Origin of the sequence: Sphingobium rhizovicinum, from assembly GCF_042647625.1 — a bacterium.
GTDB lineage: Bacteria > Pseudomonadota > Alphaproteobacteria > Sphingomonadales > Sphingomonadaceae > Sphingobium > Sphingobium rhizovicinum.
The window spans coordinates 576,569-634,239 of the sequence record NZ_JBHRVU010000005.1 but is presented as its reverse complement, the minus strand read 5'-3'; the positions used below and the strand labels follow the sequence as shown (position 1 = coordinate 634,239).

43 protein-coding genes, 3 pseudogenes and 1 other annotated feature (2 of these 47 running past the window's edge) are annotated in these 57,671 nt (G+C 63.6%); of the genes and pseudogenes, 28 read left to right on the top strand and 18 right to left on the bottom strand.

The genetic code is table 11. The features are described 5' to 3' along the window. The 6 genes from ACFOKF_RS21535 to ACFOKF_RS21510 form a co-directional block, all read left to right on the top strand. Window positions 1-13, top strand: the end of a protein-coding gene (locus ACFOKF_RS21535; protein ID WP_380798605.1) for an alpha/beta hydrolase. It extends 836 nt beyond the left edge of the window; the window shows 13 of its 849 coding nt (coding positions 837-849); the start codon falls outside the window, past its left edge; it ends in the stop codon at window positions 11-13. A gap of 18 nt (window positions 14-31) precedes the next feature. Beyond that, window positions 32-1,345: a family 1 glycosylhydrolase gene (locus tag ACFOKF_RS21530; RefSeq protein ID WP_380799322.1), complete on the top strand. Its 1,314-nt coding sequence runs from the start codon at window positions 32-34 to the stop codon at window positions 1,343-1,345. A 12-nt stretch (window positions 1,346-1,357) separates the two neighbouring features. Further along, a complete protein-coding gene (locus ACFOKF_RS21525; RefSeq protein WP_380798604.1) occupies window positions 1,358-2,266 on the top strand; it encodes an alpha/beta hydrolase in 909 nt (302 codons plus the stop codon). Next, window positions 2,263-2,703: a hypothetical protein gene (locus tag ACFOKF_RS21520; protein ID WP_380798602.1), complete on the top strand. Its 441-nt coding sequence runs from the start codon at window positions 2,263-2,265 to the stop codon at window positions 2,701-2,703. The genes ACFOKF_RS21525 and ACFOKF_RS21520 overlap by 4 nt, the downstream gene beginning before the upstream one ends. Before the next feature lie 20 nt (window positions 2,704-2,723). Continuing rightward, window positions 2,724-6,050, top strand: coding sequence for a glycosyl hydrolase (locus tag ACFOKF_RS21515; protein ID WP_380798600.1), 3,327 nt, complete (start codon window positions 2,724-2,726; stop codon window positions 6,048-6,050). A 98-nt stretch (window positions 6,051-6,148) separates the two neighbouring features. Further along, window positions 6,149-7,159: a family 43 glycosylhydrolase gene (locus ACFOKF_RS21510; protein ID WP_380798598.1), complete on the top strand. Its 1,011-nt coding sequence runs from the start codon at window positions 6,149-6,151 to the stop codon at window positions 7,157-7,159. 332 nt (window positions 7,160-7,491) lie between these two features. Here the strand turns inward: ACFOKF_RS21510 and ACFOKF_RS21505 are convergent, their stop codons facing one another. From ACFOKF_RS21505 to tnpB, 3 genes and pseudogenes are all read right to left on the bottom strand, one after another. After that, complete coding sequence (locus ACFOKF_RS21505; protein ID WP_380798597.1) at window positions 7,492-7,788, bottom strand: hypothetical protein; 297 nt, start codon at window positions 7,786-7,788, stop codon at window positions 7,492-7,494. Continuing rightward, window positions 7,788-9,173, bottom strand: a pseudogene (tnpC, locus tag ACFOKF_RS21500) (IS66 family transposase). The gene ACFOKF_RS21505 and the pseudogene tnpC overlap by 1 nt, the downstream one beginning before the upstream one ends. 62 nt (window positions 9,174-9,235) lie before the next feature. Further along, a complete protein-coding gene (gene tnpB / locus ACFOKF_RS21495) occupies window positions 9,236-9,529 on the bottom strand; it encodes an IS66 family insertion sequence element accessory protein TnpB (RefSeq protein ID WP_380798595.1) in 294 nt (97 codons plus the stop codon). Window positions 9,530-9,942: 413 nt separating this feature from the next. Here tnpB and ACFOKF_RS21490 point away from each other — a divergent pair, with 413 nt between their 5' ends. From ACFOKF_RS21490 to ACFOKF_RS21445, 10 genes and pseudogenes are all read left to right on the top strand, one after another. After that, window positions 9,943-12,825, top strand: coding sequence for a TonB-dependent receptor plug domain-containing protein (locus ACFOKF_RS21490; protein ID WP_380798594.1), 2,883 nt, complete (start codon window positions 9,943-9,945; stop codon window positions 12,823-12,825). Between the two features lie 132 nt (window positions 12,826-12,957). Further along, window positions 12,958-14,373 carry an amidohydrolase family protein gene (locus tag ACFOKF_RS21485; RefSeq protein WP_380798593.1) on the top strand — a complete coding sequence of 472 codons (1,416 nt, stop codon included), beginning with the start codon at window positions 12,958-12,960 and terminating at the stop codon, window positions 14,371-14,373. Between the two features lie 352 nt (window positions 14,374-14,725). Beyond that, complete coding sequence (locus ACFOKF_RS21480; protein WP_380798592.1) at window positions 14,726-16,399, top strand: gamma-glutamyltransferase family protein; 1,674 nt, start codon at window positions 14,726-14,728, stop codon at window positions 16,397-16,399. 44 nt (window positions 16,400-16,443) lie between these two features. Next, a complete protein-coding gene (locus ACFOKF_RS21475; RefSeq protein WP_380798591.1) occupies window positions 16,444-18,342 on the top strand; it encodes a hypothetical protein in 1,899 nt (632 codons plus the stop codon). Between the two features lie 61 nt (window positions 18,343-18,403). Then, on the top strand, window positions 18,404-19,750 hold the full coding sequence (locus ACFOKF_RS21470) for a PQQ-dependent sugar dehydrogenase (RefSeq protein WP_380798590.1): 1,347 nt from the start codon (window positions 18,404-18,406) through the stop codon (window positions 19,748-19,750). Between the two features lie 178 nt (window positions 19,751-19,928). Then, the gene (locus ACFOKF_RS21465) at window positions 19,929-21,719 is read left to right on the top strand and encodes a sensor histidine kinase (protein ID WP_380798589.1); all 1,791 of its coding nucleotides are present in this window, start codon (window positions 19,929-19,931) and stop codon (window positions 21,717-21,719) included. Next, window positions 21,716-23,092, top strand: coding sequence for a sigma-54-dependent transcriptional regulator (locus tag ACFOKF_RS21460; protein WP_380798588.1), 1,377 nt, complete (start codon window positions 21,716-21,718; stop codon window positions 23,090-23,092). Before ACFOKF_RS21465 ends, ACFOKF_RS21460 begins: the two co-directional genes overlap by 4 nt. A 237-nt stretch (window positions 23,093-23,329) precedes the next feature. Then, window positions 23,330-23,713, top strand: a complete 384-nt coding sequence (locus ACFOKF_RS21455; RefSeq protein WP_380798587.1) for a c-type cytochrome — start codon at window positions 23,330-23,332, stop codon at window positions 23,711-23,713. Window positions 23,714-24,024: 311 nt separating this feature from the next. Next, window positions 24,025-25,183, top strand: a pseudogene (locus tag ACFOKF_RS21450) (IS3 family transposase). Beyond that, window positions 24,252-24,368 (top strand) — a sequence feature (AL1L pseudoknot). It overlaps the preceding pseudogene by 117 nt. A 60-nt stretch (window positions 25,184-25,243) precedes the next feature. Next, window positions 25,244-26,418, top strand: a pseudogene (locus tag ACFOKF_RS21445) (IS3 family transposase); the annotation flags it as partial. Between the two features lie 255 nt (window positions 26,419-26,673). On the opposite strand, the gene ACFOKF_RS21440 reads toward ACFOKF_RS21445, so the two are convergent. From ACFOKF_RS21440 to ACFOKF_RS21400, 9 genes are all read right to left on the bottom strand, one after another. Continuing rightward, the gene (locus ACFOKF_RS21440) at window positions 26,674-27,699 is read right to left on the bottom strand and encodes an IS110 family transposase (protein WP_380795869.1); all 1,026 of its coding nucleotides are present in this window, start codon (window positions 27,697-27,699) and stop codon (window positions 26,674-26,676) included. A gap of 333 nt (window positions 27,700-28,032) precedes the next feature. Then, the gene (locus ACFOKF_RS21435; protein WP_380798586.1) at window positions 28,033-28,599 is read right to left on the bottom strand and encodes a cysteine hydrolase family protein; all 567 of its coding nucleotides are present in this window, start codon (window positions 28,597-28,599) and stop codon (window positions 28,033-28,035) included. A 27-nt stretch (window positions 28,600-28,626) separates the two neighbouring features. Continuing rightward, window positions 28,627-30,327, bottom strand: coding sequence for a thiamine pyrophosphate-binding protein (locus ACFOKF_RS21430; protein WP_380798585.1), 1,701 nt, complete (start codon window positions 30,325-30,327; stop codon window positions 28,627-28,629). Window positions 30,328-30,342: 15 nt separating this feature from the next. Continuing rightward, window positions 30,343-30,930 carry a 3-isopropylmalate dehydratase small subunit gene (leuD, locus tag ACFOKF_RS21425; protein ID WP_380798584.1) on the bottom strand — a complete coding sequence of 196 codons (588 nt, stop codon included), beginning with the start codon at window positions 30,928-30,930 and terminating at the stop codon, window positions 30,343-30,345. After that, window positions 30,930-32,336 (bottom strand): 3-isopropylmalate dehydratase large subunit, encoded by a 1,407-nt coding sequence (gene leuC / locus ACFOKF_RS21420; RefSeq protein ID WP_380798583.1) that lies wholly within the window; start codon window positions 32,334-32,336, stop codon window positions 30,930-30,932. Before leuC ends, leuD begins: the two co-directional genes overlap by 1 nt. Before the next feature lie 25 nt (window positions 32,337-32,361). Next, window positions 32,362-33,558: a CaiB/BaiF CoA transferase family protein gene (locus ACFOKF_RS21415; RefSeq protein WP_380798581.1), complete on the bottom strand. Its 1,197-nt coding sequence runs from the start codon at window positions 33,556-33,558 to the stop codon at window positions 32,362-32,364. Window positions 33,559-33,564: 6 nt separating this feature from the next. Further along, window positions 33,565-34,473, bottom strand: coding sequence for a hydroxymethylglutaryl-CoA lyase (locus ACFOKF_RS21410; protein ID WP_380798580.1), 909 nt, complete (start codon window positions 34,471-34,473; stop codon window positions 33,565-33,567). 13 nt (window positions 34,474-34,486) lie between these two features. Next, window positions 34,487-35,275: a maleate cis-trans isomerase family protein gene (locus ACFOKF_RS21405; RefSeq protein ID WP_380798579.1), complete on the bottom strand. Its 789-nt coding sequence runs from the start codon at window positions 35,273-35,275 to the stop codon at window positions 34,487-34,489. Beyond that, the gene (locus tag ACFOKF_RS21400; protein WP_380798578.1) at window positions 35,272-36,465 is read right to left on the bottom strand and encodes an FAD-dependent oxidoreductase; all 1,194 of its coding nucleotides are present in this window, start codon (window positions 36,463-36,465) and stop codon (window positions 35,272-35,274) included. Before ACFOKF_RS21400 ends, ACFOKF_RS21405 begins: the two co-directional genes overlap by 4 nt. A 164-nt stretch (window positions 36,466-36,629) precedes the next feature. Between ACFOKF_RS21400 and ACFOKF_RS21395 the strand changes: the two genes are divergently transcribed. The 4 genes from ACFOKF_RS21395 to ACFOKF_RS21380 all read left to right on the top strand — a co-directional run bounded on the left by ACFOKF_RS21395 (window position 36,630) and on the right by ACFOKF_RS21380 (window position 40,542). Continuing rightward, a complete protein-coding gene (locus ACFOKF_RS21395) occupies window positions 36,630-37,424 on the top strand; it encodes an IclR family transcriptional regulator domain-containing protein (RefSeq protein ID WP_380798577.1) in 795 nt (264 codons plus the stop codon). Between the two features lie 121 nt (window positions 37,425-37,545). Then, window positions 37,546-38,418, top strand: a complete 873-nt coding sequence (locus tag ACFOKF_RS21390) for an isocitrate lyase/PEP mutase family protein (RefSeq protein ID WP_380798575.1) — start codon at window positions 37,546-37,548, stop codon at window positions 38,416-38,418. A 23-nt stretch (window positions 38,419-38,441) separates the two neighbouring features. After that, entirely contained in the window at window positions 38,442-39,779 is a 1,338-nt protein-coding gene (gene hisD, locus ACFOKF_RS21385) for a histidinol dehydrogenase (RefSeq protein ID WP_380798574.1), read from the top strand. Continuing rightward, complete coding sequence (locus ACFOKF_RS21380) at window positions 39,772-40,542, top strand: SDR family NAD(P)-dependent oxidoreductase (protein WP_380798573.1); 771 nt, start codon at window positions 39,772-39,774, stop codon at window positions 40,540-40,542. The genes hisD and ACFOKF_RS21380 overlap by 8 nt, the downstream gene beginning before the upstream one ends. Before the next feature lie 378 nt (window positions 40,543-40,920). On the opposite strand, the gene ACFOKF_RS21375 is transcribed toward ACFOKF_RS21380, so the two are convergent. Next, window positions 40,921-41,808: an SDR family NAD(P)-dependent oxidoreductase gene (locus ACFOKF_RS21375; RefSeq protein ID WP_380798572.1), complete on the bottom strand. Its 888-nt coding sequence runs from the start codon at window positions 41,806-41,808 to the stop codon at window positions 40,921-40,923. 4 nt (window positions 41,809-41,812) lie between these two features. After that, complete coding sequence (locus ACFOKF_RS21370) at window positions 41,813-43,048, bottom strand: M24 family metallopeptidase (RefSeq protein ID WP_380798570.1); 1,236 nt, start codon at window positions 43,046-43,048, stop codon at window positions 41,813-41,815. 327 nt (window positions 43,049-43,375) lie between these two features. On the opposite strand from ACFOKF_RS21370, the gene ACFOKF_RS21365 reads away from it, so the two are divergent. The 4 genes from ACFOKF_RS21365 to ACFOKF_RS21350 all read left to right on the top strand — a co-directional run bounded on the left by ACFOKF_RS21365 (window position 43,376) and on the right by ACFOKF_RS21350 (window position 48,424). Continuing rightward, on the top strand, window positions 43,376-43,504 hold the full coding sequence (locus ACFOKF_RS21365) for a hypothetical protein (protein ID WP_380798569.1): 129 nt from the start codon (window positions 43,376-43,378) through the stop codon (window positions 43,502-43,504). A 3-nt stretch (window positions 43,505-43,507) separates the two neighbouring features. Next, on the top strand, window positions 43,508-44,842 hold the full coding sequence (locus tag ACFOKF_RS21360; protein WP_380798568.1) for an aldehyde dehydrogenase: 1,335 nt from the start codon (window positions 43,508-43,510) through the stop codon (window positions 44,840-44,842). A gap of 106 nt (window positions 44,843-44,948) precedes the next feature. Beyond that, the gene (locus tag ACFOKF_RS21355) at window positions 44,949-47,099 is read left to right on the top strand and encodes a TonB-dependent receptor (protein ID WP_380798567.1); all 2,151 of its coding nucleotides are present in this window, start codon (window positions 44,949-44,951) and stop codon (window positions 47,097-47,099) included. 68 nt (window positions 47,100-47,167) lie between these two features. Continuing rightward, window positions 47,168-48,424: an MFS transporter gene (locus ACFOKF_RS21350; RefSeq protein ID WP_380798565.1), complete on the top strand. Its 1,257-nt coding sequence runs from the start codon at window positions 47,168-47,170 to the stop codon at window positions 48,422-48,424. Here ACFOKF_RS21350 and ACFOKF_RS21345 read toward each other — a convergent pair. Next, entirely contained in the window at window positions 48,414-49,244 is an 831-nt protein-coding gene (locus ACFOKF_RS21345) for an alpha/beta fold hydrolase (protein ID WP_380798563.1), read from the bottom strand. The genes ACFOKF_RS21350 and ACFOKF_RS21345 overlap by 11 nt on opposite strands. 165 nt (window positions 49,245-49,409) lie before the next feature. On the opposite strand from ACFOKF_RS21345, the gene ACFOKF_RS21340 reads away from it, so the two are divergent. The 4 genes from ACFOKF_RS21340 to ACFOKF_RS21325 all read left to right on the top strand — a co-directional run bounded on the left by ACFOKF_RS21340 (window position 49,410) and on the right by ACFOKF_RS21325 (window position 54,219). Next, window positions 49,410-50,216, top strand: a complete 807-nt coding sequence (locus ACFOKF_RS21340) for an alpha/beta fold hydrolase (RefSeq protein WP_380798562.1) — start codon at window positions 49,410-49,412, stop codon at window positions 50,214-50,216. Between the two features lie 134 nt (window positions 50,217-50,350). After that, complete coding sequence (locus ACFOKF_RS21335; protein ID WP_380798560.1) at window positions 50,351-50,824, top strand: (2Fe-2S)-binding protein; 474 nt, start codon at window positions 50,351-50,353, stop codon at window positions 50,822-50,824. Further along, window positions 50,821-51,417: an Isoquinoline 1-oxidoreductase subunit gene (locus ACFOKF_RS21330; RefSeq protein WP_380798559.1), complete on the top strand. Its 597-nt coding sequence runs from the start codon at window positions 50,821-50,823 to the stop codon at window positions 51,415-51,417. Before ACFOKF_RS21335 ends, ACFOKF_RS21330 begins: the two co-directional genes overlap by 4 nt. Window positions 51,418-51,867: 450 nt before the next feature. Beyond that, entirely contained in the window at window positions 51,868-54,219 is a 2,352-nt protein-coding gene (locus ACFOKF_RS21325) for a TonB-dependent receptor (protein ID WP_380798558.1), read from the top strand. A gap of 94 nt (window positions 54,220-54,313) precedes the next feature. Here the strand turns inward: ACFOKF_RS21325 and ACFOKF_RS21320 are convergent, their stop codons facing one another. The 3 genes in view from ACFOKF_RS21320 to ACFOKF_RS21310 are tightly spaced (each overlapping or abutting the next) and all read right to left on the bottom strand, a layout consistent with a single transcriptional unit that may run on beyond the window. Next, complete coding sequence (locus ACFOKF_RS21320) at window positions 54,314-56,452, bottom strand: xanthine dehydrogenase family protein molybdopterin-binding subunit (protein ID WP_380798557.1); 2,139 nt, start codon at window positions 56,450-56,452, stop codon at window positions 54,314-54,316. Beyond that, complete coding sequence (locus ACFOKF_RS21315) at window positions 56,452-57,273, bottom strand: alpha/beta fold hydrolase (RefSeq protein ID WP_380798556.1); 822 nt, start codon at window positions 57,271-57,273, stop codon at window positions 56,452-56,454. The genes ACFOKF_RS21320 and ACFOKF_RS21315 overlap by 1 nt, the downstream gene beginning before the upstream one ends. Then, a protein-coding gene (locus tag ACFOKF_RS21310) for an FAD-dependent oxidoreductase (RefSeq protein ID WP_380798554.1) crosses the window boundary here: on the bottom strand, window positions 57,270-57,671 show its 3' portion. 996 nt of this gene lie beyond the right edge of the window; the window shows 402 of its 1,398 coding nt (coding positions 997-1,398); its start codon lies beyond the right edge, outside the window; it ends in the stop codon at window positions 57,270-57,272. Before ACFOKF_RS21310 ends, ACFOKF_RS21315 begins: the two co-directional genes overlap by 4 nt.

The following is a 57,671-nucleotide window of genomic DNA, read 5'->3' as shown; positions in this document are numbered from 1 at the left end:
AACGACAGACTGAATAATGGGAGAGAAAATGATGCTCGATCGCCGCACGCTACTGGTCACCGGCGCAGCCATGGCTGCCAGCCCTGCCTTGGCCGCCGCAGACAAGATTTCCGGGAACGAGAATTTTCCGCGGGGCTTCCTCTGGGGGGCGGCCACGGCTGGACATCAGGTCGAAGGCAATAATGTCGCCAGCGACCAGTGGTTTCTCGAAAATCTGAAACCGACCATCTATGCAGAACCGTCGCGTGATGCGTCCAATAGCTTCGCGCTGTGGCCGCAAGACATGGATCTGGCAAAGGGCATCGGCCTCAACGCCTATCGCTTCTCGCTGGAATGGGCGCGGATCGAACCGGAACAGGGCCTGTTCTCGGTCGCCATGCTCGATCATTACAAGCGCATGATCCAAGGCGCGCATGCCCGTGGCCTCAAGCCGATCGTGACCTTCAACCATTTCACCGCGCCGCGCTGGTTCGCGGCGATGGGCGGCTGGACCAATGCGGCAGCGATCGACCTGTTCGTGCGTTTCTGCGACAAGGCGGCGCGGCATCTCGCCGACGGCATCAGCCATGCCATCACCTTCAACGAGCCGAACATCCTGATGGTGCTGCGGTCCGTGGTGCTGCCGCCACAGGTGCTCGAAGCGCAGAAGGCGATGCTGGCGGAGGCGGCTCGCCGGTCCGGTACTGCCAAGTTCACGGCGCTCAATGCCGCGAACATGGAAGATATCGACGCGATGCAGGTCAACCTGATCGCAGCGCACAAGGCAGCCAAGGCGGCGATCAAGGCGGTACGTTCCGATCTGCCGGTCGGTTTCTCGCTGTCCATGTTCGACGATCAGGCCGTCGGCAAGAACAGCATCCGCGACGCCAAGCGCAAGGAACTGTATGGCGGCTGGCTGGACGCCGCGCGCGCGGACGATTTCATGGGCGTCCAGAATTACGAGCGCAACATGTGGACCGACAAGGGCAAATTGCCCGCGCCCAAGGGGGCGCCAGTCAACTATATGGGTGCGGAAGTCTATGCGCCCTCACTGGCAGGAGCGGTGCGCTATGCTCATGAAGCGACCGGCGTGCCGATCTTCGTCACCGAACATGGCGTGGGCACCACGGACGACACTATTCGCGCCAACCTCATTCCGGCTGCGCTGGCGGAGATGAAGAGGGCGATGGATAGCGGTGTGCCGGTGATCGGCTATTGCCACTGGTCGCTGATCGATAATTTCGAATGGGTCTTTGGCTATCGCGTGAAATTCGGGCTGCACAGTGTCGATCCCGCAACCTTCGTCAGGACCGCCAAGCCCAGCGCCGCCATTTACGGCGCGATCGCCAGCCGCAACGCTCTGTAAGGAGGCAAGGCCATGAAGCGTCTTGCCATCGCCGCCCTGCTGCTGTTCGCTGCCCCGGCGATCGCGCAGATGCCCGTCCCGGTGCCGGCACAGGCACCGGCCGAACCCGATGCCATTCCGCTCTATCCGGATATGAAGGCGCCCAAGGGATCGTCCGAAAACTGGGTGCGATTCGGCAAGGATCTGGCCGTCCGCAATGTCACCGTGCCGACCATCACCCCGGTCCTGCCCGATCCTGCCAAGGCGACCGGCGCGGCGGTGGTGGTCGCGCCGGGCGGGGCCTTCATGCTGCTGGCGATGGACCATGAAGGCTGGAACGTCGCCCGCTGGCTGGCCGATCATGGCATTGCCGCCTTCGTCCTCAAATATCGGCTGAACCCGACCCCGGCCGATACCGCCGAAGCCTCCACCTTTATGGGCAAGCGCATGGCGGAATCGCTCCGCGATCCCGCTGCGCCGCCGTCGATCAAGGAACCGCGCGCAACGCTCGACGCACTGGCCGCGCTCAAGCTGGTGCGGGCAGGTGCCGGCAAATGGGGCGTCGATCCGCAGCGTGTCGGCATGATCGGCTTTTCCGCCGGCGCGATGACGACGCTCAATGCGGCGCTGGAAGGGCAGGGGGCCGCCCGGCCGTCCTTCATCGGCTATGTCTATGGTCCGATGCTCGCGCGGGACGTACCGGCGGATGCGCCGCCGATGTTCGCCGCGATCGCCAATGACGACGGCCTGTTCCCCAATCCCGCCTATGCGCTGGTCGAAAGTTGGCGGCGCGCCCATGTGCCGGTCGAACTCCACGCCTATGAGCGCGGCGACCATGGCTTCGGCATGGGCAAGCCTCGCACGACGACCATGGGGCTGCTGCCGCAATTTCTGTCCTGGATGGAGATGCGCGGCCTTTTAAATGCAAAGGCTGGCCAATGACGCAGTCCGTCTCGATCCGGCGGGAAGCGGGGATCAGCATTGTCATCAATGGCGTGCTCAGCCTTGCCTTCTTCCTCGGCGTCTTTGGAACGACCCCGCACGCTCTGAGTTGGACGGCGCCTGACAATCTGGCGCTGGATTTCATACCCCAGAGCATCGCCGTCGCCCTGATGAGCGCGCTGGTCCCGGCGCTGATCGCGCGCAAGCGGCTGGGCAATACACTAGCGCTGCGCCCCATCCTCATCCGCGCGGCGCTGTTCGCGCTGGTCGGAGCCGCTCTGGGCGGTGCGCTCGCCTTTTCGATCGGCGGCGTCGCCGTTCCGACGATCGCCTGGGGCACTGCGCTGACGATCAAGATCGCCTATGGCGGTGCGCTCGGTGCACTGGTCGCCACATTGGCCTTGCGGCGGCTGCTGTCGTCCGCTCGATGTATTTGAAAACAGAGGATTGCCCGCTCATGACATCCCGCACCCTTCGCCTGTCCGCTTTACTGGCCTGTACGCTCCTCGCTGCACCCGCGCTGGCCGATGAACTGGCCGATGGCTTTGCGAACCCTCCCCAGTCGGCGCGCCCGCGGGTTTGGTGGCACTGGATGAACGGCAATGTCACCAAGGATGGGATCGACAAGGATCTCGACTGGATGGCGCGCATGGGCATCGGCGGCGTCCAGAATTTCGACGCCAGCCTGATGACGCCGCAGATCGTCAAGGAACGGCTGATCTACATGACCGACGGCTGGAAGGATGCCTTCCGCCACGCCGTCCAGACCGCCGACGCCAAGGGGCTGGAATTCGCCATCGCCGCCTCGCCGGGCTGGAGCGAGACGGGCGGTCCCTGGGTCAAGCCGCAGGATGCGATGAAGAAGCTGGTCTGGAGCGAAATCGACCTGCTCGGCGGCCAGCGGATGAAGGGCGCGCTCCCCGCGCCGCCCTCCGTAACCGGCCCGTTCCAGAGCGCGAAGTTCAGCGATCCGCTCGCAGGCGGTGCCGAAACCGCAACTCTCCCCAGTTTCTATGCCGATGTCCGCGTCCTCGCCTATCCGGTCACAGCCATGCCGCTGCCGCAGCCAAAGGTGATGCAGGCCGACGGCAGCGCACTTGCCGCCGCGCCGCTGCTCGACAATGACCTGGAAACCGTGGCGCAGGTCGCCAAGGGCGACGCCGCCAACCCCGGTGCGCTGATCCTCGATTATGGCAAGCCCGTCACCATCCGCTCCGCCAGCCTGTTCGTCCTCCATGCCCGTCCGCCCTTCGGCGACCCGGCCTATCGTCCGACGCTGGAGGCGGAGACGGCGCAGGGCTGGCAACCCGTCGGCCGCTTCACCCTGACCGAAGTGTCCGCGACGATCGGCTTCGCGCCCGTCACCGCGCGGCGTTTCCGCCTCGTCCTGTCCCTCAATGATGCGCCCAAGTCGCCCGGTCTGGGCGATGGCGCACCCGGCGCGGTCATGATAGACGTCTTTGCCCGCCCGAACAGCCCGACGCTGGACATTGGCGACCTGCGCCTTTCGGCCGAAGCGAAGATCGATCAATATGAGGCTAAGGCCGGCTATGCGATCGTCCCCGACTATAACCGGCTGAGCGACGGCGTCGCGCCGTCCGGCCCGGCGATCGATCTGGCAAAGGTCGTAGACCTCACCGACCGCCTGCGCCCCGACGGCACGCTGGACTGGACCGCGCCGAAGGGCAGCGACTGGCGCATCGTTCGCATGGGCTATTCCCTTACCGGCAAGACCAACCATCCCGCCACGCCAGAAGCCACCGGCCTTGAAGTCGACAAATATGATCCCGCCGCCGTCCGCCGCTATCTCGAAACCTATCTTGGCATGTATCGCGACACGGTCGGCGCGGACTGGATCGGCAAGAAGGGCATCGGCGCCCTGCTAACCGACAGTATCGAGGTCGGTGCATCCAACTGGACCCCGCGCATGGTTGAGGAGTTCAAGGCTCGGCGCGGCTATGATCCTGTCCCCTTCCTGCCGACGCTGACCGGGGCGGTGGTGGGGTCGGCTGCCCGCAGCGACGCTTTCCTCCATGATTATCGCCAGACGCTGGCCGATCTGCTGGCGGACGCGCATTATGGCACGGTGGCGAAGGTCGCCCACGAACATGGCCTCACTGTTTATGGCGAGGCGCTGGAAAATGGCCGGCCGGTGCTGGGCGATGACCTCGCCATGCGATCGCATGCCGATGTGCCGATGGCGGCGATGTGGACTTTCAACCGGGGCGGCGCGCCGCGGCCGACCCTGATCGGCGATATGAAGGGGGCGGCGTCGGTCGCGCACATTTACGGTCAGAATATCGTGTCCGCCGAAAGCATGACATCTGCTTTTGCGCCCTGGGCCTTCGCCCCGGCGGATCTGAAGCGCGTCATCGACCTGGAGTTCGTATCGGGCGTGAACCGCCCGATCGTCCACACCTCGGTCCATCAGCCGGTGGATGACAAGTCGCCGGGCCTCAGCCTCATGATCTTCGGCCAATATTTCAACCGACATGAAAGCTGGGCGAACATGGCGAAGCCCTGGGTCGATTATATGTCCCGTACCGGCTATCTGCTCCAGCAGGGGCGCGATCATGCCGACCTCGCCTATTTCTATGGCGAGGATGCACCGATCACCTCGCTCTTCGAACATGGCGTGCCGCCCGACCTGCCGACCCGCTATGCCTATGACTTCGTCAATGCCGACATCCTCGCCAACCGGATGAGCGTCGAAAACGGCGAACTGGTCGCTGGCAAGGCCCGCTACCGCGCGCTCTATCTCGGCGGATCGAGCCGGGTGATGACACTGGCGAGCCTGCAACGCATTGCCGCGCTGGTGGAGGCTGGCGCGACCGTCATCGGCTCAGCGCCTCAGCGTGCGCCTGGCCTTCAGGATGACGCCGCCGCCTTCAAGGCACTGGCCGACCGTCTCTGGAGCGGCGGCCCGGTCGGTAAGGGCAAGGTTATCGCCAGCCAGGACGCCGAAGCCGCGCTAACCAGCGCCGGCGTCGGCCCGGACTTCCATATCAGCAGCGTTGCAGCGGGCACGGATTATCGTTTCATCCACCGCAAGCTGGCCGATGGCGACCTCTATTTCGTAAACAACCGCACCGACAAGGCGGGCCGTATCGAGGCGCGCTTCCGCGTCACCGGCAAACAGCCCGAACTCTGGCGCGCGATTGACGGCTCGGCCGTTCCCGTCTCCTACCGTACCGAAGGCGGCGAGACGGTAATCCCGCTAGACGTTGGGGCGGAGGACGCCTTCTTCATCCTGTTCCGCACGCCCGCGACGTCGCCCGCCGCCACGCTCGCCGCAAAGGCGACCCGCCCGGTAGCCATGCTCGCCAATCCCTGGACCGTCCGCTTCCAGTCCGGGCGCGGTGCCCCGGCGCAACTCACGATGCCGACACTGACGCCATTGGAAAGCAACGCCGATGCCGGTGTCCGCTATTTCTCCGGCGAGGCGACCTACAGCAGTCGCTTCACCCTGCCCAAGGGCGTGAAGCCCGGCGCGCCGCTCTGGATCGATCTCGGCAAGATCGGCGATGTGGCGGAGGTGCGCGTCAACGGCCAGTCCGCCGGCACGACATGGTTCGCGCCCTACCGCCTCGACATCGGCAAGCTGGTGGAGTCCGGTAACAACGCGCTGGAGATCAAGGTCGCCAATCTTTGGGTCAATCGCCTGATCGGCGACCAGCAGCCCGGCGCGCACAAAATCACCTTCACCGCCGCCCCGACCTACAAGCCGGATGCGCCGCTGCGCCCGTCTGGATTGATCGGGCCCGTCACGCTGGAGACTCGGTAAACATAAGTGAGTTCTCGCACAAATTAGAATGCGCCGGAATTTTGGTTAAAGACTTGAGATTGCAAAATGGAGTTATTATGTTCTCTCGAAGAGAAGTCGTGAGCGGATCACTGTATTCTGGCGCTGCTACTATTCTGCCGTCGTCCGCTTTCGGTAAAGCCCAAAAGAGAAGAACGGGTAACCCCCTGAAACTGCCGGCTGGTGTTTGCGATCCCCAGGTTCGGGTGTATGATGATATATTGTGGCTTTATGCGACCCATGATGCGAGTCCCACGAATACAAATTTTACTATGAACGATTGGCAGATATGGCGTAGTGCCAATCTATCAGACTGGTCGCTTGCTGGAACCTTACTGCCTGAACAGACCTATTACGGTGCGCCTAGCACACAATGCTGGGCTACTGATGCAGCTCGCAGTGGTGGGAAATATTACTTATATTTTTCTATGGGTCCAGAAGACATCGGTGTCGTTGAAAGCGATACCCCGTTTGGTCCATGGAGAGATCCACTCGGAAAGCCGATGATAGCAAAAGGGCAAGTCAACACTGCGTCCAGAGATCCTGGTATTTTACAAGATGTGGATGGCGTTAATTACATTGTATTTGGTACGTTCGATTTCTACATCGCACGGCTCAACGAAGACATGATTTCGCTGGCGGAAGCACCTCGCCTGATAGAAATAAACAATAAGGAAGGACCATTCGGTTTAGGTAAGACCGATGACAAGCCATTTCTTCACCGGCGAGGAAATTATTATTATCTTTCGTGGGGCACCTATTATGGGATGAGCAAATCCCCCTATGGTCCGTTCGATTGCAAGGGGCCATTGCTCTTGCCGGAAAATGTTGACGCGCCATTTCTCAACGATCAGGCGATGCGAGGACCATATGCGCCGCCTCCACAATATCAGCCTCGCAATTGGCTCAACTTTGATAGGCACGGATCCTTCTTCGAATGGCGTGACCGTTGGTTTTTCATGTGCAATGATCAATCGGAGCCTGGAACCTCACCACTATTCCGTCGATCTGTGATTTGCGAAGTTAACTACGCGGCCGATGGTACATTAAATCCCTTGTCGCTATCAACTGCTGGGGTCTCAATACCGTAAGTGGTCGGTAGCGGTCGCGCCCCTGCTGTAATCCACCCGCATAGCCTTGGTGTTTGATCCCACGGTTTGATGGTGCGATCCTTTCGTTGGAATGGAAGGAAGCATTATGGGGCAAGTACCTCACGGGAGCGCCACGACCGCCAAAAGAGGATCGGCAACTATCGCGCACTGTTCAGTTGAAACTTGCCAGTCTGCTGCCGGCCAAAGCCAGTCATTGCGTGTGTATGAGAAATAAGCGATTTCCAACGCCTACGGCGGAAATCCCTGTCGAAGCATCTATCGGCCGCCATCATAGTGTTCCCACAACCCTGTTGACCGTAACCGCCCGGTTGTTACCGCGGTGGCTGAGCCTTGAAGCGGGCGGCGAGTTCGGGGTTATCGACGAAGTTATCGAGGAATTCGTGCCAGGTCTCGATCGTGCGGCGCGCATCTCCGAGCATGTCGCTCAGTTCTTCGATGCCGTCGTCGGTTAGCGCGGTGATGGCCTCGTCCGGGCCAGTGTAGAGGCTGATGATGGCGCCGTATGTCAGGTTGTCATCATTCCATACAATGGCTTCCAGCAACTCCAGGTCCTCGTCGAGGATCCTGGCGACATAGTCGAGGGAGCGGATGTGGGTGATTGCTGCCATCAGGCGGCCATTGCTTGCGGGGCTCTGAGCGGTGCCAAGTGCGAAAGCAGCAGTTCGTCGAGCCGGTTGATCTTGTGATCATGAATACGGTCGAGCACATCGGCGATGTACGCCTGCGGGTCGATGCCGTTCATCTTGGCGCTTTCGATAATCGTCATGGCACGCGCCAGGGTCTCGGCACCCGCTTCGGCACCGGCGAACAACCAGTTGCGCCTTCCAAGACCAATCGGGCGCACGGCGCGTTCAGCGACATTGTTATCAATGGCAACGCGCCCATCGTCGACGAACAGGCGGAATGCATGCCAACGGCCGAGCCCATAGCGAAAGGCATTGGCCAGGTCGCCCTTGGTCGGAATGCGGGTGAGTTGCTGCTGGGCCCAGGCATGAAATGGCTCGAGCTTGGGCTGGCTGTACTCCTGGCGCACGGCACGCCGACCATCTGCGGGCTTGCCAGCGATCTCGCTCTCGATGTCGTATAACTGGCCGATACGATCGAGCGCCTCGCGTGCTATCGGGGACTTGTTCGCTTTCCAGTTATCGTGAAAGTCACGCCGCAGGTGCGCAAAGCAGGCTGCTTCCCGGAAGCGCGGATCGCCGTCCGCGCCGGGGTTCGGACAACCTGGCATATCCCTTGTAGGCGTCGGCATGGATAATGTCGCTGGCCAGAAGGGCGGTCTCGATCCGTTCGATGAGGGGCTGCAGGGTTCGCATCGCCCTGCCACACCAATCGGCCAGCGTGCTGCGGGGAATGTCGACGCCCATGCGGGCGAGGATCTCGTTCTGCCGGTACAGCGGCAAATGGTCGTCGAACTTCGAGACGAGTATGTGAGACAGCAGACCGCTCTCGGCCATGCTACCAGGGATCGGGCGGCTCGGGGCCGGCACCTGCACCATCTTCTCGCAGCAGCGGCAGGACTTCTTCGGACGCGCCACCTCGATGACCTTCAGCTTGGCCCTGATCATCTCGATGATCTCGCTGACGTCCTCGCCGACTAGGCGCAACTCGCCCCCGCAATCGGGACAGGCGCTGCCCGGGTCGAGTTCCTTGCGCTCGCGTGGCGTATCCGGCGCGACGCGCGGACGCCGGGAGGTGCCGCGTGCGTTTGCAGCGGGCACGGGCGTCTCCTCCTCGTCAACATCCCGCGTCGCTGCGGCACTTTGCGCCGTGGCGCGAGTTCCAACTGCTCGATCTCGCGTTCGATCTTCTCCGAGGACTTGCCGAAGGCCTGCTTCTTCGATTTGGCGATACGCAGACGCAGGGTCTGGACCATCAGATCGTGCGCCCGAACCGTCGCCGCCAACTTCGCGTTTTGCGCTTGCAGGTCGGCGATCATCGCCTTCAGCAAAGCCGGGTCTTCGGGAAGATCTTGCGCCGCGCCAAGCATGATACTGCTTACCCGCGACCACCAGGAAAATCCACGAAAACCGGCAGATTCAGGGAAGAAAATCAACCCACTCGGACCGGCGGCGCACCCCAGCCAGGTCGTCTCCAGCCAATGCCTTCCCAGCGCATCGCCAACTGCGCCGACGTCAACCGCATCGTCCCGTCCGCCGCCGAAGGCCAGGGAAAACGGCCGCGCTGCAAAACTTTGTAGTACAGGCAAAATCCCTGCCCGTCCCAGTACAACAACTTCACCCTTTCATCACGTCGTCCTCGAAAGGCGAAAACGGCACCACTGGTCGGCTTCTGTCGCAGCACCGTTTCGGCCAACTGAGCAAGGCCCGAAATCCCTTTGCGCATGTCTGTGACACCACAGGCCAGGTAGAGGAGCGGCGATGTGTCGGTTTCGTGAATGTAACACGGTATGTTGCGACCGCGAATTTCGGTTCCATTTCCGTCGGCGGGTCGGCGATTGCCCGGCTGACCGTAATTTAACGAGTGGGAAACCCGCGCTGCACCCTGCTCCGGATTCGGAAGCGATCATTGCCATTGAGCGGGATGTGCGGGCAAGCGCACGGGGCAATCATAGTGGGTGCGGATCTTCGCTCATGACATCATAATGGCGAAGTAAGGATTCTATCATAGTAGCATGATAAATAACGATAAAAATCTGTTTCTTCTCTTGTAAATGCTTCGCTTGCGGCATGGTTGCACGATGATGAAGCTTTGCTGCGTGGGTGTCGCTCAGGGGGCGACCGTCTCAGGGGGGAATCATGAAAAACGTCAAAGTTGGTTTGGCCACATGGTTGAAGGCGTCCGTTTGCATCACCGCGTTCGCGCTGGGCAGCGCAGCCCATGCACAGTCTACTGCGAATGCGAGTGATCCGGCGGCGGAAGAATCTGCGGTGCCCGAAATCACTGTCACCGGCACGCGCGTAGTGCGCGACGGTTATAATTCCCCGACCCCCGTGTCGGTCGTGGGCGCCGACGAAATCGCACGGTCCGCGACGCCCAATGTTGCCGACTATGTGAACACGCTCCCGGCCGTGTCGGGCAGTTCGACGCCAAGGACCACGACGAACCAGGTCGGCGCCGGTCGGCAGGGCATCAACTCTATGAACCTGCGCGGCATCGGCGAAGTCCGTACCCTAACGCTACTCGACGGCCGCCGCGTCGGCGGCATGGTCAATAACGGCGTGGTCGATGTCAGCGAACTGCCGCAGCAATTGATCTCGCGCGTCGATGTCGTGACCGGCGGCGCGTCTGCCTCCTACGGTTCGGACGCGCTTTCGGGCGTCGTCAACTTCGTGCTCGATACCAAGTTCACCGGCTTCAAGGGTGAAGTGTCGGGCGGCATCACCGACTATGGCGACAATGAGAACTGGAAGGTGGCGCTCAGCGCCGGCACCGATTTCGCCGATGGTCGCGGTCATGTCCTGCTGAGCGGTGAAATCTCGCATGAAGAAGGCATCTATGATCCGACTAACCGAGGCTGGGCCACGGAAGGCTGGGCGTATATCAACAACCCGGCCTATACCGCGACCAATGGCCAGCCCCGCGTTCTGCTGCGGCCGAACGTCGCGCTGAGCACGGCGGCGCTGGGCGGCGCCGTCGCCTGCTCGGCGACCTCGGCCTGTTCGTCGCTGCGCGGCATCGCCTTCGGCCCCGGCGGGGCGATGTACAATCTCAACTTCGGGCCGATCGTGTCCGATCCCATCATGTCCGGTGGTACGGTTGCCGGCAACAGCCTGCGCAATGGCGTCGACAACTCCATCCTGCCGGAACAGAACCGTCGCAACCTGTTCGGTCGCGTCAGCTTCGACGTCGCCGACGACTGGAACGTCTATGCAGAAGGCATGGTGTCGCACCTCGATACCGACACCCGCTATTATTATGGCGGCATGGCCAACAGTCTGACGGTCCGCGCCGACAATGCCTACATGCCGGCGTCGCTGTCGTCGGCGATCACGGCGCTGGGCCTCACATCGGTCCCGTTCGGCACGATGAAGGGCGACAATGGCGCATCGGGCGCCCATGCGGAACATGGCTATTTCCGTGGCGTGGCCGGCGTCGACGGCAAGTTCGAAGCCCTCGGCACGCAATGGACGATGAACGCCTATTATGAATATGCGCGCGCCACGCTGCACAACACCGCCACGAATGCGACCCTGTTGCCGAACTTCAACCGGGCGATCGACGCGGTGTTCGCGCCCAACGGATCAATCGTCTGCCGCTCGACCCTGACGAACCCGGGCGACGGCTGCGTCCCCTACAATCTGTTCGGCGAGGGCGTGAACAGCCAGGCCGCGATCGACTATGTCACCGGCGATCCGTACCGCAAGGACGTCTACAAGCAGAACGTCTTCAGCATCAACTTCGCGGGCGAGCCGTTCGACATCTGGGCGGGGCCGGTCTCGGTCGCCTTCGGAGCCGAGCATCGCACGGAATCGGCGAGTGGCTACGCTGACGCGATCACGTCGGTCAGCACGGGCAACTGGGACACGACCGGCGGTCTGCCGACGATCGGCGACTATAAGGTGTCGGACGTTTATTTCGAAACCGTGATCCCGCTGGCGAAGGACGTGGCCTGGGCCCGGTCGCTCAACCTCAACGCGGCCGTCCGCGCCGTGAAATATGACAGCGGCACCTTCGCCACTTGGAAGGTCGGCGCCGAATATGCGCCGATCGACGGCATCCGCATCCGCGGCATCGTGTCGCGCGACGTGCGCGAAGCGAACCTGGCCGACCGCTATGCCGGCTTCTTCCAGGCGCAAAGCTCTTTCCAGGATCCTAACAATAACGGCGCGGCCACAACGGCCCGCTCGCTGGCGTCGGGCAACCCGAACCTCGATCCGGAAATCGGCAAGACCTACAGCGCCGGCGTCGTGCTCCAGCCCCGCTTCCTGCCCGGCTTCAATGCGTCGGTTGACTTCTACAAGGTCGATGTTTCCGGCGCGATCGGCAGTTTGACCATCCAGCAGATCGTCAACCTCTGCTACGCCGGCAATCAGGACGCCTGCGGCCTGATCATCGCGACGCCCGGCGAAGCGAACCAGTATGACGTCTATGTTCAGCCGCTCAACCTGGCGTCGGAAAGCACCAAGGGCCTCGATATCGAAGCCAGCTATCGCTTCAACATGGACGATGTGGTGCCCGGCATCGGCGGTGGCGTCACGATCCGCGCACTCGCCACGCACTATATCAAATACACGATCGACTCCGGCATCCCCGGATCGATCCCGACCGAGCGTGCAGGCACCGTCAACCTGCCCGACTGGCGCTATTCCTTCTCGGTCAACTACGATAATGGCCCATTCTCGCTGACGGGCACGGCGCGCGGCATCAGTGGCGGCGTCATCAACAACGAATATATTGAGTGCACGAACGGTTGCCCGGCCACGACCGGCAACAACCCGACCTATGACGATATCACGGTGCCGGGCGCGACCTATTTCGATCTCGCCGCAACCTATCGCTTCGGTGAGAGCCGGCAATATGAGCTGTTCTTCAACGTCCGCAACCTGACCAACAAGGATCCGGCGATCGTGGCCGCCGGTCCGACCGGCTACGGTTCTTGGACGAACTTCCCGATCTCGGCGGGGCAGTATGACACGATCGGCCGGGTGTTCCGCGCCGGCTTCCGCTTCAAAATGTAAAAACGCGACGGAGCGCCGCTTTTGCGGTGGCGCTCCGGCCGTGACGTTCGTTTTACGGATGGGGCCCGCGACGGGCCGGGGCGCCTGTGGGACATCCCACTGATCAAGTTCAGCAGGAAATGGGGCAAGGGCATGAAAGACAAGGCAAGCGCAAAGGCCGTCAGGGGTATGCGGAAGAAAGCGGCGAGGGTCATCGGCAAGATGGCGTTGCTCGCCACGGTGGCGTTCGGCACGCCCGCCCTTGCCCAGGAGCAGAAGACGACGGTGCTGACCGGCGGGATGCTGGTCAGCGGCCTGAGCGCCCCGCCGCTGCACAATGCCACCGTCGTCATCCGGGGCGAACGCATCGTGCAGGTGGGACCGGCGAGCGAAGTCCAGATACCCGCCGGCGCGACCGTCATCGACACCAGCGGTCAGACCATGATGCCCGGCCTGATCGACGCGCATGCCCATCTCTTTATGCTCGGTTACGGCAACGAGGCCGACTGGTTCAAATGGCTCAAGGCCGACGGCAAGAAATATTCCATCGAGAAGATCATGGAATTGTCGGCCTATCAGATGCTGATGTCCGGCATCACCGGCGCCATCGACCTGGGCGGCAATCCGGTCGAGAGCATCAGCGTGCGCAACCGCATCAACAAGGGCGAGATTCCGGGGCCGCGCCTGCAGGTGGCAGGGCCGCTCGTCACGCGCGCCGCGTTTCATGGTTTCCCGGCTGAAGCGTCCGCGGTCATCACCAGTCCCAAGGAAGCGGCGGCGGTCGTGGACCGGCTCTATGCCATGGGCGTCGATGTCATCAAGGCGCATTCGGGGCTGACCCGCGAAGACTATGACGCGATCGTCAAGGCAGCCCACGCCCACAAGATCAAGGTCCACGCCCATGTCTATGACGAGGCGGCCGTGCGCAACGCCTTCGAAACCGGCGTGGACGTGTTGCAGCATGTGGGGTCGGCCGGCGTTCCGGCCTATTCGCCCGAGCTGGTCCGGCGGATCGCCGAGGCCAGCCGGCCCGTCGTCCTGACCGCCGCCCATCGCAGCTGGATCTACCCCGACACCGTTACCTTCCCCGAGCGCCTGCAGGATCCCGCCGCGAAGGCGCTGTTCCCGGCGGACATCTGGGATGCCGTGCAGAAGTCTTTCAAGGACTGGCAGGCGGAAGGCTATTTCACCTATATCGACCGGCAGGTGAAATATCGCAGCCCGCAGGTGAAGCAGTGGATCGAATCCGCCGCCGTGATGGGCGTGGGGACCGACAGCGGCACGCCGATGAACTTCAACTCCGACGGCCTGATCCGCGAGATGAAGGTGCTGGCCGACGAAGGGCTGCCGCCGCTTCAGGTCATTTATGACACCACCCGCGTCAACGCGCGGATCATGAGCAAGCCGGACCTCGGCACGATCGAGCCGGGCAAGCTGGCCGACATCATCGTCGTGCCGGGCGACCCGGTCTACAACAACCTGACCAACCTGGCCTATGTCCAGACCGTCATCAAGGGCGGCGTCGTCTACAAGCAGGACGGCAAGCCCACGGTCCCGATGCCGCAATGATCCATGATCCCGGCACCGTTGCCCGCCATCCCGATCGGATCGCGGCCGGGCCGACCTGATGCCCCCTGTGCGTCGCGGGCTCATCCGCGACGCACCTTTTTCGCCATGCCCCAATCATAGCTGCCGAGGTCGCGACCATGACGACAGATTCCAGTGAAAGCCCGCTTTCCCAGGGCAGCAACATCGATCGGCGCAAGGTTCTGCTGGGCGGCCTGTCCGGCGCCGTGCTGTCGGCCGCGGCGGCGCGCCCGGCGCTGGCGCAACAGCCTGCGGCACCGCAGGCCGGGGTAGGGCGGCAGGCGCCCGATGCCCCCGGACGGGCGCAGCCACGGTCGTGCAGCATCGGGTCGAGGTGCCTGGGCCCAATGGTGTGGTCGCCGCCGGCCATCCGCTGGCATCGATGGCGGGCCTGCGCATGTTGATGCAGGGCGGCAGCGCCGCGGATGCAGCCGTCGCCGTCATGGCGGTGCTGAACGTCGTCGAACCCTGGGCTTCGAGCGCGGCAGGCAATGGCCTTGCCACCTGCTTCGAAGCGAAGACGGGCAAGGTCACGGCCCTGGCCTTTACTGGCGCAGCGCCGCGCCTTTTGGATGATACGGCCAGCAATGCGGACCTGACCGCCGGTCCCAAGGCAGTGGTGACGCCGGGCTCCTTCGGCGGCTGGATCGAACTGGCGCGCCGCTATGGCAAGCTGCCGCTGGCGACCCTGCTGGAACCGGCGATCGGCTATGCGCGGGACGGGCATCCCCTGGACCCGTCGATCGCCCAGATCATTGCCCGGCAAAAGGCGACGCTGGCCAGATATCCGACCACGGCGGCGATCTTCCTGCCCGACGGCAATCCGCCGCCGGCACGATCGATGTTCAAGAACCTGCCGCTGGCCCGCACCTTCCAGGCGCTGGCCGACGCGGAAACCGCCGCGTTGAAGGGCGGCGCCAGCCGCGACCGCGCGCTGATGGCGGCCTATGACTATTTCTACACCGGCCCTGTCGCGAAGGAGATGGACCGTTTCTCCCAGGCCAATGGCGGCTGGCTGCGCATGGCGGACATGCGCGACTACAAGCCCAAATGGGTCGATCCGGTCGCGACGACCTATCGCGGGTTGAACGTGATCTCCTCGCCGCTGACGTCGCGCACGGGCCTGGAAACCTGTGAGCAGCTCAACCTGCTGGAAGGTTTCGATATCGGATCGATGCCGCCCGACAGCCCGCAGGCGCTGCACCTGATCGCCGAATGCATCAAGATCACGAAGGCCGACGTCTATCGCTATGCGGCCGACCCGGCCTCCAGCCCGACCCCGGTGGCCACGCTGATCTCCAAGGAGTTCGCCGAGCAGCGGCGCCGGCTGATCGACCCGGCGCGCGCAATCGCTTTCCCGGCTGGCGCCGACATCGGGGGATCGCGCCTGCCGCCGCGCGCCGCCAACGCGGCGATGCGCGTGCCGGGCGACACCACGAACCTGTCGATCACCGACAGCGAAGGCAATGCGGTGGGCGTCACCACCACGCTGGGCGGGGGCTTTGGCGCCTGCGTCGTGATGGGCGACACCGGGCTGCTGTGCAACAACGGCCTGCGCAGCGGATCGACGGCGCCCTATCGTGACCACCCCAATTTCGTGAAGGGCGGCCGCATCCCGCTGCTGGGCAACTGCCCGACGATCGTGCTCGACAAGGGGCAGTTCCGCATGGTGTTCGGCACGCCGGGCGGCGAGACGATCGGCCAGACCCAGTTCCAGCATCTCATCAACATCATCGACCGCAAGATGCCCGTCCAGGCCGCGATCGAGGCGCCGCGGCTGGCGGTGGATGCGGAACCTGGCTTCTACACGCCGGGCGCCGCGACATCCCTGCAACTGGAGTCGCGCTTCCCGCCCGAAACCATCGCGGCGCTGCGCGCCATGGGGCACAAGGTAGATGCTGTCGGTCCCTATGCGATCGGCAGCATCCAGGCGGTGCTCCAGACGCCCTACGGCACCCGCACGGCCGGGTCCGACCCGCGCCGCATGGGCTATGCCGTCGGTTACTAGGGGGCATTTCGGGAAGTTATGCAGTATATAAGGGGGAAGGCCATATGAAGCCGCTGAAGACCATGGGCCTGGCCCTCGCGATTGCCATGCTCGCTGCGCCGGCACAGGCCGCGCCGCCGGCGGACTGGGCGCATTTCGGCGGGGACATAGGCGACACCAAATATTCGCCCCTGGACCAGATCAACGCCCGCACCATCAAGCGCGTGAAGGTCGCCTGGCGCGCGCCGGCGATCGATCCCGCGCTGAAGGCCGCCAATCCCAGGCTGATGCTGTCCAACAACTTCCGCAACGCGCCGATCGTGGTCGATGGCGTGATGTACATCAGCAACCAGCTCGGCATGGTCGAAGCCCGCGATCCGGGCAGCGGCAAGGTGATCTGGCGCCAGGCCGACTTTGCGGGCGATCCGCCCGCAGCGTCTGGCAATGCCAGCCGCGCCCTGGCCATCTGGGGCAAGGGGGACGGCGCCCGCATCGTCACCGTGCGCGGCGCCTACCTGTATGTGCTGGATGCGAAAACCGGCGCCTATATCCCGGACTTCGGTGACAAGGGCCGCGTCGATCTGCGCGATAGTCCCAAGACCCTGTTCTCCTGGGGCTCGCCCTCGCCGATTGTCGTCAACGACGTCATCGTCATCGGCGGCCAGCAGATCGCGACAGGTATCGCGGACATCAACAAGGCGTCGCTGCCCGGCTATATCCGCGGCTATGACATCCGCACCGGCAAGCCGCTATGGACCTTCCACACCGTGCCGCAGGCTGGCGAGCCGGGTGCGGAAAGCTGGAACAATGAATCCTGGCGCCAGGGCGGCAAGACCAAGGTCTGGTCCGCCTTCAGCGGCGACGAGCAACTGGGCTATGTCTATGTCCCGCTCAGCGCGCCGACCAACGATTATTATGGCGTGGCCCGTCCCGGCAACAACCTCTATTCGGACTCGCTGGTCGCGCTGGACGTGAAGACGGGCAGGAAGGTCTGGCATTTCCAGACGGTCCATCACGACCTGTGGGACTATGACCTGCCGACACCGCCGATGCTGGCGGACATCAAGGTCAATGGCAAGCTACGCAAGGCGGCAATCCAGGTGACGAAGACCGCCTACGTCTTCGCCTTCGATCGCGCGACCGGCGAACCTTTGTTCCCGATCGTGGAAACCCCCGTCCCTGCATCGGCCATGCCCGGCGAGACAGCGTCGCCGACCCAGCCCATTCCGCAGAAGCCGGCCCCCTTCGACCGGCAGGGCATGAGCGAGGATCAACTGATCGACTTCACACCGAAACTGCGCGCCCAGGCGGTCGAGATTCTCAGCCGCTATAATTATGGCGACATGTTCACGCCGCCCTCGCCAGCCGGCGGCCCGGAAGGGAAGCTCGGTACGCTCTATCTGCCCGGCTGGGTCGGCGGCGCCAACTGGACCGGCGCCGCGCTCGATCCGCTGACGGGCGTCATCTACATTCCGTCGGTTACCGTGCCGTGGATCGGCCGGGACAACTACCGCCGTCCACCGGAATCGAGCCTGTACATGGAAGGGCCGCAGGGCCTGCCGATGGTCAAGCCACCCTATGGCCGGATCACCGCGATCGACATGAACAGCGGCGATCATCTGTGGATGGTGCCCAACGGCAACGGCCCGCGCGATCATCCGGCGCTCAAGGACCTGAACCTGCCGCCCTTGGGCCAGGCCGGTCGGGCTGCGCCGCTGCTGACCAAATCCTTCCTGTTCCTGGGGGAGGGCGACATGGTCGGCCTTAGCATTCCCAAACTGAGCGGCGGCAACATGTTTCGCGCCTATGACAAGAAGACGGGCAAGGTCGCCTGGGAAATCGACCTGGGTGCGGGCACGACGGCGCCGCCGGTCTCGTACATGTTCAAGGGCAAGCAATATATCGTCGTGGGCGTCGGGGGTGTCGACCATCCCGCCGAACTGGTGGCGATGGCCATCGAATAGCGCCGACCCGGCACCGCCGCCTGCGCCTCACGTCAATCATACCATACCTGCGGAGTACCCCATGAATCGTAGATGCCATCTGGCCCTAGCGGCCCTCGTCATGGCCACGTTGCCGTCTGCCGTACTCGCGCAGGAGATCGATACGCCCGGCGTCACGTCGCCGCTGACGCCGGCGCAGATCGCGCGCAACTATCCGCCCAACGCGCTGACGGGCGCCGCCGTGGACAAGCCGGTCCAGCTCAAGAGCGAGGGCGGCATGGGCATGCGGGTCGTCAAGCTGGCGGAGGGCCTGTCGCATCCCGACGGGCTGGTGTTCCTGCCCGACGGTCACACGATGCTTATCACGGAACGGCCGGGGCGCCTTCGGCTGGTGCGCGACGGCGTGTTGGACCCGACGCCCGTGCCCGGCCTGCCGCCGCTCAACAATGTCGGCCTGGGCGGGCTGCACGACATCGTTCTGCACCCGGACTTCGGCAAGAACAGCACGCTCTACATCTCCTACACTAAGGAGGGCGAGCCGATGAAGGGCACGACGCTCGCGATCGCGCGGGCGCGCTTCGAGAAGGGGCGGCTGACGGCGGTGAAGGACATTCTCGTCACCGACGCCTGGGAAAGCCCGCTCGGCACCTATGGCGGCCGGATGATCTTCGGCCCGGACGGCATGCTCTACATCGCCGTGGGCGACCGCGACGGCACGACCGCCAAGGACGTGTCCAGCGCCCGGCCGCAGGCGCAGAAGCTCGACAGCCATATCGGCAAGATCCTGCGCGTGCGCGACGACGGCTCCATTCCGCTGGACAATCCCTTCGTCAAGGATCCCAAGGCGAAAGGCGAAATCTACAGCTATGGCCACCGCAACCCCTACGGCATGGCCTGGGATCCCAAGACGGGAAAGATGTGGGCCGCAGAATTCGGTCCCGCCGGCGGCGACGAACTCAATCGCATACTTCCTGGCCATAATTATGGTTGGCCGCTGGTATCCTTCGGTCGCCATTATTCGGGCCATCTGGTGTCCGACCAGCCCTGGTACAGGGAGGGGATGGACAATCCGCTGTTCTTCTGGAGTCCCGCGCTCAACCCGGAAAACATGCTCTTCTATACCGGTGACAAGTTTCCGCGCCTCAAGGGCAGCCTGCTGATCGCCGGGGCATCGACGAAGATGATCGCGCAGGTCATCATTAATGGCGATTTCGTGCGCCAGGGTGACACGATGCTGCACGAACTGGGCGTGCGTTTCCGCGACATTCGCCAAGGGCCGGACGGCTATCTCTATGTGCTGACCGAAGGCCGGCTGCGCGGCCCTGAGGACACTGACGGCATGTTGCTCCGGCTGGAGCCGCCGACGGCGGTATCCTCGACGGCCGATGCGGGGGGGCATCCTGCAGCGAAAGAGGCGTCGCCGGACTGATGCGCCGATCGGGGGGAAGCGACGGGGCAATGAGCATGATGATCATTCGGGCTGCTGACTAGCTATGTCGAATGTGGCAACGGAGGCAAGCGGGACGACGAGTGGAGTGCGGTTTTCCGCACGCCATGCGTTTACCAGGCATGGCTTTACGAATGTCATGCATTGGGTCAGCTTGACCATGTGGCGCCTTTCGGGGCCGCATCGACGCATCGCCACGGCAACGGTCGTGGGCGCCATCCTGATCACCATCCTCTCTTTCGGAGCGATGCACTGGGCCGATGGGCAGGCGGTCGAAGAAACTGATGTTACGGCCATGCAGGTCGCCCGGAGCCATGCCGGGTTGCTTGCAAGTCGGCTTCAGACCTTGCGCCTGCTGCCGCATGTCCTGATCGAATATCCTGATGTCAGCGCCGTGCTGGAGCGGGAGGAATCCAAGGTGATCGCGCGCCTGAACGGTAAGCTGGAACTGCTGGCAAGCCGCACCGACGCCGCCGTGATCTATGTCATGCGCATGGACGGGCAGACGGTCGCCGCCAGTAACTGGCGGCGGCGGGACAGTTTCGTCGGCCACGACTGGCAGTTTCGCCCCTATTTCGCGGAGGCGCTCAGGGCGGGTTCGTCGGAACTGTTCGCACTTGGGACGGTCAGCCGCCGGCCCGGCCTCTACATCTCCCGTCGGATCGGCGGCGGTGCCCGTCCGCTGGGCGTCATCGTCGTCAAGGTGGATTTCGACGCCCTTGAAGCGGGATGGGCGCGGCAGGCAGGGCCGACCCTGGTCACGGACGGTGATGGCGTAGTGATGATCACCAGTCGGCCGGAATGGCGCTTCCACGCCTTGCGGCGGGTACCCGTCGAGAAGGTTGCGGCTGCGAAGCGTACTCTTCAATTCGGTCGGACGCCGATCACGCCGATCAATTTGGCTTTCGAAGGGGCGACCGTCCATCGCCAGATCCCGGGCGGGGAGGTCAGCTATCGCGTGGCGACGGTGGAGGTGCCACTGGCTGGCGGCGAACTGAAATATCTCCAGCCACTCGCCCCGGCGGTGGAGAGTGCGACGGCGAACGCGAGGCTCGCGATCTTGGCCGGCATCGTCCTCGTCGCCTTGGTGCTGGCGATCATGCTGCGCGCCCGTGAAAAGGCGCTGATGCAGGTGACGACGCAGCGTATCTTGGAGAGCGAGGTGACGCTGCGCACGGCCGAACTCACCGAAGTCAACCGGCGGCTCATCCAGGAATCGCGAGAGCGCGAGCGCGCCGACGAAAATCTGCGGTCGGCGCGCGAGGAACTGACCCAGGCGAACCGGCTGGCCTCGATCGGTCAGATCACGGCGGGGGTCGCGCATGAGATCAACCAGCCGGTCGCCGCGATCCAGACCTTTGCCGCCAATGCCGGCCAGTTCCTGGATCGGGGTCATCGCGATCGCGTCCGCGTCAACTTGGACCTGATCGTTGATCTGACCGACAGGATCGGGACGATCACAGCCGAACTGCGTTCGTTCGCCCGGCGCGGCACGCCTACGATCAGCGCGGTGGAACTGGCCGCCGCCATCGATGGCGCGCTGTTGCTGATGCGCGACCGGATAAGCTCGCAAGGGGTCGTGCTCGAACGGCGCGGCAAGGGCGGAGTTATCCGCGTGGCGGCTGACCGGGTGAGGTTGGAACAGGTGCTGATCAACCTCATCCAGAACGGCCTCGAAGCGCTGGACGACTGCGCCGAGCCGCGCATGCGCATCGCGATCGAATTCGAGGAGGAGGAGCGCGTGATCGTCGACGTGACCGACAATGGTCCGGGCATTCCGACGGATCTGGCAGACAAGATTTTTACGCCCTTCGTCACGGGGCGTCGCGACGGGCTTGGACTGGGGCTAGGCATTGCCCGCGATATCGCACGGGAATTTGGCGGCGAACTCGAATTCGTCCGCTCTACATTGGGGGGCGCCGGTTTCCGGCTGAGCTTGAGGCGGGCATGACGTTTTTTGACGGTGAGCAACAGGTCCTTTTCGTTGACGATGACGCCCAGTTGCGCGCGGCCAATGTCCAACTGCTCGAACTGGCGAGTATCAGCGTGCAGGCGGTAGCCGATGCCGAAGGCGCGCTGGCGGTGCTGGACCGTAATTTCCCGGGCGTCCTGGTGTCGGACATCCGAATGCCGCGCATCGACGGCCTGCAGCTTTTCGCCCGTGTCCGTGCGATCGATCCGGAAATTCCCGTCATCCTGATAACCGGCCACGCCGACGTGCCGATGGCAGTGAATGCGCTGCGGGACGGGGCGTTCGACTTCCTCACCAAGCCCTTCGCCGGTGAGCACCTCGTCACCTCGATCCGCAGGGCGTTGGAGATGCGGCGGTTGGTCCTCGACAACCGGCGGCTCAAGGCAGCGATGAACGAAGGCGACAGCCCTCTGATCGGTGATAGTGCCGCCATGTCGCGAATCCGCGACGTCACGCTCCAGCTTGCGCGCGCCGATATCGACGTGCTGGTGGAAGGGGAAACCGGTACCGGCAAGGAACTGGTGGCGCTGTTGCTCCATCGGAAGGGGCCGCGCCGCGGGCGCCCCTTCATCCCGGTCAATTGTGGTGCCCTGCCTGCCAGCCTTGCGGAAATCGAGCTGTTCGGCCATGGGCAGAGCGCGCTCGCGACCACGCGCTTGGACCGCATCGGGCGGATTGAGGCGTCCCATGGCGGAACCCTGTTCCTCGACGAGATCGACAGTACCCGGCCCGGCGTCCAGGCAAAGTTGCTGCGGGTGTTGGAGGAACGCGAGGTGCTCCCGATCGGCGCGACCGAACCGCGCGCCATCGACTTGCGTGTCGTGGCGGCCACCAAGTCCGACCTTACCGAAGCCATTGTCGGAGGTCGCTTCCGGCAGGACCTCTATTACCGCCTGAACGTGGTCCGCCTTCGTCTGCCGCCGCTGCGCGAGCGCCGCGAGGATATTCCCCAGCTTTTCTCCTATTTCGTCGAGGCGGCGAAACGGCAGGTGGGGCTTTCCACCTTTACCATGGACGACTTCGTCCGCCGGCGTCTGCTGGAACATGACTGGCCGGGCAACGTACGGGAACTGCGTAACTTTGCGTTCGAAGCGGTGCTGGGCCTGTCGGACACCAGCAAGTCCTGCGAGGTGGCAGGACAGGGAGGCGAATCCTTGACTCAGCGCGTCGAGCGTTTTGAGGCTATGGTGATTCGTGAAGCGCTGGAAGCTTCGCGCGGGGAAATCGCCTCCACGATGCAGGCGCTCGGCCTGCCGCGAAAGACACTGTACGACAAATTGGCCCGCCATGGCATCGAACCGAGAATCTATCGCAAGGACAATGCTCTCCCGCGTCTGATCGAGCGTCGGTGACTGAACAAAGGTTATCATGCGGATTGTCGCACGGCTTCCCACTTCGGAGAGCGAATTCTCCACATCTCATCATAGAAAAAGCTCTTGATAGCATACAGGAAACATATCCAAATTATTGATTATATACATATTTTTTAGAATCTTTGGTGACTGCGGAATCCCTTATTCTCTCCCCTGTCGTTGCTCTACAAATGGTCATGTTTAACCGCACGACTTGGATAAGAAATCGAGAGTTGCATGAAGTCTTTTCAAACCGCGTTGATAGTAACGGCCTTTGCTCTTTGCGGGCTTGCGGGTACGACCGTGGTCGCCGAAGAAGCGACTTTGCCCGATGCGCCGGGCAAGGCGCAGGTCATGGAATCTTGCATGCAATGCCATGGCGCAGATGTCATCCTCGCCCGGCCACGCTCGCCCGACGAATGGTCGCAGACGGTCAGCCAGATGATAGGCTATGGCGCAACCCTGACGGACGATCAGTATCAAACGATCGTCGCCTATCTTTCGGGCAATCTGACGCCGCCCGGCGATGCATCCGCTCCGGCGCCAACCCCCAAGTCGGAAGCCACGCTGACGATTCCCAAGCATGTATCCGTTGCCGGCCCGACAAAAGAGCCGCGCTAAGCCGAGCATTATTATCTTGGAAAGTTGACCTAAAATGATCGCAAGCAATCGCACGCTCGCCTATGTCGCTTGCCTCCTGTCCTTGGGTTTGGTTACTTCGGCGGGAGTCAAGGAAATCCAAGTGTAGATGAAGAACAGCGGTAAAGAAGGCACGATGGTGTTCGAGCCTTCCTTCATAAAAGCGAGTGCCGGCGACGTCGTCACTGAACCGCGCCGGGTTTGCCGGAGGCTCCAACTTCTGAGTAAGTGGAGCCGATATGAGCAAAACGACGAAAAAGTTTGCACCTTAGGTTCGCGCACGGGCGGTGCGCATGGTGCTGGATCACGAGGCGGATCATCCCTCTCGCTGGGCGGCGATGATTTCTATCGCCGAGAAGATCGGGTGCTCGGCGCACACACTGAACGAGTGGGTAAAGAAGGCGGAGGTGGACAGCGGCAAGCGCGCTGGCGTGCCTACCGAGATGGCTGATCGGCTGAAGGCGCTGGAGCGTGAGAACCGCGAGCTGCGCCAGGCCAACGAGATATTGCGCAAGGCGAGCGCATATTTTGCCCAGGCGGAGCTCGACCGCCCGTTCAAACGATGACAGCCTTCATAGACGAGCATCGCGCGGAATATGGGGTCGAGCCGATTTGCAGGGTTCTGCCAATTGCCCCATCCACCTACCATGAGCGCGTCGCACAGCGACGTGATCCGGAGCGACTGTCAGATCGTGTCCGGCGCGATCAGGATCTGACGCCAGAGGTGGTCCGGGTCTTTGCCGAGAATTTCGGGGTGTACGGCGTGCGCAAAGTCTGGCGGCAGATGAACCGCGAGGGCTTTGCCGTTGCCCGTTGCACTATCGCGCGCCTGATGCGCGATCTGGGTTTACAGGGGGTGATCCGGGGCAAGCCCGTGCGCACCACGATCAGCAACAAGGTTGCGCCGTGCCCGCTCGATCATGTGAACCGGCAGTTCCATGCACCGGCGCCGAACATGCTCTGGGTGTCGGACTTCACCTAAGTCGCGACGTGGGCGGGCTTCGTCTATGTCGCCTTCGTGATTGATGTCTATGCTCGCTACATTGTGGGCTGGCGGGTCAGCAGGACTGCGCATGCCGGCTTCGTGCTGGACCACTGGAACAGGCTATCCACGAACGACGCCCTGTCCAACGTGGCGGCCTCGTCCACCACAGCGACCGCGGCAGCCAATATGTCTCCATCCGATACTCGGAGCGGCTTGCCGAAGCCGGGATCGAGCCATCGGTTGGCAGCGTCGGCGACAGCTATGACAATGCTTTGGCTGAGACGATCAACGGCCTTTACAAGGCCGAGGTGATACATCGGCGAGGACAATGGCGGTCCTTTGAAGCCGTGGAATATGCCACACTCGAATGGGTGGACTGGTTCAACAACCGCCGCCTGCTCGAACCTGTCGGCAACATCCCGCCTGCTGAAGCCGAAGCACAATATCATGCCATGCTGGACGACTGATCTGCCCCCCGCTGAGTGGCCCAGAGACTATGATAGTCTGGACCGCGAAAGGGACATTGAATGCCGAGCAAGAAGCACAAGCCGGAAGAGATCATCGGCAAGCTGCGTGAAGTTGAGATCGTGCTGGCGCAGGGGGCTTCGACCGCCGAAGCCTGCCGTCGGATCGGGGTCAGCGAGCAGACCTATTATCGCTGGCGCAAGGAATATGGCGGGCTGAAGACCGACCAGGCACGGCGGATGAAGGATCTGGAGAAGGAAAACCAACGGCTGCGCCGGGCGATCTCGGACCTGACGCTGGACAAGTTGATATTGCAGGAAGCTGCACGGGGAAACTTCTGAGCCCCGCGCGGCGACGGCGCTGCATCGATCATATACGACGGGATCTGCCAGTCCGGCTATCCGAGCGACGGATATGCCGGGTTCTGGGGCAGCATCGATCGACACAGCGTAAAGTGCCGCGTGGGGCGGATGACGAACAGGCGCTGACGGAGGACATCATCGCCTTGGCAAAGCAATATGGTCGTTACGGCTACCGCCGGGTCACGGCGTTGCTGTGCCATGCGGGGTGGACGGTGAACCATAAACGGGTCGAGCGGATATGGCGGCGCGAAGGGCTCAAGGTGCCGCAGCGCCAGCCCAAACGCGGGCGTCTATGGCTCAACGACGGATCATGCATCCGCCTACGGCCTGAGTATCCTGGGCATGTGTGGGCCTACGACTTCGTCGAGGGGCGCACGCATGACGGCCGCAAGTTCCGCATCCTGACGATCATCGACGAGGCCAGCAGGGAATGTCTGGCGCTTATCGTTGCGCGACAGCTCAAGCATGAGGATGTGCTGGCGGCCTTGGCGGACCTGTTCATCTCGCGCGGCCCGCCTGCACATATACGGTCAGATAATGGCGCCGAATTTATCGCCAATGCCGTCCAGCAATGGCTGCGGCAGATCGGCGTGAAGACGCTCTACATCGCGCCGGGATCGCCATGGGAGAATGGCTATAATGAAAGCTTCAATGGGTCGCTGCGCGACGAACTGCTCAATGGTGAAATCTTCTACAGCCTCGCCGAGGCCAGGGTGCTGATCGAAGCCTGGCGGCTGCATTACAACACCGTCCGCCCGCACAGCAGTCTTGGCTATCGGCCACCAGCACCAGAAACGGCGACACCGCCATATCCGGCCTCCGGTTCCGCTTCGCTCCACCTCCGTCCGGATATGGCGGCGATGAGCTTAATACATCTGTGGATGCCCCGATTAACGCAAGTGGTATTTGGAGGTAGGCACGTAGTCGGATGCTGCCATCTGTCCGGCCTCTCTGATGCAGCGATGATAGCTGCGGGCCCGTATGGGAGTTCGCGGACCGGAACCACATCACTAACGCGTGCTGATGAAGCACGGTGGATTAACCTGGTTCTTCCGACCCCGTCTCGCCGACTGTTGTGCCATACCCTCCTTCGACCGACTACGTTCCGACGACCTCTGGCCCGCCTTGGCTTACGCCGTCGCTGCGACCGGAGCTTTGTAAACTTCATCCTTCATCATCAGCGCCCAGACGATCCGTGCCGTCTTATTGGCCAGCGCGACCGTCACCAGCATACGTGGTTTGCGGGCCAGCATCTGCTCGATCCACGATCCCTTCGCCGGGCCTCGTTTGCTCGCTTGGAGCACCACCGCGCTACTGCCGTTAATCAGCAATCGACGTAGCGTGCGCTCGCCCATCTTCGAGATAGATCCCAACTTCTGTTTACCACCCGTTGAGTGCTGACGAGGGGTAAGGCCGACCCAGGCAGCGAAGTCACGCCCCTTGGCGAACGTTCCTAACGGCGGCGCAAGTGCGGTGATCGCCGTTGCGGTGATCGGTCCGATGCCAGGGATCGTCATCAGGCGGCGCGTGACCGTATCCTCCCGAGAGCGTCGCACGATCTCCTTGTCGAGCAGGGCAATTTGCCGGTCGAGCTTAGCCAGAGTATCGAGCAAAACCACGCACACAGACCGCACCCCTTCAGGCACTGCCGTTTGATCGGAGAGCAGCGCCCTGAGCTTTTCCAGATGCGCCAAGCCCTTGGGCGCGATCCAACCATATTCTGCCATGTGCCCGCGCAGGGCGTTGCTAATCTGGGTGCGTTGGCGGACCAGCAGATCTCGCCCCCGGAACACCATCGCAGCTGCCTGCTGTTCCTCAGTTTTCACCGGTACGAACCGCATGTTGGGACGCTGTGCTGCCTCGCAGATCGCCTCGGCATCGGCCGCGTCGTTCTTCTGCCGCCTCACAAAGGGCTTCACATAGGCCGGAGCGATCAACCGCACTTCGTGACCGAGCTTGAGCAACTCGCGCGCCCAGTGATGGGCTCCGCCACATGCCTCCAACACAATGAGGCAAGGCGGATGAACGGCAAAGAACGGCAGCAACTTCGAACGCGTAATCTTCTTACGCAAAATCGCATGGCCTGACGCATCTACCCCATGCGCCTGAAAAACATGCTTGGCGATATCCAACCCGATTATGGTAACTTCCGACACGGACGCCTCCCTCAAGTGGTGTTCAACACCTCCACTGTGGCACATCGATGCCGTCGGGGGGCGTCCACCCCATCACTAACAAACCAATCGGTCCACTCGGTGGGGGCAGATCACATCGGTAAGATCGCTTCCATAGCGAAGCTGTGCGCGGCTATGATGCGCGCGGGCGGTCGGGTTCCACATAATGGCTTCCAAGGTTGGTGTCGCAACCCCTCGGAATCATATCGAAACTTGGCTGTCCACCGTTACGTCAGCGTTCTGACACAGCCTCTAAATAAATAGGGATGGTCGATCATAAGAGATATGGATGATGCAATGCCTCCCATAATCCGATCAAAGCGAAACGAAAGTCGTTTCAGACGCTGATCTGATCGTACAAAGTTGCGATAATATTCTGATTTCCGATGCATGATCCGTATCGTCATGCGCTGCGCACGTATCTTCGATTAGGGTGATGGCTAGTCCTCTGTCATGTCCCTCCCGAACCGCGCTGCTCACGGCGAGCGTGGTGGAAATTCCAGATATATAAAGCTGCGTCACGCCCAGCCGTGCGATTTCCGCATCCAGACGGGTGCCGATGAATGGACTGACGCCATGTTTGACGATGTCGATATCAGCCGGAAGGGGCGCGATCGCGGGATGCACGGCGACGCCCGATGATCCCAGGCGCAACAATCCGCTGCCCTTGAAACTGGAAAATAGCGGAGACGCCGTCGGCGCTTCGGCAAAATCGCCTGTGAAGGCGACCCGGACATAGGCAACCGGCACGCCCGCCGCCCGCGCCTTTGCCAGGACAAGCGCACCATTTTCCAAAATGTGGCGGCGTGCAATCTGTTCCTTCATCGGCTCATGCGCCAGCAAATCGTGGATAAGGTCGATGACGATATAGAGGCTGGACATGGCAACTCCGATAATTCGGCCCGTCGATCAATGCTTTCTGGCAATATCCTCGAACAGGATCATGCCAAGCAGCGGGTCTTCTTTGCGCACCTTGCCGCCCATTGGATCGATCCGCACATCGATCAGGGCCGGGCCGTGGCTATCGCGCGCAGCGGTGATGGCGGCATGCAGGCCGTCCCGGTCGTCCACCACCCAGGCGGAACAGCCAAAGGCGCGAGCAACCCCGGCATAGTCGGACAGGCCCAGGTCGGTATTGACGGTGCGTCCATAGGCAATGGCCTGCCCATGATATTCCGTGCCCCATTTGCCGTCGTTGCTGACGAGAACGATCAGGGGCAGGGCGGCGCGCCGCATCGTGTCCAGTTCGGCCAGGAAGAAGCCGATCGATCCGTCGCCGGTGACGCATAGGGTCGGCGCGGCCAAGTCACCGTCCGCTTCCGCCCGTTCCGCTTCGGCCGCCGCCATGCCGATAGCGATCGGAAAGCCCGATCCCATCGCCCCCAGCGGCAGATGATCGGCATAGCTGCGCGGCCCGTGCAACCGCATGCGTGCGAAGGTGAAATTCAATATGTCAGCGCCGTCGCCTATAAGAATGCGATCCACTGGAAGCAGCGCATCCAATGCTGCGCCGATTTCGATCTGATGCAGGGGGGCACCGTCATCCAAGCAGAAGCCGTCAACTCTCGCCTTGCGTGCGGACAAGGCGTCTTCGATCCACTGCGCGTCGCGTGTGAAGTCCTGCTGTTCCAATGCGTCGGCAATCAGGGTCAGGCTATCGCCCATATGGGCGACAATGGGCAGGTCCACCGCCACATTGCGTCCGATCGCGGCGGGATTGTCGTCAATGTGGATGAAGCGCGCATTTTCGCCGAACCGCGGCGGCTTGCCATAGCCAAACCACATCGACATTTTCGCGCCGACCACGATCACCAGATCGGCAAGCGGCGCGGCCTTCTGCGCATAGGGCCAGGGATAGCCCAGCGGCGCAACCTCCGGCACGATGCCCCGGCCCAGACTATTCCCCAGCACCGGAATGCCCATTGCGGCGAGCCGATTGAGGCCGACTTCGCACCCACCGCGCGCCGCGCCGACATCAGTGACGATGATCGGCCTTTGCGCGCTGCCGATCAGCGCTGCGGCCTCCGCCACCTGCGCGTCGCGGGCGGGCGGGAGAGGCAGGGGAGGCTGTGATGGCAAAAGCACATCCGGCACAGTCTGCGTCATCATGTCCATCGGCAACACCAGCAGCGCCGGGCCGGGCACGCCCTCCGTCGCGGCCTTGCACGCGGCGGCGAAATATTCGCCCAGCCGATCGGCAGACGGCACGGTGCGGCTGAACTTGATGAAGGGCGCCGTCAGCTCATGTCGGTCGACGCTATAGGCGACCGCCGGCTCGATCCAGCTGTCGGGAAAGCGCGTCGCCAGAATCACGATCGGACTTTCCGACTGGGCGGCGGTCATGATGGCGGTCAGCGCATTTTGCATGCCTTGTTCGGCGATGATGCAGGCAAAGCCGATGCGCCCGGTTCGCCGGGCATAGCCGTCCGCCGCGCCGACCGTGCCGCTTTCATGCCGACCGCCGATGATGCGACCGCCCAGATCCTCGAATGCCATGAGCATGGGCGCGTGGGTGGCGCCTGCCAGCGCGAACAGGGTTCGTGCGCCGCTGGCATGGATTGCCTTCGCCAGCAGCGCTGCGCCGCTTATGTCCTGTCCGGTCGCGGTCATGGCTTTCTTGTCCCTCTATAGTGCGCCAACCCAGGCGCGTTCATTGTGCAGGCGCGTCTCATAGGCGGCGATGTCCGCTTCGCGCCGTTCGATCAGGCCGATTTCGTCCAGCCCTTCCAGCAGGCAATGGCGGCGGAACGGGTCCATGCTGAAGGGGAACAGGTCCCCGGCGTCGGAGGTCACAACATTGCCCGTCAGATCGACCGTCACCGATCCGGTCTGCGCCACTGTCATCAGCCGATCGATCGCCGCCTGTGGCAGGACGATGAGCGCAAGGCCGTTCTTCGCGCTGTTGCCGGAGAAGATGTCGGCGAAGCTGGGCGCGATCACGGCGCGCACACCCATGTCGAGCAATGCCCATGGCGCATGTTCGCGACTGGAGCCGCAGCCGAAATTCTCGCCCGCGATCAGGATCGGCGCATCCCGGTAACGGGGCTGGTCGAAAATATTGGCCGGGTCCTGACGCAACTGCTCGAACGCCCCCTGCCCAAGGCCGGAGCGGGTGATGACCTTCAGCCAGCGCGACGGAATGATGATGTCGGTATCGACATTCTTCGCGCCAAAAGGGATGGCGATGCCGGTTACGGAGCGAAAGGCGCGCATCAGGCGATCTCCATCTTGCGAATGTCGGTCAGACGCCCGGTCACGGCAGCCGCAGCGGCCATGGGCGGCGAAACCAGATGCGTGCGTGCGCCCGGCCCCTGACGCCCCACGAAATTGCGGTTGCTGGTGGAGGCGCAGCGCTCGCCCGCCGGCACCTTGTCCGGGTTCATGCTAAGGCACATGGAGCAGCCCGGCTCGCGCCATTCAAAGCCCGCGTCGATGAAGATGCGGTCCAGCCCTTCGGCTTCGGCCTGACGCTTGACCAGTCCCGATCCCGGCACCACCATCGCCCGCCGGATGCTCGCTGCGACCTTGCGGCCGCGCAGCACGGCTGCGGCGTCGCGCAGATCCTCGATCCGGCTGTTGGTGCAACTGCCGATGAAGACCTGATCGATGGCGATCTCCTGCATCGGCGTGCCCGGTTGCAGCGCCATATAGTCGAGCGCCTTGCGCATCGCGGCGGCCTTTGCGGGATCGGTGTCGATGGCGGGCACCGCGCCGTCAATGGGCGCGCTGTCCTCTGGACTGGTGCCCCATGTCACCGTCGGCGCAATATCGGCCGCGTCGATCTCCACCAGCCTGTCGAAAAGGGCGTCGGCATCGCTCTTCAGCGTCTCCCACCATGCCATGGCGTCATCCCATGCTGGGCCTTGCGGTGCGCGGGGGCGGCCCTGCACATAGGCGAATGTCTTGTCGTCGGGGGCCACCAGCCCGGCGCGGGCGCCAGCCTCGATCGCCATGTTGCACAGTGTCATGCGCGCCTCGATCGACATGGCGTCGATCGTCGATCCCATGAATTCGATCACATGGCCGGTGCCGCCGGCGGTTCCGATCAGGCCGATCAGATGAAGCGCCACATCCTTCGACGTGACGCCCAGCGCCAGCGCGCCGTTCACCCGCACCGCCATGTTGCGCGATTTACGCAGCAGCAGCGCCTGGGTCGCGAAGACCGTTTCGATCTCCGACGTGCCGATGCCGAAGGCCAGCGCGCCCAGCGCTCCATGGGTCGATGTATGGCTGTCGCCGCAGACCAGCGTGACGCCGGGCAGGGTGAAGCCCTGTTCGGGGCCGACGACATGGACGATCCCCTGTTCGGGCGCGGTCATTTCATAATATTCGATGCCGAAATCGCGGCAATTTTCCGCCAGCACCTGCAATTGCAACGCTGATTGCGGATCAGCGATCGGCGCATCGCGATCACTGGTGGGGACATTATGGTCGGGCATGGCCAACGTCAGATCCGGGCGGCGCAGCCTGCGGCCGGCAGCGCGCAATCCCTCAAAGGCTTGCGGCGTGGACACTTCATGGATCAGGTGGCGGTCGATGCCGATCAGGCAGGTGCCGTCATCCTGAACGGCGATGACATGATCGTCCCAGATCTTGTCGTAAAGCGTGCGTGCGGACATTGCGGGTCTTTCGGAAAAATGAGGGTCAGATCACGCCAGCGGCGGATAATCGGTCGATTTCGGCCTGATCCAGACCCAGCAGCGCGCCATAGATTTCGGCATTGTGCTGGCCGATCTCTGCCGGGGCGAGGCTGCGGATGCTGCCGGGCGTGTCGGACAATTTGGGGAAGCTGTTCTGCATCCTGAACTTGCCCCAGCGCGGACTGTCCATTTCGACCAGAGCCTCGCGCGCGGCGAAGTGGGGATCTTCCAGCATGTCGGCGGCGCGATAGATTTTGCCGGCAGGAATGCTGTGCTCGATCATCAACGCTTCCAGTTCGTCGACGGTCAGCGTGCGGGTCCAGTCGGCGATCAGGTCGTCCAGTTCGGTCTGGTGCCTGCCGCGCGCGACATGCGTGGCATAGCGTTCGTCGCCAGCCAGTTCGGGGCGGCCCATCGCCTTGCACAGTCGGCCGAAGATCGCATCCTGATTGGCGCCGATCAGATATTCGCCATCGCTGGTCGGATAGACGTTGGATGGCGCGATCCCTTCCAGAATGGAGCCGGATCGGGTGCGGACATGGCCCTGAACCACATATTCGGGAACCAGGCTTTCCATCACCTGCAACACGGCTTCATACAGCGCGCTGTCGACCACCTGACCCCGGCCCGTGCGTTCGCGGGCATGGAGCGCGGCCAGCGCGCCCATGCAGCCATAGGTCGCGGCCAGACTGTCGCCGATCGACACGCCCATCCGGCTGGGCGCCCGGTCGGGATCGCCCACGATATAGCGCCATCCGCCCATCGCCTCGCCAATGCCGCCAAAGCCGGCGCGTGACGAATAGGGGCCGGTCTGGCCATAGCCTGACACCCGCACGATGATCAGACGCGGGTTGATCGCGTGCAGATCGTCAGGGCCAAGGCCCCATTTCTCCATCGTGCCGGGCTTGAAATTCTCGATCACTATGTCGGCCGTGGCCGCCAGCTTGCGGACGATGTCCTGACCTTCGGGCACGCGCAGATTGGCCGACACCGATTTCTTGTTGCGGGCCACGACCTCCCACCACAGCTTGGCGTCGCCATGGCCCCAGTTGCGCATCGGATCGCCCTGCCTGGGCGGTTCGACCTTGATGACCTCCGCACCCATATCGCCCAGCAACTGGCCGCAAAAGGGGCCTGCGATCAGCTGGCCCAGTTCGATCACGCGGATGCCCGCAAGCGCGCCGGTGTTTTCCAAGTCCATCTCCTGTCAATCCCTCTGTTGAGCGGCGGGGAAGGGGCCGGCGCGGCTGACCATCGATGGCAGAGGCTTGCCCATGACATCGGTGAACCAGCGGTTTGCGGCGATCAGCGTATCGAGCTGGACGCCGGTCGCCACGCCCGAACGCTCCAACAGATATTGCACATCCTCGGTCGGCACATTGCCGGCGGCGCCCGGCGCGAACGGGCAACCGCCCAGACCGCCCAGCGACGCATCGATCGTCGCCGCGCCTGCCTCCACAGCGGACCAGACATTGGCGAGGCCAGTGTTGCGCGTATTGTGAAAATGACAGCGGATCGGCATGCCCGGAACCGCATCCCGCACCCGACCGACCAGCGCGGTCACTTCGGCCGGCACCGCGACCCCGATCGTGTCGGCCAGCGCGATTTCGCAGGGGCCAGCCTTTGCCAGCTCCACCGCCATCGCGACGACCCGGTCGGCCGAGACATGGCCTTCGAACGGACAGCCGAAGGCGGCTCCGATCGTCACCTGCGCGCTGCGTCCGGCCGCCTGCGCAAGGGACAGGATATGCTGCGCCACCTGCATGGATTCGGCGCTGGTCTGCCCTTGATTGCGCATTGCGAAGCTGTCGGTCGTGATGCAGACGGCCCCCAATTGGCCGACCTTGGTGGCCAGCGCGCGTTCGGCACCGCGAACGTTCATCACCAGCCCGATGCTGGTCACATCCGCCCAGTCGGGCAGGGCTGCGATCACCGCTTCGGCATCGGCCATTTGCGGTACGCGGCGTGGATTGGCGAAGCTGGCTACCTCGATCCGGCGGATGCCGGCGGCGACGGCGCGTTCGATCAGCGCGACCTTGTCGGCGGTCGACACGATCAGGCTTTCATTCTGAAGCCCGTCGCGCGGGCCGACCTCGACCAGTTCGATGCTTTTCACACCGCCTCTCCCGTCAATATTCGGCCATCAGCCGCCCATAGCCATGCACTTTGTCATGGATGCCATTGACCCGCAGCGCATGCCAGTAGGTCGCGGTGTTGATCGCGATCACCGGCTTGCCCAGCCACAATTCGGCGGCCGCCGCCAGCCGGATTGCCGACAGGTTGGTGCCGACCTGAATGATCGCATCGACATCGTCGCCGTCCAGCTGCTTCATCGTGTCGCGGATGCGTTCGGGCGTCTGTTCGGCGATGGCGATCCAGGACGGGCATTGTAGCGGAATGTCGCGCACCGTTTCATAGCCATAGTCGGACAGGAAATTGCGCACTTCGGCGTTGGCGGTCGGGAAATAGGGGGACAGGAAGGCGATTTTCTTCACCCCGCCATAGGCGGCCAGCGCGGCTGCCGTGGCTTCCGAGCCAGTCGACACTTTGAGGCCCGAAACCTCTTCCACATTCTCGCGCCATTTGCGGCCGCCTTCGGCCCCGCCGAAGAAGGTGACGGCGGACATGCCCATGACCAGATAATCGGGCTGACAGGTCAGCACGCCATGCACCGCATCGATCGTGTTATGGCTGATTTCCCAGGCGCCGGCCATGAAGGTCTCGTTCGACACCGCCTTGGCATTGTCGACGACGATGCGGCTATAATGGTTGGTGACGCCATGGGGGCGCAAATCGTCGAAGTCGGGCTGGACGATCGTGTTGGTCGACGGGCCAAGCACGCCGAACTTCATGCGCGGGCCAAGCGCATCGGCGCTGCGACGGACAGGGGCTTCACGGACAGGGGTTTCGATGGTCATGCGATGCTCTCCGCTTCTTCGAGACTCTTGAACATGGCCTGCTTGAGCAGATGATCGCGGCGCAGGTCCGGGTCGGCGTGGATTTGCGCCATGCGCTCGCGCCGCAACCGGCTGGCTTCGCCCGCGCCCTGCTCCATGAAGGCCATATTCTCGATCGTCTGGGCCTGAATGAAGTTGCGGGTCACGGTGCGCCGCTGCCGGTCGAAACGGTCGAGCAGCGCTTTGTCCCCATCCTGCCGCAAGATGGCGTAGAGCTTCTCGGTCAGGTTCCAGGCGTCATGAATGCCGCTGTTCATGCCGAAGCCGCCCAGCGGATTGTTGAGGTGCGCGGCGTCGCCGATCAGCAGCATCCGTCCCTTGACGAAGCGCTCCGCTACCCGCTGGTGCACGCGATAGATGGTGCGATGTTCAGTGACGACGGGGATGTTGCCGACGATGCGGCTGAAAACCTTGGCCGCGTTGGCGTCGGAAATCAGTTCCTCGTTCGTCAGGGCGCCGTCGGCCGGAACCAGCACGCGCCACAGCGTCGGCACGCGCAACAGCACCAGCCATTCGTCGGGATCGGAGATATAGTTTACATAGGACAGATTGGGGACATGGTCCTCGATCGGCAGCGCGGTCGACAGGCTGACGAATTTTTCCTCATAGGTGAAGCCTTCGAACGCGACGCCCATCTTCTCGCGCACGACCGATCGCGATCCGTCCGCGCCGATCAGGAATTTGGTGAAGACTTCCGTCAGGACGCCATTGTCCTCGATCGTCGCGATCACGCCGTCGGCGGTTTCGCGGGCATCCACCAGCCGCGCGTTGAACCGCATGTCGATTTTGGGATCGTCGATCATCCGCTGCGCCAGCAGATTGGCCATGTGAAATTGTTCGCATTGCAGGCGGAAGGGGAAGCGCGCCCGGTCCGCAATCTCGGCAAGGTCGAAATCGATCACGGCGCCGCTCTGGCGGTCGCGCATATGATAGACGGGGGCTTTCAGGCCCCGATCGATCAGGGGCGCGGCTGCGTCGATTTCGTCCAGCATCTCCAGCGTCGAGGCATGGAAGGTGGAGGCGCGCAGATCATGCGCGCAGGAGGATTGCGCTTCGCACAGCATGACATCGATGTTCATCGCCGCGAGCCGCGACGCCGCGATCGTGCCCACGGGTCCGGCGCCCACGACGAGGGCCTCTACTTTGCGCATTGCTTCCTCATTGTTCGAAGAACTGACCGATCCGCATTGCATCAGGGCGGGCGGGGGGCGAACCGCGCAGCCGCCAAATCATCGCCAGGCGAACGAACAGGGTCGCCGACTGCTTGACAGGAGGATGCGTTGGACGAAATCTTCGCTGCATGAACAACGATGCGATGCCCGTGAAAGAAAAGGATCACTCGATCAGGGCGATCGCCCGCTGTATCGCGGTTTTGCAGGCGATCAATCGCGGCAGCGGCCTGACCCTGACGGAGATTGCCCATAGTGCGGCGATCCCGCATCCCACCGCCACGCGCATTATCAAGACGCTGATTGATGAAGGGCTGATCGAACAGGAACCGGCGCGCAAACGCTATCGCCCGACGGCTCTGGTGCAGACGCTGTCCTGCGGGTTCCAGAATCATGACCGGCTGGTCGTAACGGCCCGACCGCATATCATGCGCCTGACCCAGCAGTTCGACTGGCCGATCAGCCTGGCGACACGCGTCGGGCAGGCCATGGTTGTGCGCGATTCCACCAGCACCATTACATCGCTGACCTTCAATAATTATTACCCCGGCTGGCAGGTGCCCTTGCTGCCATCGGCATCGGGGCGCGCCTATTTCGCTTATGCGCCGGCGGATGAGCAGGCCGAATTGCTGAAGCAATATCGCACCAGCGGGCAGGGGATCGATTCGCTGACACTGCGCGATTTCGAAAGTGGGGACGCAGTGCGCAAGATTCGTGAACAGGGCTATGCGGCGGTCGCGCGCAACCATTATTCCGCCAATCCGGGCAAGACATCGTCCATCGCCGTCCCCTTGTTCGAAGGGGACAGGCTGGTCGGGTCGCTGGCGCTGATCTTCTTTTCCAGCGCCATGTCGATGACCGATGCGATTCAGCGCCTGTTGCCGCCGCTACGGGACACGGCGGCCGCCATCAGCCGCGACCTTATCCAGACGGCGGCGTGACCGCCTAATTTCTTCGCCAGGCGAACGGGCGATGCGTCGCCATTGTGACCCTGGCCCGCGCCATTAGTCCTGCCGTCATCGACTTGCGGCCCCCGGCGGCCGCGCGGCTGGCGGAGCAGATATGGCCAATCCCATTCTTCGTGAAAAATTGCAGGCGGGCGAGTTCATCGTCGCGCCGGGCATTCAGGATATGATCACGGCGGTCATCGCCAATGAAGTCGGCTTCGACGCCGTTTATGGCACGGGCTACTGGCTCACCGCGTCCGCCTATGGCCTGCCGGATGCCGGCATCGCGTCGGTCACGCAGATGACCGACCGTATGGCGACGCTGGTGCGATCGTCCACCGCGCCGGTGATTGCCGACGCCGATACTGGCTATGGCGGGCTGCTCAATGTCCATCATACGGTGCGCGCCTATGAAGAGGCGGGCGTGACCGCGATCCAGATCGAGGATCAGCAATTCCCCAAGAAATGCGGCCATACGCCCTTCAAGCGGATCGTGCCGCTGGAGGAGATGGTGGCGAAGATCAAGGTGGCGCGGGACGCACGGCAGGACGAGAGTTTCCTGATCATTGCCCGCACCGACGCGCGGCAGAGCGAAGGGCTGTCGGGCGTGATGCGCCGGATGGAAGCCTATGCGCAGGCAGGGGCGGACATATTGTTCCCCGAAGCGCTGGCGAGCGAGGAAGAGATGCGCATCCAGTGCGCGGCGATCGACCGGCCTTTCGTCGCGAACATGGCGACGGGCGGCGTCACCCCGATCCTGCCGGTCGACACGCTCAAGCAGATCGGCTTTTCGATGGCGATCTTCCCTGCGCTGGCCAGCTTGGCGTCGGCGGCTGCGGTCCATGCGGTGTTGAGCCAGTTGCGGCAGGCCGGGGACGGATCGGGCGGCGACATGCCGGTCTATGACTTCAAGCGCTTCTGCTCGCTGATCGGCTTCGAGGACGTCTGGGCCTTCGAACGCAAATGGGCCGACGCCGAAACCAACTGACCTTTTCATCGGAGAGAATGACCATGGCACGCTGGCTGAAACGCGGCGACAAGACCAACGAAAAACCCACCGTCCTGACGCAGGTGCGCGAAACGGTGGAGCGGGCGTTGGCGGATATTGCGGCGCGCGGCGATGATGCCGTGCGGGAGATGTCCGGCAAGTTCGACGGCTGGGCGCCGGAGAGCTTTTTGCTGTCGGATCGGGAGAAGCAGGACTGTCTGGACCAGCTATCCGCGCAGGATCTGAAGGACATCGAATTTGCGCAGACGCAGGTGCGCAACTTCGCCCGCATCCAGCGCGACAGCATGAAGGATGTCGAGGTGGAGACGCTGCCCGGCGTCGTGCTGGGCCATCGCAACGTGCCGGTCAATGCGGCGGGATGCTATGTGCCGGGGGGCAAATATCCGTTGCTGGCCTCCGCCCATATGTCGGTCATCACGGCGAAGGTCGCCGGCGTGCCCCGCGTCGTGACCTGCGCGCCGCCCTTTCAGGGCAAGCCTGCGCCCGCGATCGTGGCGGCGCAGGTGCTGGCCGGGGCCGATGAAATCTATGTGCTCGGCGGCATTCAGGCGGTCGGCGCGATGGCGCTGGGCACCGCGTCGATCGCGCCGGTCGACATGCTGGTGGGACCGGGCAACGCCTTCGTCGCGGAGGCGAAGCGCCAGCTCTATGGGAAGGTCGGCATCGACCTGTTCGCCGGACCCACCGAAACGCTGGTGATCGCGGACGAGATTGGCTGCGACGGCGAACTGGCGGCCACCGATCTGCTGGGGCAGGCCGAACATGGGCCGGACAGCCCGGCGATCCTGCTGACCACGTCGGAGGCGCTGGCGCGTGATACGATGCGTCAGATCGAACGGTTGCTGACCATATTGCCGACCGCCGCCCATGCCGGGCGCGCCTGGGCTGATTATGGCGAGGTCATCGTGGCGCAGGACGATGCGGAAATGGTGCGGATCGCTGACGAAATCGCGTCGGAGCATGTGCAGGTGATGACCGCCGACCCCGATTATTTCCTGAACAACATGACCAACTATGGCGCGCTGTTCCTGGGGGCGCGGACCAATGTCAGCTATGGCGACAAGGTGATCGGCACCAACCATACGCTGCCCACCGGCAAGGCGGCGCGCTATACCGGCGGGCTGTGGGTCGGCAAGTTCCTGAAGACCTGCACCTATCAGAAGGTGATGACCGATGCGGCGAGCGCGCTGGTGGGCGAATATTGTTCGCGCCTGTGCGGGCTGGAGGGTTTTGCCGGTCATGGCGAACAGGCCAATATCCGCGTGCGCCGCTATGGCGGGGTCGATGTGCCCTATGCCGGGACCGCCGCGCCATCGGCGTTGACGGCGGTCGATGCCTGATCCGCTGCCCCGCACGCCGGCCTTCCGGCTGGAGGGGCGACGCGCGCTGGTGACGGGCGCAGGCAAGGGGATCGGCCTTGCCTGCGCGGCGGCGTTGGCGCAGGCCGGGGCGCAGGTGGTGCTGGCGGCGCGCACGCTGGCGGATGTGGAAGTCGGGGCGGCGGCGATATGGGACATGGGCGGACGGGCGCAGGCGCTTCGGCTGGACGTTGCCAATACGGATGCGGCGCAGGCCGCGATCGCGGCTGAAGGGCCGTTCGACATCCTCGTCAACAATGCCGGCACCAACCGGCCGATGCCGATGAGCGCGGTTACGCCCGCCGATTATGAAGCGGTGATGGACCTGAATGTCCGCGCCGCCTTTTTCGTGGCGCAGGCGGTGGCGCGCGGGCTGATCGCCGCCGGGCGGCCGGGGTCGCTGATCCATATCGGATCGCAAATGGGGCATGTGGGCGGCGTCAACCGATCGCTCTACTGCGCCTCCAAATGGGCGATCGAAGGCATGTCCAAATCCTTTGCGCTGGATCTGGCCAGTCATGGCATAAGGTCGAACACGATCGCGCCGACCTTCATCGAAACACCGATGACCCGGCCCTTTTTCGAGGATGCAGCGTTCCGTGACAGCGTGCTGGCGCGGATCAAGCTCGGCCGGATCGGCCGGGTGGAGGATATTATGGGCGCGGTCGTCTTCCTGGCGTCGGAGGCTTCCGCGCTCGTCACCGGGACGAGCATCGTCGTCGATGGCGGATGGACGGCGGATTAGCCGGACCGGCGCTTAACTTCGCATATTTCCCGCCAAATGCGACATTTTCTGTCCAAAGCCTGATCCTATCGGAAAGTCGCGTTCCACCGCTGAGATGGTTCGTCTTGTCTCATGGCCGGGGCGAATAGGACAGGGGAGGGTTGATTGCGGAACGTCGGCTTTTCTCGGCCCTCTCCCGTCTTCACGGGAGAGGGTTGGGAGAGGGTCTTTCTTTTTTGCTGGCGGAAAGTAGCCGTCCAGAAAGGAAAAAAGACCCTCACCGACATCGACTAGGCAGCAAGCTGCCAAGTCTCCGTAGCCTCTCCCGTGAAGACGGGAGAGGGCAATACAGCGTCCGCTCCTGCTCGCTTCCAGACTGTCTGACGATGTTCACGCCACCTAAAGGATGCGCGGTACGTCGACCATCTCGGTGACGCTCTGCGCCGCCGCGCTCTCCCAGCCCAGCGCGTCGTCCCAGTCCTTGGCCACGAAGCGACGGCCGGTCCATGCAGCGGATTCGTCGGCGGCCAGCCACAGGGCGGGCGGTACGATGATGTCGGCGGGCAGTAGTCCGGCCAGCGTGCCTTCGCTGCCGCCGCCGCTATTCTTTCCCGCGCGGAAGCCGGGGACGGCGCGCTGGCCGATATTGTCGCCGGGGATCAGGGCCGTGTCGCTGGCGCCGCCGGGCAGCAGGCCGTTGACGGTGACGCCGCTGCCGGCCAGATCGCGCGCCCAGATCGCCGTGCTGGCCTCCAGCGCGGCCTTGCTGGCGCCATAGGGGCCACGCCCGCTGACAGTCATGGTCGGGCCGGATGTCAGCATGTTGATGATCCGGCCAAAGCCCTGCTGCACCATGGCCGGGGCCAGACGCTGTGCCATCAGGAAAGGCCCCACGATGTTGGTGACGATCAGCCGTTCATAGCCAGCGGCGTCCGCCTCCCAGAAAGGCGTGGGGGCGGCGCGATCGAACCGGGTCATCGCTTCGGCCGGACTGCGCGCGGCATTGTTGAACAATATGTCGATGCCGCCCAGTCGGCTCCGCGCCACGCTGGCGATGCGGGTGCAATCCGCCTCCAGCGCGACATCGGCCAGTTCCCCGATACAGCATCCCGGCGCGATCGCATTGGCGTCCGCCACGGTCTGGCCCAGTTCGTCGCCATTGCGTGCGGCGGTCAGCAGCAGCAGGGCGCCTTGCCGCGCGAAGGCCAGCGCCATTTCCCGGCCGAAGCCGCGCCCGCCACCGGTGATGAGGATGCGGCGACCCTGAAGGGAGGGATAAAGTGCCATCGGGTCAGATCCTGATGAAGGGATGGGCGGTGTCGTTGAGCGGTTCGCAGCCGTCCTGGGTAATGAGCCAGAGATCCTCCAGATGCACGGTCCCGCCCATGTCGGTCTGCATGATCGGGCAATCCACGCTGAGGATCATATCCTGTTCGATCAGATGGTCGGCCTTCACGAAATGGAGCGCATCGTCCGCATAGGCTTCGTCGGTGTGGAACAGGCCGACGCTGTGCGGTGAGGAGGGCGTGGCCATGTCGAAGCCGGCGGCGGCAATGGCGCCGCGCCCCGCCGCCATGACATCGGAATAGCGGATGCCCGGCCGCAGCGTGCGCGCCACCGCATCATTGGCGATCTGTGCCGCCTCCATCGCGTCCTTAAGCGCTTGTCCCGGTTCGCCCACGCAAACGGTGCGGCCATAATCGCCATGGTAGAAGCCATAATGGCTGACGGCATCGACCTGAAAGGCGCGGCCTTCGCGGATCAGGCCGTCGCGCTGGCGATAGGCGATATTGTCGACCGACAGGAACAGCGGCACGCCGCCGCGTCGGCCGGTTTCGGCGTGGAAGGCGAGGCGGAGTTCCTCATAGCTGTCGCCTTCGCGCATCGAGAGGACACTGGCGCGGGCGGCTTCCGCATTGTTGCGCGCAGCGTGGCGCATCAGCGCGATCTCATGGGCAGACTTGATCATCCGCACCCGGCGCAGCAGCGGTTCGGCGGCGCGCCAGACGAAATTGTCGCCCAGCAGGCTTTGGGGCAGCGGACCGTCGGCCGCGATCAGGCTGCCGGGCGCGATGGCGGCCAGCGCATCGCCCAGCGCGCTTCGCTGGCCAGAATAGGCCGGGGCGCGTTCCAGCAGGTCGAGGGTCGAGGCGCGAGTCGCCCGTTCGAACGGATCGGGCGCGCCGCCGGGGGCCGAACGGAAGAAACTGGGCGGGGCGGCTGCGCCCTCCGGCTCGCTGCCGGGCGCGGTATAGAGGAAGATGCGCAATGGACCGTCCGCATCGACGGCGTCCATGTCGAAGAAATAATGGATGAACTGCGATGTGATCAGGATGGCCGGGCTGTTGCGATCGACCGGCACCACCGCCAGCGCCGTCCCCAACTGGCCCATGGCGACGGTTTGCGGCCAGAAGCCGGTGGCGTGATAGATGTTGATCGGATCGGTCAGGACGAAGGCGCTGACGCCCGCCGCCGCCATGACGGTTTCGGCCCGATCGCGGTTCATCAGCGGTGTTGGCAGACTCATGGGTGCAGCCTCCTTGGCGCAACGACGGATCGTCGCTGCGATGGGGCAGGGCTAGGCAGGGTGCGGCGTGGCGCAAATGCGGGCAGGAGATTTCATCGCCTGGCGAAAAAAATGCAGGATTTGCCTGTCCCGCCCGAAGCCGAATCGGCACCCATGGTGCATGGCAATGGACGGCCGGCATGTCAGGATGAAGACAGCCGGCTGGCCTAGGCGGAATGATCGGCCCGCGCGATGGACGGCTTTTGCAGCCGGCGTCGTGAAAAGGGCGGGACGACGATAAAAATGCCCGGCACAAGCAGGGCAGAGACGGGGAAACGGGATCGCATAATGACCGATAATGTCGTGACGAGTCTGATCAATGGTTCGCCGGTGGCGAATGCGGGCGGTCACCTGATGCCGGTCATCAATCCCGCGACCGAGGAACTGGTGTGCCATCTGCGTGAGGCCGATGCGTAGGAAGTGGGCGATGCGGTCGCTGCGGCGCGCGGGGCCTTCCCGGCCTGGGCGGGGATGGGCACCGACCGGCGTAACGACATTCTCTACGCCATCTGCGACACGCTGACCGCCCATGCCGATGAACTGGCGGAGATGGAGGTGCGCACCACCGGCCTGCCGATCAGCGGCGTGCGTCCGCTGGCGCGCCGCGCCGCGCATAATTTCCGCGCCTTTGCTGAAGTGGCCAGCACCCTGTCAGGCGAAAGCTATTCGCAGGCCGAAAATTACATGACCTATGTGACGCGCGAGCCGAAGGGCGTTGGCGCGCTGATCGCGCCATGGAATGCGCCGCTGGCGCTGGGATCGATGCGGATTGCGACCTGCATCGCCTTTGGCAATACATGCGTGCTCAAGCCGTCCGAATATACGCCGCTGTCGATGTTCCGCATGGTCGAACTGATGCATGAGGCGGGCTTGCCCGACGGCGTCGTCAATCTGGTCAACGGCCGGGGGCATGTAAGCGGCGAGGCGATGGTGTCGCATCCCGACATCGACATGATCGGCTTTACCGGCGGATCGGAGACGGGCCGGCGCATCATGGCGACGGCGGGAGCCAATTTGAAGCCGGCTATCCTGGAACTGGGCGGCAAGTCGGCGGCGATCGTGTGCGCCGACGCCGATCTCGATCAGGCGCTCGATGGCGCCTTGCTGGGCATCTATTCCAACAATGGCCAGCAATGTCTGGCGGGATCGCGCATCCTGGTGCAGCGGTCGATCGCGGACCGGTTCATCGCCGATTTCGTCGCGCGGGCGAAGGCGATCCGCATCGGCGATCCGATGGCGGCGAGCACGCAGATCGGCCCGCTTGCCTTTGCCGCGCATCGCGACCGGGTGCTGTCCTTCGTGGACGTCGCGACGCAGGATGGGGCGGAATTGCTGACCGGCGGCGGCCGGCCGGATGGTTTCGACAAGGGCTTCTATATTGATCCGATTGCGGTGCTGGCGCCGTCCAATGCGGCGCGCATCTGTCAGGAGGAGGTGTTCGGTCCCTTCGCCACCTTCGTCATCTTCGACGAGGTGGAGGACGCCATCCGCATCGCCAATGACAGCGCCTTTGGTCTGGTCGCCTATGTGTGGACCGGCAGCGTGACGACGGCGATGCGGTGCAGCAAGGGCATTCGCGCGGGCACCATATGGATCAACACGCCGATGATGCGCGAATTGCGCGCGCCCTTTGGCGGGTTCCGGGAATCGGGCATCGGCCGTGACGGCGCCCGGTCCAGCGCCGATTTCTTCACCGAGATGAAGACCACAAGCATTCCGATCGAGCCGTTGAAGCTCAATCGGCTGGGTGTCTGAATCCAGGGTCAAAAGGCCCGGATTCCAATAGATAAAAAGGTTCGCAGGACAAATTCGAAAAGCTGTTGTTTTGGATGGGCAATCTGTTGCCCGGAAAGGGGTAGTCATGCGCAAATCATACAGGTTTGGACTTCTTGCCAGTTGCATCCTTCCATTCGCCGCGCACGCGCAGGAAGCGCCGCAGCCGCAGGATAGCGGCATCGGCAGCGACATCGTCGTCACCGCGGAGCGGCGGGAAGGAACGCTCCAGACCACCCCGATTTCGGTCAGCGCGCTTGGCGAAACGGCGCTCCAGCAATTGCAGATCAACCGCACCGCGGACCTGATGCGCGTCGTCCCAAGCCTGGTCGTGGCGTCCGGCACGGTGGACCCGACGACGCTGACCATCTTCATGCGCGGCGCGGGGCAGAATGGCGGCACCTGGCTGGGCTTTGAATCGGCGGTCGGCCTCTATGTGGACGACACCTATTTTTCGCGCCTGACCGGCGCCAATCTGGATCTGGCCGATCTGGAGCGGGTGGAGGTGCTGCGCGGACCGCAGGGCACGCTCTATGGCCGCAACACGCTGGTCGGCGCGATCAAATATGTCACCAAAAAGCCCAGCGACACTGCCTTTGGCGATTTTCTGGGCGAATATGGCAGCGACAATCTGGTGCGGGTGAAGGGCACCGTGTCGCAGCCGCTGTCCGATAACTGGGCGGCGCTGGTCACGGGCAATTATTTCCACCGCGACGGCTTCTTCAACGCAGAGGCGCTGGGCGACAAGAAATATGGCGACCGCGACGAATATGGCGGCCGGGCGGCGATCAAATATATCGGCGACGGGCCGTTCGGCGTCTATCTGACCGGGTTCTTCTCGCACTCTGAAAATGCCGGTACGATCGGCGTCGCGGTGAACCCGACGACGCTGCAAAATGCGCGGGACGACATCTATACCTATCTCAGCCCGACGCGCGGCTTCGGCAAGAATTTCACCTATGGCGGCGACCTGACGCTCAGCTGGAAGGGCGAGAATGTCGAACTGAAATCGATCACCGCCTATCTGCGCGGGCATCAGGAATTCGTGAACGACCTGACCGGCGGGCGGCCGGGCAATTCGGCTGAAAATGGCTATCTGATCGGGTTCAACGAACTGACGTCGGATTCCAAATATCGTACCTTTAGCCAGGAATTTCAGGCCATTGGCGATGCGATGGACGGCAAGCTCAGCTATATTGGCGGCCTCTATTATTTCCGCGAGTCCGGCTGGCAGATGCGGCAGGACTATGTCCTCTACACCTATGATACGCTGCCGCAGATGGTCTATCCCACGACCAAAAGCTATGCCGCCTATGGCCAGCTGACCTACAAGATTACCGATGCGATCGATCTGGTGGGCGGCCTGCGCTACACCAAGGAGGACAAGAATGTGTCCGGCGTGACGCAGGCGTCGCTGACCGACATACGGCTCGTGCCAGTGGGCGGTAAGCTCAAGGCCAAGGCGTGGACGCCCAAGGCCGGGATCAATGTCCGGGCCAGCGACGATGTGTTCCTCTATGCCAGCGCGTCGCGCGGCTTCCAGGGCGGCGGGTTCAACTATCTGGCGCTGGCAGCCCCACTGGCGTTCAACACCAGCTTCGATCCCGAAACGGTGTGGGCTTATGAAGTCGGTGCGAAACTGTCCTTCTGGGACAAGAAGGGCCATCTGAACCTCGCGGCCTATCGCAATGATTTCTCCGACATCCTGACCAGCATGACGGTGCCCACCGGGTCCAGCCTGACGCAGAATGCGGGCGAAGCGCGGGTGCAGGGCATCGAATGGGAAGCCAATATCCGCCCGATCCCGGAACTGACCCTGTTCGCATCGGGCGCCTATAGCCATGGCAAATATACCGCGATCAATCCCAATTCGGACCCGGCCAAGGCAGGGGCCAAATACATTCCCAACGTCGCCAAATGGCAATATGATGTGGGCTTCAACGCCAATATCCCGTCGGGCAGCATGGGTACGTTCCTGATCGGCGGCGATGTCAGCTATATCAGCCCGCGCTATCTGGGCGGCACCAACGCGCCGATGACGCTGCTGGACAAGCGTCATGTCGTGAACGCCTTTGTCGGCTGGCAGCCGGAAGGATCGCGGCTGGAAGTGAAGCTGTCGGCGGAGAATCTGCTGAAGGAAGAATATTATGTGTACGGCAACGTCATCGGCGGGGCCTATGCGATGCGATCGCCGGGCGATCCGCAGACATTCCGGCTTAGCGTGAAATATAGCTATTGATCGTTTCATCAGGGGAGCGGGGCAAGGGCCTCGCTCCCCTTTTTGCTTTGTTGTGCGGGAGATGCAGGTTGCACGCGCCATTGTCGCTGGGAGAAGGGCTTAGCCCGTGGCAGGAATTGCGGCGGGGGTGGAAGCCGCTGGTCGCGTGCAGCGTGGGCATTGGCCTGGGCCTGTCGCCGATCCCGCCCTTTACCGCCGGCATCTTCGCGACCGCGCTCAATGCGCAGTTCGGATGGCCGCGCGGCGAGATATTGGCCGCGATCATTCTGGTGACGATCGGGCTGGTGCTGCTGGGATCGAGCGTGGGGCGGCTGGTCGACCGGGTGGGCGCGCGGCGCGTGGCGATCGGGTCGACCATCTGCCTGGGCCTGTGCCTGATGGCGCTGGGTGCGGTTGGCCCCAATATCCTGAGTTTCTACGCGGTCTGGGCGGTGATGGCGGTGTTCGCGCTGGGGACGCTGCCCGTCACCTATGCCAAGGTCGTGACTGGCTGGTTCGACCGGGCGCGCGGGCTGGCGCTGGGGCTGGCGCTAGCCAGTACGGGCGTGACCGGGGCGCTCTATCCCTTTTACATCCATTTTCTGATGGACCGTTTTGGCTGGCGCATCGCCTATGTCGGCGTGGGCCTGTTGCCGCTGCTGATCGCCCTGCCGATCCTGCTGCTGTGGTTGCGGGAGCGCGCCGCGCCGGGCGAGGCCGCAACCGCCAAGGCGGCGGTAGCGACGGATGGGCTGACGGTGCGCGTTGCACTGCGCCGCTATCGTTTCTGGGCAAGCGCGCTGGCGGCGATGGCGCTGGGCGCGGGGACCGGCGGGCTGATGCCCAATCTGATGCCGATGCTGACCGAAAACGGGCTGAGCGGGGGGGACGCTGCGCGCGCGCTGGCGTTGCTGGCGGTCAGCGTCACCATCGGGCGGTTGCTGTCGGGCTTCATGCTGGACCGGATCTGGGCGCCGCTGGTGGCGGTGCTGCTGGTCGTGCCGGCGGCGATCGGCGTGCTGGTGCTGACTCTGCCGGGGCTGGGCCTGACGAGCGCGATGATCGCGGTGGGCATTATCGGGCTGGTGGCAGGGGCCGAGTTCGACCTGATCGCCTATATCACCGGCCGCTATTTCGGGCAGCGGCATTTCAGCGAACTCTACGGCATTCAATATGCCGTGTTCGGCCTGGGATCGGGCACCGCGCCGGCGCTGTACGGCACCATTCGCGACATGACGGGCAGCTATCTGCCCGCGCTGTTCCTGTCGGTCGGGCTGTTGCTGGGGGCGGTTTTGCTGCTGCTGACGCTGGGGCGTTATCCGGCGGGCGCTGCCGTCAGCGAATAAGTCCTGCGAGCGTCGCCGCCTTGTCAGCGACGCTCGAACCGCATTCGACCACCTGCCCGTTTGCCATGCCATCGGCATAGCTAAGCTGGTCGGCGATCGCGTCGGCATTGCCCTGCGCCGCCAGCAGAGATGTGGGCACGGTGACGGCGGCCAGCCGGGCGCGTCCGGGATAGGTGAAGGCGGCGCGATAGCTTTTATGATAGGTGCGCAGCGCCTTGAGCACCTCCACCGCCCGCATATGCAGTTCGTCCGCGTCGGGCACCGCGCGGCTCATGGTGCGATGGGCGGGATCGCGCAGGAAATAGGGGAAATGGGTCGCCTGATCGCGCACGAAGTTGAACGCCCAGAGCAGCTGATAGCCATAATCATGCGGGGCCATTTCCGGCGCATAGCGGTCGAGCAGCAGCGCCTGTAGCTCCGCATCAAATTCGCCCATCCCCTCCAGGATCAGCTGGCCGATCCGGTCGGGCGCCATCACCGCCATCTCGCACGCCATGCGCGCGCCGGTGAGTGCGCCGAACAAATGGAAGCGGGCGATCCCCAGCGCATCGAGCGCGCGCAGCGCGGCGTCGGCGAAATAGGCGATGTCCGGAGTCTCCGGAGCGGGCGCAGCGCTGTCGCCATTGCCCAGCGTGTCGAGCGCGATCAGCGGCGGTGCGCCCGCTGCGACCAGCGCCTCCATCAGCGGGACAAGCTGAATCGAGGAGCCGGGTGAGGGGTGGAGCAGCACCAGCGGCGGCCGGCCATCTTCTGATCCGGCGGTGCGCCGCAGATGCATCTGTCCTTCCGCGATACGCACGAAGCCGCGTTCGATTTCCATCCTGTCCGGTCCTTTTTCAGCCATGGTGGGATCATCGCCCCGACCAGCGCCGCGACAATGGGATGGCGGACTTTGTCCGTCAGGCGACGAAGCGGGAGATCGTCGCGGGCACGGGCGATCGGCGTGGGCAGGATGAGCGGGCATTTTATGGGCAGGAGCAAGGGCATGACTTTCCATCGCACCTATGTCGACGGGCGCTGGGGGCAGGTGCATGTCCGGATCGCGCCGGGGCCGCAGGATGCGCCGCCGCTGCTGATGCTGCACCAGACGCCCAAGAGCGGCTGGATCTGGGAGCCGCTGTTCGCGCGGCTTGCGCAGGGGCGCACGCTGATTGCGCCGGATACGCCGGGCTATGGCGCGTCCGATGGCCCCGGCGAGCCTGTCAGCATAGAGGATTATGCAGCCGAGATGCTGGCGTTGATGGACCGGCTGGCGGAGCAGGGCGTCATCGCCGGCGGGGCGTTTGACGCGATCGGCTATCATACCGGATCGCTGATCGCGACGGCGACGGCCAATCTGGCGGCCGATCGGGTAAGGCAGCTGGTGCTGGTGTCGCTGGGCGCGCTGACCCCGAAGGAGAAGGCCGGCTGGCTGGCGCAGATGCCGCAGGAGCCGCCGCTGCTCGCCGATGGATCGCATCTGATCGCGATGTGGCAGATGATCGACGGCTTTACCGATCCACGCGCGTCGCTGCGCTGGAAACAGGATTCGCTGACCGAAAATCTGCGCAGCGGTGCAGGTTTTTACCATGGCTATCGCGCGGTTGCGGCGCATGACTTCTTCGCCGGGCTGGAGCGGCTGGCGCAACCCACGCTGATCCTTAACCCGGAGGATGATCTCTGGCGTGAGACGCATCGCGCCGCAGCCTGTGTCCCGCAGGGGCGGATGGTGGAGTTGTGTGGCGCGGGCCATGGCCTGTTTGCCATCGAGACCGACATCATTTGCGATCTGGTGGAAGCGCATCTTGTATGAAGGCGTAAGACGACATGGCGGCTGGACCGCCTTCGCGCGTTTCCTGTTCGGGAAACGGAGAATGAGGCCGGCATTCTTGCGGTGTCGGTCAAGTCTGTAGGATCGGTGGGGAGCCGCCGACAAAGTGAGTCACCATGTCCATTTCGCTGCATATCAATAGCGCGGTCCGGCAGGTCGATGCCGATGCGGATTGCCCTTTGCTATGGGTGCTGCGCGACGATCTGGGGCTGACGGGCACCAAATATGGGTGCGGCATCGCTCAGTGCGGGGCCTGTACCGTGCATCTGGACGGTCAGCCCGTGCGGTCCTGCTCCATTGCCGTGGGCGATGTGGGCGACGCGGAAATCGTGACGATCGAGCATGTGGCCGGCGCAGAGGCGCAGGCAGTGCGCGACGCCTGGATCGCGCATAATGTGCCGCAATGCGGTTATTGCCAGTCGGGGCAGGTGATGACGGCGGTCGCCCTGTTGCGCGAAACGCCACACCCCGATGACGCGGCGATCGACGCGGCAATGGCTGGCAATATCTGCCGTTGCGCCACCTATTATCGCATCCGCGCCGCCATCCATGCCGCAGCGGATCGCTTGCCGCCGGACCCGCTGCGATGAAGTGGCTGGGCGCTGCCGCCGCCTGTCTCGCGCTGGCCATGGCGGCCGGCGGCCAGTCGCGCGAACAGGATGGGCTGCGCACGGCCGAAGACTTTGCCGGCATCCGTGATCGGCAGGCGCGCTCGCTCGCCTTGTTTGCGGAAGCGGGCAAGGTGATCCGCAGTCCGCGTTGCCTCAATTGTCATCCGGTCGGCGATCGCCCGACTCAGACCGACGCGATGGTCCCGCACATGCCCGCCGTGACGCGCGGACCGGACGGCATGGGCGCGGTGGCGATGCGCTGCACCAATTGTCATCGCGCCGGGAATTTCTCGGTTTCGCGTGTGCCGGGCGATCCGGCCTGGCATCTCGCGCCAGTCGAGATGGGGTGGCAGGGCAAGTCGCTGGGCGCCATCTGTCGCCAGATACGCGATCCGGCGCGCAATGGCGGCCGGTCGCTCAAGCAGATCGTCGATCATATGGCGACCGATCATCTGGTCGGCTGGGCCTGGCGTCCGGGGGCGGGGCGCAGTCCCGCGCCGGGTACGCAGGCTGAATTTGGCCGCCTGATCGCGGCGTGGGTCGCCAGTGGGGCGGTCTGCGCGGCGGCCTGACCCGTCCATCGCTCCACCCCGGTTGCATGAGTCGCTACAGGTGCCGATTCTTCCGATCATGGGCAGGGCTGCGCAACTTCCCCGACTGGACTAAGAAGCACGGAAATCTGCGCTTTTCTGCTTCTGGCGGCGATGTGCTGACCCATGGAAACGGAATAAAATTCGTGGCGCGAACATTTTCGACCTATCGGATCGACCATGGCCTGCTTTGTCAGCAGCCTGCGATTGTGACGGTTCGACGAAATTCGCGCAATTGCAGGATGGCATGAATTAATAATGTGAAGTTCCGTCATTTAGATAAGAAATGATCATAATTTATAATAATAAATATAATGAAATGACGCAGGCAGGATCGAAATTCTGAGACATGGAATGGCATATATGGCCCATTTCATTTGGGGGTAAGCGATGATTATCAGGCAGCGTAAATCACTATTCATGGCGTCGGCAATGATGTTGCCGATCCTTTCGATAATGCCCTCCACGGCCCATGCCGCCGATGCGGATGCGCCCGCCGCCGCCGATCAGGCCGGCAGCGCGGCCAGCGACACGCAGACTGGCTTTGGCGAAATTCTGGTGACGGCGCGCAAGCGCAAGGAAAGCGCGCTGGATGTGCCGGTTGCGCTCAACGCCTATTCCGCCGAGACGCTGACCGCCCGCAACGTGCAGACGGTCGAGGAACTGACCGCGATCACGCCGGGCATGAACCTCAACAATTCGATCACCGGCTCCGCCCGGTCCGACCGCAGCCAGACCGCGCTGATTATTCGCGGCATGGCGCCCAGCCGCGGCAACCGCACCAGCTCTACCTTCATCAACGGCGTCGCGGTGTCCGACGGCACCGTCACCGGCATCTTCGACATTGCCAGTGCCGAAATCCTCAAAGGCCCGCAGAGCGCCTATTTCGGTCGCCAGACCTTTGCCGGTGCGATCAATTTCGTGACGGCCGAACCGACCGATGAATGGCAGGGTTCGTTCAGCGCGCTGGGCGGAACGCGCAGCTATGTCGACCTGCGCGGCGCCGTGGGTGGCCCGATCATTCCGGGCATCCTGTCCTTCCGCGCGTCCGGCCGCTATTTCAGCCGCGACGGATCGTGGAAGAATGCAGCCGAGCCAGGCAACACGCTGGGCGACCAGTCGACGCGCAGCGGCACGCTGGCACTCAAATTCACGCCGGCCGACAATCTGACCGTCAAGTTGCTGGGCATGGTTGCCAACGACGATGACGGCGCGGGGGCAACCGGCGTGATCCTGCCGTCGCAATCCAACTGCGTCATCAACGGCAACCCCTATTTCTGCGGCACGCTGCCCGGTCTGGCCGCCGGACAACCCAGCGCGCGGACGGAAGTGACGCCGGGTGTCGCCGCGATGTTCGACGAATATTCGCCGCTATTCTCGAAGGACGAGAATATCGATCATTTCGGCATGAAGCGCGACAGCAACCATTTCAGCGCCACGGTCGATTATGAAACTGACGGCGGCGTCACTCTCTCCAGCCTGACCGGCGTCAACCGCACCAGCTGGACCGTGCTCTATAATCTGAACGGCCGTGCCTCGCCCTATCTCAACACCTACACGACCGGGCCGGAAGCGCTGGAATATACCGACTGGCCTTTGATGATCCAGCATGAACAGAAGGATTTCAGCCAGGAATTCCGCGTCTCCTCACCGCAGGACGGGCCGTTCCGCTGGATGTTCGGCGGCAGCTATCTGTGGGCCAAGGGCTATGAAAGCTATGCCCAGCTCTATTTCTTCAGCGGCCTTTCCTCCGCCTTCTCCTCGATCAACGAGAATAAGACATGGGGCGGTTTCGTTGGCCTGTCCTACGACCTGTCGGACCAGTTCACGATCAACTTCGACGGTCGCTACCAGTCGGACAAGATCATCAGCTACACGGCCGCTGGCGATGTCGGCTATCAGAAGACCTACAAGAATTTCATGCCGCGCATCACGGCGCAATATAAGCCCAGCCGCGACATGATGTTCTATGCCACCTATTCGCGTGGCGTGAATCCGGGCCTTGGCATCGACCCGCTGCTTTCGGTCCCGGCGGAATATCAGTCCGCACTGGAAGCGCAGGGCGTAACCCATGGTGTAAAGCCCGAAATTCTCGACAATTTCGAGGCGGGCGTGAAGGGCAGCCTGTTCGACAATCGTCTGACGATTTCGGCCGATATTTATTATGACATCTGGAAGGACAAGATCGTCGAGCAGACGCTGCTGCTGCAACGTGAAAATGACACGCCGCTGTTCGTGTCCGTCTTCACCAACCTGGGCAAGGTCGCGCTCAAGGGCTTTGAACTCGACATGACCGCGCGGCCGGTGGACGATCTGACGCTGACGCTCGCTGGCGCTATCAATGACAGCGAAATCAAGAGCGGCGTCTGTTCGACCTGCTCCACCTTGTCAGGCAACAGCGACGTCCGGGGCAATCGCCTGCCCTTTACGTCCAAATATTCGGTCGATGCAAGCGGCGAATATTCGCACGACATCGCCGCGCTGGACGGGTTCAAGGGCTATGTCCGGTCGGAATTCACCTGGAAGTCGGGCGTGTATGAAAGCGAAGGCAATTACGCAAAGACGAAGGCGGCGACCACGGTCAATTTCCGCCTGGGCGTGCGATCCAAGACGATCAATGTCGAAGGCTTCGTGACCAACGCCTTCAACAACAAGACCTATACCAGCGTGCAACCCAACTGGGACATCAGCAACCCGGCCGAGAATTTCGGCGCGCACAAGACCATGTATGTGGGCCTGCCGCAGCTGCGCACCTGGGGCCTGCGGGTCGGTTACAACTTCTGACGGGGGCGCATCGGTCCGGGCGCTGCAAAGGCGCCCGGACCGGGCACGTCGCACTCTGGCCGCGCGGGTTAAGATCCGCGCGGCCTTTTTGCGTTTATGCAGGGTGATAGGGGAAGCGGACGGCCGGCGGCGCGCCCATGCGCTCCAGCGCGTTGATGACCGCCGCGCCCGCCAGCACCGATCCGGGTTCGCCGATGCCTGTGGGAGCCGCCGCGCTGTCCAGGATGGCGATGTCGATCCGGCGCGGCATGGCGTCCATGCGCAGCACCGGATAGCTGTCGAAATTGCGTTCGACCACCGCGCCCTTGTCGATCGTCAACGCGCTGTGAAAGCTGTTCGACAGGGCGAAACCGATGCCGCCTTCCACTTGCGAGCGGATGATGTCGGGATTGACGGCAAAGCCGACATCGACGGCGCAGGCGACCCGCTCCACCCGGAAATCGGCGGGCGAGCCGGAAATTTCCACGATCTGCGCGACATAGCTTTCGTCCGCCTTGTGCACGGCCACACCGCGCATCCGGCCTGCCGCAGGCGGTGTGTTCCACCCGATCATCTCCGCCGCGCGGGTCAGCACCGCCGCCTGCCGGGGATCGCCCTGCAACAGGCCGATGCGGAAGGCGACCGGATCGGCCTGCGCCGCGCGAGCCAGGCGATCGAGAAAAATCTCCTTCGCGACGCACATATGGTTGTTGCTGATGCCGCGAAAGGTTTCGACCGGAATGTCGAGCTTGGGCCGCCACCAGGCCAGTTCCCCGGCGGCAAAGCCGTACAGGTCGAAGGCATTGCCCAGCAGCACGCTGGAGCGGTGGAGATCGGGCAGGACGTCGATCAGATGGGCGAACACGCCCTCGCCCGCCGCATGATGGGCGATGGCGGTGGGCCGCCCCTGCGCATCCAGCGCGCCGCGCAGATGATGGCGCACCTGCGGACGATAGCGCAGCCCGGCCATGTCATCCTCGCGCGTGCGCATCAGCTTGATCGCCCAGCGCCCGCCAGTGGCGCGCAGCAGATGGGCGATTTCCACCACCCAGTCGGAATCGGAGGCGGCGCGGCGGCCAAAGCTGCCGCCCGCCGCGATGCTGTCCAGCGCGACGGATTCGATGGGCAGGTCGAGTATCTTGGCGACGGCCGCCTGATTGGCGGTTTGCGACTGGAATCCGCCACGCAACAGGCAGCGCGCGCCCTCCATCCGCCCCATCACGCAGAGCGGCTCCATCGGCGCATGGGCGAGATAGGGAAATTCGAAGCTGGCCTCCACGCTGTGCGCGGCGCTGGCGAAGGCGTGATCGGGGTCGCCGCGCTGCTGGCGGTGATCGGGCGCGCGCTCCGCCATCATCGCGGCCAGCCCCTGCATGAAAGGCTCTGACCCGGTGGTGCTGGCGGCGCTTTCGTCCCAGACGATGTGCAGCGCCTTGCGCGCCTTCATCGCCTGCCATGTGGTGTCGGCGATCACCGCCACGCCGGTCGGGATGGCGACGACGGTGCGGACGCCGGGCAGGGCGCTGGCCGCCGTCCCGTCAAAACTTTGCAGCCGTGCGCCGACGCGGGGCGCGCGGGCGACCAGTGCGACCTTGAGGTCGGGCCAGCCGCCATCGATCGCATAAATTTGTGCGCCGGTGGATTTGGCGGCGGCGTCCAGCTGTCGCAGGGCCTGTTTGCCGAGCAGGCGATAGGCGCTGGGCGGCTTGGGCGTCGCCTTGGGCACCGGCAGGCGGCCGGCGGCTGCCGCAAAGACGCCAAAGCCCGCCTGTCGGTCGCCCGATGACAGCAGGCCCTTGTCTATCGCGATGCTGTCGACCGGCACGCCCCATGCGCTGGCGGCGGCCTGCACCAGCATTCGCCGGGCGACCGCGCCGGCTTCGCGCAACTGGTCCCAGCTATTGGCGATGGAGGTGGAGCCGCCGGTCGTCTGCGCGCCGAACATCGTGTGGGCATAATCGGGCATGCGCGCCGGGGCGCCCTCCACCCGCACCTTGTCCCAGTCGGCATCCAGTTCCTCCGCGACGATGGAGGCCAGGCCGCTCCATATGCCCTGCCCCATGTCGAGATGCTTGGCATAGACGGTGACGATGCCGTCGCCGTCGATCGACAGGAAGGGGCGGACAAGGCCGGCGGGGTTGCCCCGTTGCGCATCAGCGTTGGTGGGCGCCAGGCCCAGCATCAGCCCGCCGGCCGACAGGGCCACGAAGCTGCGGCGGTCGATGTCGGAAGGAATGCCGCCGCCGCGCCGCATCAGGCGAGGAAGGCGGCGACCGCCGCGACCCAGGCTTCGGGCTGCTGGTCGACAATATCGACGCCGCCGCCCTCCAGCGCGACGAAGGCCATGTCCGGGCGCAGTGCATGGGCGCGGCGGGCATGGTCGTAAATCTGGTCGCCAGTGTTGGTCAGGATCAAGGTCGGGCACTCAAGACGCGGCAGGCTGTCTTCATGGCGATAGCCAAAGCCGGCATTATGGCCATACCAGAAGGGGGCCTGCGCGCCCAGGGCTTGCAACAGGAAACTGTTGACCCGCTCGATCGGCAGGGTGCCGGCGACCAGCCGTTCGCGCACTTGCGCAAAAGCGACGAAATGGCCCGCGCCCGGCTGGGGCAGCCATTGCTTTTCGCGCGGCAGCTTTTCGGTAAAGAAGGCGTCGCGTTCCGCATCGGTCAGCGGCATGGGGCCGTTCAGTATCAGTCGGTCGACGGCGACGGCGCCGGACAGGGCGACCTCCGTGCCGACCATCGACCCGGTATGATGGCCGATGATGCTGACGCTGTTCAGCCCCAGCGCGTCCAGTGCGGCAAGGACGCCGGTCGCCAGATCCTCCACGCGGGGTGGGAAGGGCGGGCAATCGGACCCGCCAAAGCCGGGCATGTCGATGGCGACGACGTCATGGCCGCGCGCCGCCAGCAGCGGATGGACGGCATCGAACTGTCGCCCGTCCATCCCCGCCTGATGCAGCAGCAGGACCGGGCGGCCGCTGCCCATGCGGCGATAATGAATCTGGCCCCATGGGCCGTCGACATAGGCGCGGCGGGGCGTCGCTGGCAGAGCGGGGGTAGCGGCGGTCAAGCCAGCACCTCCCGCCCCAGACGCAGGCCGAAGGTCACGGCGGAAGAGACGATGCCCCCGCTCAGGAAGCCATGGCCTAGAAAGCCGATGCCGATGGCTTCGCCGGCGGCGAACAGGCCGGCGATCGGCTGGCCCTGCGGATCGACCACGCGCAGGTCATGGTCGACGCGGATGCCGGGATAGCAGCAGATGGAAAAGCCATAATGGCGCACGGCATAGAACGGCCCTTCCGCGATCGGTGCAGGCATATGATGGCGCCGCAACATGTCGCTGCCGACCGCTTGGCCACGATTGTAGAGATCGACCGTCGCCGTCAGCCTGTCTATGGGCAGGCCGCATCCTTCGGCCAGTGCGTCAATGCTGTCGGCGCGGACATAATCCTCGTCCGGGCCGTCGAA

What these genes read in the sequence shown, in the direction of transcription:
- hisD (WP_380798574.1), top strand. Translation starts at nt 38,442, where the DNA reads ATGGCACGCTGGCTGAAACGCGGCGACAAGACCAACGAAAAACCCACC.
- ACFOKF_RS21485 (WP_380798593.1), top strand. Translation starts at nt 12,958, where the DNA reads ATGAAAGACAAGGCAAGCGCAAAGGCCGTCAGGGGTATGCGGAAGAAA.
- ACFOKF_RS21490 (WP_380798594.1), top strand. Translation starts at nt 9,943, where the DNA reads ATGAAAAACGTCAAAGTTGGTTTGGCCACATGGTTGAAGGCGTCCGTT.
- ACFOKF_RS21530 (WP_380799322.1), top strand. Translation starts at nt 32, where the DNA reads ATGCTCGATCGCCGCACGCTACTGGTCACCGGCGCAGCCATGGCTGCC.
- ACFOKF_RS21340 (WP_380798562.1), top strand. Translation starts at nt 49,410, where the DNA reads ATGACTTTCCATCGCACCTATGTCGACGGGCGCTGGGGGCAGGTGCAT.
- ACFOKF_RS21355 (WP_380798567.1), top strand. Translation starts at nt 44,949, where the DNA reads ATGCGCAAATCATACAGGTTTGGACTTCTTGCCAGTTGCATCCTTCCA.
- ACFOKF_RS21400 (WP_380798578.1), bottom strand. Translation starts at nt 36,465, where the DNA reads ATGCGCAAAGTAGAGGCCCTCGTCGTGGGCGCCGGACCCGTGGGCACG.
- leuD (WP_380798584.1), bottom strand. Translation starts at nt 30,930, where the DNA reads ATGCGCGCCTTTCGCTCCGTAACCGGCATCGCCATCCCTTTTGGCGCG.
- ACFOKF_RS21405 (WP_380798579.1), bottom strand. Translation starts at nt 35,275, where the DNA reads ATGACCATCGAAACCCCTGTCCGTGAAGCCCCTGTCCGTCGCAGCGCC.
- ACFOKF_RS21330 (WP_380798559.1), top strand. Translation starts at nt 50,821, where the DNA reads ATGAAGTGGCTGGGCGCTGCCGCCGCCTGTCTCGCGCTGGCCATGGCG.
- ACFOKF_RS21345 (WP_380798563.1), bottom strand. Translation starts at nt 49,244, where the DNA reads ATGGAAATCGAACGCGGCTTCGTGCGTATCGCGGAAGGACAGATGCAT.
- ACFOKF_RS21470 (WP_380798590.1), top strand. Translation starts at nt 18,404, where the DNA reads ATGAATCGTAGATGCCATCTGGCCCTAGCGGCCCTCGTCATGGCCACG.
- ACFOKF_RS21455 (WP_380798587.1), top strand. Translation starts at nt 23,330, where the DNA reads ATGAAGTCTTTTCAAACCGCGTTGATAGTAACGGCCTTTGCTCTTTGC.
- ACFOKF_RS21380 (WP_380798573.1), top strand. Translation starts at nt 39,772, where the DNA reads ATGCCTGATCCGCTGCCCCGCACGCCGGCCTTCCGGCTGGAGGGGCGA.
- ACFOKF_RS21505 (WP_380798597.1), bottom strand. Translation starts at nt 7,788, where the DNA reads ATGGCAGCAATCACCCACATCCGCTCCCTCGACTATGTCGCCAGGATC.
- ACFOKF_RS21365 (WP_380798569.1), top strand. Translation starts at nt 43,376, where the DNA reads ATGACCGATAATGTCGTGACGAGTCTGATCAATGGTTCGCCGGTGGCG.
- ACFOKF_RS21465 (WP_380798589.1), top strand. Translation starts at nt 19,929, where the DNA reads ATGTGGCGCCTTTCGGGGCCGCATCGACGCATCGCCACGGCAACGGTC.
- tnpB (WP_380798595.1), bottom strand. Translation starts at nt 9,529, where the DNA reads ATGCGCAAAGGGATTTCGGGCCTTGCTCAGTTGGCCGAAACGGTGCTG.
- ACFOKF_RS21525 (WP_380798604.1), top strand. Translation starts at nt 1,358, where the DNA reads ATGAAGCGTCTTGCCATCGCCGCCCTGCTGCTGTTCGCTGCCCCGGCG.
- ACFOKF_RS21370 (WP_380798570.1), bottom strand. Translation starts at nt 43,048, where the DNA reads ATGAGTCTGCCAACACCGCTGATGAACCGCGATCGGGCCGAAACCGTC.
- ACFOKF_RS21415 (WP_380798581.1), bottom strand. Translation starts at nt 33,558, where the DNA reads ATGGACTTGGAAAACACCGGCGCGCTTGCGGGCATCCGCGTGATCGAA.
- ACFOKF_RS21515 (WP_380798600.1), top strand. Translation starts at nt 2,724, where the DNA reads ATGACATCCCGCACCCTTCGCCTGTCCGCTTTACTGGCCTGTACGCTC.
- ACFOKF_RS21435 (WP_380798586.1), bottom strand. Translation starts at nt 28,599, where the DNA reads ATGTCCAGCCTCTATATCGTCATCGACCTTATCCACGATTTGCTGGCG.
- ACFOKF_RS21375 (WP_380798572.1), bottom strand. Translation starts at nt 41,808, where the DNA reads ATGGCACTTTATCCCTCCCTTCAGGGTCGCCGCATCCTCATCACCGGT.
- ACFOKF_RS21460 (WP_380798588.1), top strand. Translation starts at nt 21,716, where the DNA reads ATGACGTTTTTTGACGGTGAGCAACAGGTCCTTTTCGTTGACGATGAC.
- ACFOKF_RS21430 (WP_380798585.1), bottom strand. Translation starts at nt 30,327, where the DNA reads ATGACCGCGACCGGACAGGACATAAGCGGCGCAGCGCTGCTGGCGAAG.
- ACFOKF_RS21325 (WP_380798558.1), top strand. Translation starts at nt 51,868, where the DNA reads ATGATGTTGCCGATCCTTTCGATAATGCCCTCCACGGCCCATGCCGCC.
- ACFOKF_RS21520 (WP_380798602.1), top strand. Translation starts at nt 2,263, where the DNA reads ATGACGCAGTCCGTCTCGATCCGGCGGGAAGCGGGGATCAGCATTGTC.
- leuC (WP_380798583.1), bottom strand. Translation starts at nt 32,336, where the DNA reads ATGTCCGCACGCACGCTTTACGACAAGATCTGGGACGATCATGTCATC.
- ACFOKF_RS21335 (WP_380798560.1), top strand. Translation starts at nt 50,351, where the DNA reads ATGTCCATTTCGCTGCATATCAATAGCGCGGTCCGGCAGGTCGATGCC.
- ACFOKF_RS21395 (WP_380798577.1), top strand. Translation starts at nt 36,630, where the DNA reads ATGCCCGTGAAAGAAAAGGATCACTCGATCAGGGCGATCGCCCGCTGT.
- ACFOKF_RS21475 (WP_380798591.1), top strand. Translation starts at nt 16,444, where the DNA reads ATGAAGCCGCTGAAGACCATGGGCCTGGCCCTCGCGATTGCCATGCTC.
- ACFOKF_RS21390 (WP_380798575.1), top strand. Translation starts at nt 37,546, where the DNA reads ATGGCCAATCCCATTCTTCGTGAAAAATTGCAGGCGGGCGAGTTCATC.
- ACFOKF_RS21320 (WP_380798557.1), bottom strand. Translation starts at nt 56,452, where the DNA reads ATGCGGCGCGGCGGCGGCATTCCTTCCGACATCGACCGCCGCAGCTTC.